Here is a 55,698-nt window from a genome sequence, read left to right as displayed (position 1 = left end):
TCGTGCTCGAGGGCGAGGACCCGGGCGATGCCGGCGAGGTTGAGCCCCTCGGCCAGCAGCTCTCGGATGCGGTGCAGGGTGGCGATGTCGCCCTCGGAGTAGAGGCGGTTGCCGCCGTCGGTGCGCTCGGGCGTCAGCAGTCCGCGGCGCTCGTAGACGCGCAGGTTCTGCACCTCCATGCGCACCATCCGGGCGGCCACCGAGATGGCGAAGACGCCCTCCTGGGTCGTGCTGTGCTGCGTGGTGCGCTGCTGTGTCGACACGGTCCACCTCCGCGCTTGAACGTACGTCATCTCTGCGGTACAACAAGCCTATAACCGCCGATACACATGACGGGCTCACGCAGACCGTCACCACCGGATCAACCACCAGAGACGACCAGGAGGAAACGCCATGCTGCTGCGCACCACCGACCCGTTCCGCGACTTCGACCGCCTGACCCAGCAGCTGCTGGGCACCACCAACCGCCCGGCCGCCATGCCGATGGACGCCTGGCGCGAGGGTGACCGCTTCGTCATCGAGTTCGACCTGCCCGGCGTGGCGCGCGACAGCATCGACCTCGATGTCGAGCGCAACGTCCTGACCGTGCGCGCCGAGCGCGTGCGACGTAACGGCGACTGGGAGCGCCTCGCCTCGGAGCGCACGACCGGCAGCTTCAGCCGCCAGCTCGTGCTGGGCGACAACCTCGACCTCGAGCGCATCGAGGCGACCTACGACGACGGCGTGCTGCGCCTGGTCGTGCCGGTGGCCGAGAAGGCCAAGCCGCGCAAGATCGAGGTCGGCTCCGCTGCTCCGCAGGAGACCGCCGCGCTCGAGGCGTGAGCACCCCGCCGGGGTGAGTGGGAGGAGGGCCCGGGCGAGTCCGCCCGGGCCCTCGCTCGTGTCAGCCGTCCTCGCCCCGCGACGTGCGCAGCCGGCGGCCCCTCTCGACGTCCTCGCGGCGCTTCTCCTCGGCCTTCTCCAAGCCCTTGGTCATGCGCGGAGGCAGCTGGAGCTCCTCCTCGGCGGGCAGTCCCGCCTGCAGCTCGCGGCCCCGCTCGAGCTCGGAGTCGAGCTCGGCGCCGAAGAGGAGCGCGAGGTTGGTCAGCCACAGCCACAGCAGGAACACGATGACGCCGGCCAGCGAGCCGTAGGTCTTGTTGTAGCTGGAGAAGTGGGCGACGTAGAAGCCGAACGCCGCCGAGACGAGCACCCAGGTGAGGATGGCCAGGACGGCACCCATCGAGACCCAGCGGAACTTCGGCTGCTTGATGTTGGGCGTCACGTAGTAGAGCAGCGCCACGATCAGCACGACTACGGCGAGCATGACCGGCCACTTGGCGATGCTCCACACCAGCACCGCGGTGTCACCGAGACCGATCGCGTCGCCGACGGCCTGCGCGGCGGGACCCGTGACCACGAGCCCCACGGCCACCAGGGCCACGAGCACCACCAGCACGGCGGTCAGCGCCAGCATCACGGGGCGCAGGACGTAGAACGGGCGCCCCTCGCCGGTCTCGTGGATGCGGTTCATCGCACGGCCGAAGGAGCCGACGTAGCCACTCGCGGACCACAGGGCGGTGGCGAGACCGATGACCAGCGCGAGGCCGGCCCCGGGCGCCGCGGCCAGCTCCAGCAACGTGGGCTCGACCGTGTCGGCGGCCGACCCGGCGCCGACGTCGCGCAGGATCTGCAGCAGCGTGTCGACCGTCTCCGGGCCGCGCCCCACCAGGCTGACCAGCGACAGCAGCGCGATCATCGCCGGGAAGAGGGCGAGGACGGCGTAGTAGGTCAGCGACGCCGCGACGTCGGTGCACTGGTCCTTGGAGAACTCGCGCATCGTCTTGCGCGCGACGTAGAGCCAGGAGCGCCTGGTGAGGTCGGTCGGCGAGTCGGGCTTGCCGTCGTCGTCGGGGTCGCGGTGCTCGCGCGCACGCGTCGTGGCTGCGGGCTCGGCGCTCGTCTCGGGGTGGGGGCTCATCCCTCCACCGTCCTCGCCCGCGCCCCGGGCCCGCGCCACCCTGCGGGGTGGACGCCCGACGCCACCTAGGGTGGCCGGCGTGGACGTGATGGAGCAGATCGAGCGGATCGCTGCGGCGGCCGAGGCGCACGACGGGGCGGCACCGCTCGACGAGGCCACCTGGCGCACGCTGCGGCGCCACCCCGAGCGCGCCCGTCACCGGGTCGTCGACGGTGGCTTCGCGCTGGTGGTCGGGCGCGAGCTCACCGTCGTGGTGGACCCGCCCGCGCGGGGCGCCGGCGTCGCGTCGGGGCTGGTGTCGGCGGAGCTGGCCGAGGCCGGCGAGGGCGAGCTGCTGGCGTGGTCGCACGGCAACCACCCCGCGGCGGCGGCGCTGGCCGCGGCGCACGGGTTCGAGCGGGTGCGTGACCTGTGGGTGATGCGGCGGGCCATGGCCGAGCCGCTGCCCGGTCTCGTCGTGCCCGACGGCGTCACGGTGCGCTCCTACGTCGACACCGACGCCGACGAGGTCGTGCGCGTCAACGCCGCGGCCTTCGCCCACCACCCGGAGCAGGGGGCGATGGACCGGGCCGAGCTGGCCGAGCGGATGGCGGAGGCGTGGTTCGACCCCGCGGGCCTCGTCGTGGCGGAGCGCGACGGCTCGCTGGTCGGCTTCCACTGGACCAAGCAGCACTCCCCCGACCTCGGTGAGGTCTACGTCGTCGGCGTCGACCCGGTGGCCCAGGGCCAGGGCCTGGGCCGGGTGGTCACGCTGGCGGGGCTGCACCACCTGGCCGGGCTCGGGGTCGGCGAGGTGCTGCTCTACGTCGAGTCCGACAACGAGGCCGCGGTCGCGACGTACTCGCGGCTGGGGTTCGGGCACGCTGCGCCCGACACCCACGTGCAGTACCGCCGGGACTGACGAGCCCGGGAGCGCCTCGGCTCCGCCTCAGCGCAGCGGGCGCACGTGCAGGCCGACCTCGGGGTCGACGACGACCTCCTGGGCGGCGGGCATGCCCTCGACGTCGAGGGTCGCGTCGAGGGGCACGTTGCGCTTGACCATGGCCAGGGCGATGGGGCCGAGCTCGTGGTGGCGTGCGGAGGTGCCGACGAAGCCGATGACCTTCTCGCCGTGGCGCAGCTCGGCGCCGCGGGTGGGCAGCCGGTTCTCGGTGCCGTCGAGGTGGAGCAGGGTGAGACGCCGCGGCGGACGGCCCAGGGTGTGCACGCGCGCGACGGTCTCCTGGCCGCGGTAGCAGCCCTTGTCGAGGTGCACCGCGGGGCCGACCCAGCCGGCCTCGTTGGGGATGGTGCGCGCGTCGGTGTCGAGACCGTGTCGCGGCTCGCCGCGGGCGATGCGCAGCGCCTCGAAGGCCCACAGGCCCGCGGCCGGGCCGGCGGCGGCGGCGTACGCGTGGAGCTGGTCGCGGGGCACGAGGTCGTAGCCCTGGGTGCTGGCGCGCCAGGTCACCGCGAGGTCGGCGGTGACCTCGGTGAGCTCGACACGGGTCATGAACTTCATCCGCTCCAGGAAGCCCAGCAGCGCCCCGGCGGCGCCCGGCTCGGTGTGGGCCACGAAGGCCTCACCGTCGTCGACGCCGGTGAAGGCGTGCTCGACGTGGCCCTGCGGGCTGAGGATCAGGGCGGAGGTCCAGACACCGGGGGCGAGGCCGGTGAAGTACTGGCTGGTGAGGCTGTGCAGCCAGGTGAGCCGGTCGGGGCCCTCCAGGCGCACGACGTCGCGGTGGGAGAGGTCGACGAAGCCGTTGCCGGCCTCGAGCGCGCGCTGCTCGGTGTTGAAGGAGCCGTAGTGCGCCGCCACCGGGGCGTCCGCACCGTCACCGGCGACCGCGCCGGGCAGGGAGAGCAGCGGGCTGGGCGTCGGGCGGGGGTCGCTCACGGGATGTCCTCACGGTTGGCCGAGCAGTCCTGGCAGTGGCCGAAGACCGTCAGGTGCCCGATGTCGACCACGAACTGCTGCTCGGCGGCCAGGCGTCCGACCAGATCGGCGGCCACGTCAGCATCAACGGAGGTCACCCGCTCGCAATTCCGGCAGACCAGGTGGAAGTGCTCGTGGTCGGTCACGGAGTGGTACGTCGGGGCCCTGTCGGACAGGTGGGCATGACGGACCAGGCCGAGCTCCTCGAGCACCTCCAGCGTGCGGTAGACGGTCGAGACGTTGACCGCGGTGGAGTGGCGCCGCACCTCGGCCAGCACCTCGTCGGGCGTGGCGTGGCCGAGCCGCTCGACCGCGGCGAGGATGAGCTCGCGCTGCGGGGTCAGCCGGTAGCCGCTGCCGCGCAGCCGGCTGCGCAGGTCGGCCGGGGGCCGGGCGCCCCCGGAGGCGGACGCGTGGTCGTGCTCGTGGTCGGCCATCGGCGGGTCAGGCCCTCTGCAGGCGCGCCCACAGGTGCGGCTGGAGCGCCTGGCCGACCGCGGCCATGTCGTAGGCGTAGAGCAGGTCGCCCTCGACGTTGCCGTAGAGACGGTGGCCGGCGGTGACCTCCTTGGCGGTCTCGGTGCGCGCGACCGCGTCGGTGGCGAGCTCGAGCTTGCCGTCGGCGGCCTCGCCGTACCAGATCTCCACGAAGCCGGTGTTGTGCGTGAGCAGCAGCTCCACCTTGCCGGCCTCGGGGCAGCGCAGGAAGCCGGTCTCCTGGGCGGCGTCGCGGACCTTCTCGCCCTGCTCGTCGACGATCCACGAGCGCGCGAAGTAGTGGATGAAGGGGCGACCGTCCTGCTGGAAGATCAGCTCCTGCTGGTAGTCGTAGGGCTCGATCGTCGGGTAGTCGCCCTTGCCGCTGCCGCGCCACGTGCCGAGCATCCAGGCCAGCGGGCCGCAGTGGGGGTGAAGGTTGTCAGGGAGCTGGAAGACCACCGGGTCACTCTAGCGGCGCGCCCTCCCGCCCACCGACGGCCGAACACCTGCTCCGTGGTGGTGCCGCGCTGGCTGACGCCGGGCCCCCACGGCGACCGCGCGCCGCTCCCCCGGTGCCGGTGTGCACGGCGGAGTGACGCCCGAGCAGGGCCGGGCGTCCAGCCCGGGCCACCTCCCTGCGCGCCCTCTACCGTGGGGCCATGCCCCGCTCCCTCGTCGTCAAGGTCACCTGCGCACAGGGCGACCCCGAGCGCGCCAACCAGGCCTTCACCGTGGCCGCGGCCGCCGTGGCCATGGGCGCCGACGTCTCGCTCTGGCTCACCGGCGACGCCGCGTCCTACGCCGTGGCCGGTCGCGGGCCCGACCTCGGGCTCCCCCACGCCACCCCCGTCGCCGACCTGCTCGACACCGTGCGCGAGCTCGGCCGGGTGACCGTGTGCTCGCAGTGCGCCACGCGACGCGGCATCACCGAGGCCGACGTGCTCCCCGGGGTGCGCGTGGCCGGCGCCGCGGTGTTCACCGAGGAGGTCCTCGCCGAGGGCGTCCAGGCGCTCGTCTACTGACCCCGTGCGCTCAGGGCGGGGCGGCCCCGGGGCCGAGAGCGGGCCGGCGCGGCTCCGCCGTACGGGGTGAAGAGCGCGGGCCGCCGCGGCTGACATCGTGGACCGGAGGGCGTGCGCCGGTCCGGCTCCGCGTCCTCGGGCGAGAGGAGTCAACGGTGCCCCCGGACCACGACTCGGTAGTGGTGCAGCAAGCGGTCGGGGTGGTGTGCGGCCTGACGGGGGTCTCGCCCGGGGACGCGGCGCGGGCGATCGAACGGGACGCCGCGACCCTGGGCCAGTCACCGGAGAGATTCGCGGAGTCGCTGTTGAGCCGATGGTCGGCGGCCCTCGAGGGTGATGCCGCCCAGGCTCGTCTCGCGCTGGGTCCGCTCCTCGACGAAGCCATGGCCCGCACGGTGACGCAGCGCCCCGCTCACTCGGCCTCCGAGCACGGTCATGCAGCCGCCGAGGACCTGACACGTCTCGCCGACCAGCCCCGCGACCACCCCGTCGCCGCCACCTCGGCATCTGATGGGGATCCCGGTCTCGACGCCGAGGAGAGCGCCCACCTGGCCGAGGCGCTGGGTCTGCCGCCCTCCTCTGCTGCGCCCCCGCAGGACGACGTCCGACGGGCCCCGCCACCACCGACGGGTGGCGCATCCCCCACCGACCGCTCCGACGACGAGGACTGAGCCGGCTCCGGGCCCGCCGGTGCGGTCGAGGCCGCAGCGGCGTCTCCTGGAGGGCGCCGACTTCAGTAGGGTGCGAGTCCTCATGACTCCCACCGGTGACGCCCCCCTCCCGCCCGAGGAGACCTCGGGCCGGTTCTGGCGCCGCCGTGACCGGGCCGAGGGATCGCCGCTGCCGCCGCTGAGCCTCGAGGAGCTGCAGGCGCGCATCGTCGAGCTCACCGCCGCGGCCGAGCGCGCCGCGTCGCTGCGCAACTCCGCGGAGCTGGCCGCGGCCGAGCAGGCAGCGGAGCGCCTCGTCGCCGAGGAGCACGCCGGCGCCGCCTCCCGGGCCCTGACCGAGGCCGAGCGCAGCGCCGAGGACCACGCACGCGCCGCCGCCGACGCCTGGGCGGCCCGCGAGGCCGCCGACCGCGCCGCCGCCGACCACTCCCGCGCCCGGCGTGACGCCGAGGAGTCCGCCGAGCAGGCCGCCACCGCCCGCGCCCGGGCCGAGGAGTCCGCCCGAGCGGCGGCGGTCGCGGCCGAGGAGCTCGCCGTCGCCCTGCGGGAGGCCCAGGAGGTCGCCGCGACCGCTGCGCGCGAGCGGGCCGCCGCCGAGGAGTCGGCGCGCGACGCGCTCGCCGGCGCGGAGACGGCGTACGCCGGGCGCGCAGCGGCCGAGGCCGCCGCCACCGAGGCGGCCCGCGTGGCCCAGGAGGCGTCGACCGCCCGCCAGGCCGCCGACGACGCCGCCCGCGCCCACGCCGAGGCGGCCACCCACGCCCACTCCGACCGGGAGAACGCCGAGCACGCCGCCGTCGCCGCCCACACCTCGCGCCAGGCCGCCGAGACCGCTGCCCGGGACGCCGCCGAGGCCCGCGCCCGGGCCGAGGAGTCCGCCGCGACGGCGCTCGCGGGCCGCGAGGCCGCCGACCTCGCCGCGGCCGAGGCGGCCCGCGCCGCACAGGAGGCGCTGGCCGGCCGCGTCACCGCCGAGCAGGCCGCCGCGCAGAGCGTCGCGGAGGCCGGGGCGAGCGCGGCACGGTCGATCGCCGGAGCCCAGGAGGCGGCCGCACGGGCGACCGCCGACGCCGAGGCGGCCGCGCTCGCCCGCCGCGAGGCCGAGGAGGCCGCGACCGAGCAGTCCGCTCGCGCCGAGCAGGCCCACACCGAGCGCGCCGCGGCGGAGCAGGGCGCGGCCGCAGCCGCGGTGGCCGCAGCGAGCGCCGCCGCTGCGCAGGAGCACGCCGAGGCCCGGGCCGGGGAGTCGGCCACGGCCCGCGCGGCCGCGGAGGCCACCGCCGCCGAGGCCCTCGCCGGCCGTGAGGCCGCCGACGCCGCCGCCACCGAGGCGGCTCGACGGGCCGAGCAGGCCCTCGAGGCACGCGTGCGGGCCGAGCACGACGCCGCCCGTGCCGTCGCGGAGGCCACCGACGCTGCCGCGCGGTCGGTCGAGGAGGCCGAGGCCACCGCCGCCCGCGCGATCGCCGAGGCGCGGGAGGCCGCCACGCGGGAGGTCGCCGCCTCCAGTGCCGCCGCCGCACGGTCGATCACCGCAGCGCAGGAGGCCGCGACCGCCTCGGTCGCCGAGGCCCGGGAGGTCGCAGACCTCGCGCTGGCCGACGCCGAGGCGGCTGCCGCCGAGCGCGACCGCGCAGAGGTCGCCGCCGCCGAGCAGGCCCGCCTGGCCGAGCAGGCCCTCGCCGACCGCAGCGCCGCCGAGGTCGCCGCGACCGCGGCGGCGGTGGCCGCCGCCGCAGCAGCCGCCGGTCGGGAGGCGGCCGAGCAGGTCGCCGCCGAGGCCGTCACCGCCCGGCAGGCCGCCGAGCGCACCAGCACCGAAGCCCTCGCCGGGCGCGAGCAGGCCGACAGCGCCGCGGCCCGGGCGGCCGAGCAGGCCGCCTCGGCCCTGGAGGGCCGTCGCGAGGCCGAGGCCGCCGCCACCCGGACGGCCGAGCAGGCCCAGGAGGCCGAGCAGGCCCGTCTGGTCGCGGAGGAGGCGGCACAGCGCCAGGCCGAGGCCGCCGCCGCGGCCGCGCAGGCCGAGACCGCCGCCCACACCGCCGCGGCCGAGGCCTCCCAGGCCGCGACCGCAGCCGAGTCGGCCCGTCAGCAGGCCGACGAGCTCGCCGCCGAGCAGGCCGCAGCAGCCTCCGCCGCCGCAGCCGCCCGCGCCGAGGCGGAGGAGGCCGCCAGGCGGGCCGGCGACGCCCAGTCGGCCGCCGCCGCGTCCGCCGCCGCCGCCCTCGCCGAGGCCGAGTCGGCCCACGCCGGGCGTCGCTCCGCCGAGCAGGCTGCCCGGGAGTCGGGCGAGACCGCCGACCGCGCGCAGGCCGAGCGCGCCGCCGCGGAGGAGGCGGCGCGGGCACAGGCCGAGGCCGCTCTCGGCGCGCACGCCGACCGCACCGCCGCCGAGGACGCCGCCGCCGGACAGGCCGAGGCGGCCCGGGCGGCCCACGAGGCACGCGTTGCCGCCGACGCCCTCGCAGCCGAGCACGCTGCTGCTGCCCGTGCGGCGTACGACGCCCGGGAGGCCGCCGACCGCGACGCCGAGGAGGCCCTGCGCGCCCGCACCGCCGCCGAGGAGGAGGCCGCCCGCCAGGTGGCGCTCGCCTCCGCCGCGGTGGCCGACCGCGAGGCAGCGGAGCAGCGCACCATCGAGGCGCTCGAGGAGGTCGCCCTCGCGGCACGGCAGCACGCGGAGGAGCTGCGGGCGGCCCACGACGCCCGGGAGGCCGCCGAGCAGGCCGCCACCGAGCAGGCTCGCCTGCGCGCCGAAGCCGAGTCGCTCGCCGAGCAGCGGGCCATCGACCGCCAGGCCGTCGAGTCGTCGGTGCGTCACCAGGCCGAGCTCGTCGAGGCCGCGCTCCAGGATCGTCTCGAGGCCGAGCAGCACGCCGCCGAGCTGGCCCGCGAGCTCGCCGAGGCGCGCGAGCAGCTGCTGGGACGACCGGTCGCCGCCCGCCCCGTCGCCGACTCGCGCCACCGCGGCGACGCCGACGAGGAGGCGGGCTCCCCCGTGACCACCGGCGAGCGGCCGTCCGGTGCGGCCACCGACGTCACCCGCACCCGCGGCCGCGCGTCGCTGGTCGCCCTGGTCCTCGCCGTGGCCGCCCTCGTGGCCGCCGCCGGTGTGGCGATCGGCGGCAACCCCACCGACGCCGTCGTGCTGGGCCTGGCGCTGCTCGCCGTGCTGCTGGTCTACGTCGGCGCCCGCGCCCGCACCCCCTCCACCCGGGTGAGCATCGACGCCGCCGGCGTGGTCGACATCCGCACCGCCGACAGCCACCACAGCTTCGACCTCCAGCAGCCCGCCACCGAGGTCGAGGTGGTCGGCGAGCCCGGCAGCCGCGGCTGGGAGGTCAGGTTCGTGCGCCGCAGCCTGCCGCCCGTCGTCATCACCGCCAAGACCGTCGACCCCGAGGCCTTCACCCGCGCCCTGCGCACCTGGCGCCCCACCGCCTGACCCACGACGACGAGCACGCGCTCGTCCTTGCTCGGCGGGTGCCGCGGGCCCCGGGCTCGCCGTCCGGTCGGGCCCGCCGGCCGTCCAGGCAGGAGTCCCCCAGGTCGTCCTCCCAGAAGTGGCGGCAAACGACAGCCTCAGGGCCCATCGACGCGTCATTTCCCGCCACTTCTGCGGCCCACCGACAGGGCAGCCGAACGTGGCGCTCCGCAGTGCCGGGTCAGGGACCGAGTGGAGTCGCGCGATCCCGACTGGCCCGTGGCCGTCCCGCCGACTTGTCCACAGGGCGGCGGCACACCAGTGGTTTCGACGCGCCGATTCGGGTTAATTTCACCGTACGGTCCCCTCGGTCCTGGGGCCGGTCCCCTCGGGAAGGACCCCTTCGTGAAGCCCTCTGCTCTCGTTGTTGCGGCCGTAACCCTGCCGACACTTTCGCTTCTCGGATGTTCAGGAGACCCGGAACCCACAATCGCGAACGAACCCACGAATACGCACTCGGCTCCGTCACCCGCCGCGGCACCATCGCCGTCTATCCCAACCCCTCCCGAGTCAGCAGACAAGGCGACAGCAGCGGGGGCCGAAGCGTTTGTGAGTTTCTACTGGGAGGTTGTGACCTACGCCCAGTCGTCGGGCGACGTGTCACTCTTGAAGGACCTAGCTCTTCCATCATGCGCCGCATGTTCGAGCGGGCTTCAAAGCATTGAGAAGACCTATGAAGCTGGCGGAAAGATTACCGGCGGCGAGACCGCGGTCTCCTCCGCGACCGCTACCCCCTTCTCGGCAGGTCCTGCTCAAGGGTTCTCCGTGGACGTCGAGGTCGTCACCCAAGATCAGACGATTGATATCCCGGGAGAAGATCTACGCCGCAACACCGGTGGCTCTGTATCTATGCGCTTCCTTTTGCAGCGGGAAGACCAAGAGTGGGTCGTGGGCCGCTGGGAGGTTACCCAGTGACACTCATGAGATTGGGTGCGGTCGTAGCCGGCTTCACCCTCCTTGCCCTTAGTCCAACCGTCGGTCTGGCCACCGCCGACAGCCCTGACGCAGCCTCCGGGCAGACTGACTTCATAGTCTCGGGCCAGAGCGGCAACGCAACCGTCAGTAACGACATGCCGAATGCGAGCGAGGCTTCCTCTACGGGGCCGGCACTGACCTATCACGAGCAGGGGGCTTGCGCTCTCGGCGGATCGACTACTTGCGCCGAACCGCTGACGTGCGAGGGCGGACAAACGGTGACTTACTGGTGGTACACCGACCCGACAGGCGCGACAGTGAGCCAGGGGTTTAGCTGCCCGGGAGCGACCCCCGACATTGCGGCTGCTCCCCCACAGGTCACCCCCGGCATGGTGCAGCGAGCACTCGAGCGCGTACCGCTGCCCGAGCCGGACCTCTCGGTCCAGCCGCCCGGGGGCAGGACGCTGATCAACTTCGAGACCAACTTCTTCACCGCCGCCGAGCCCTTCACCGAGACCGTCACCCTGCTGGGGCGACGCGTCGACCTCGACATCACCCCCAGCCAGTTCCGGTGGGCCTTCGGCGACGGCGAGGGGCTGAGCACCACCGAGCCGGGAGCGCCGTACCCCGACCTCGAGCTGACCCACACCTACCTCCAGCAGGGCCAGGTGCGGCCGCGGGTGACCACGGTCTACACCGCCGACTACCGCGTCGACGGCGGGCCGTGGCAGCCGGTGCCCGGCAGCGTCGACATCACCAGCGACCCCGTCGACCTCACCGTCACCGAGGTGACCAACCAGCTCGTCGACTACCGCTGACGCGGCCTCAGCCGCGCGGCGCGAGCCCTGCGCGGAGCCGGTCGGCGATCTCGGCGACGGCGGCGCGCGAGCTGCGGCCCACGCCGACGATGTTGAAGAAGCTGTGGATCTGGTCCTCGAAGCGCTTGAGCTCGACCGTGACGCCGGCGTCGGACAGCTTGCGGGCGTAGGCCTCGCCCTCGTCGCGCAGCGGGTCGAAGCCGGCGGTGCAGACGTAGGCGGGGGCCAGCCCCTCGGGGACGTCGGCGTACGCCGGCGACAGGCGCGGGTCGCGCGGGTCGAGGCCCTCGGTCATGTAGCTGTCGTTGGCCAGCTCCATGAACTCCGCCGACAGGTAGAAGCCCGCCCCGAAGAGGCGCAGGCTCTCGGTGGCGCGGGTCGCGTCGGTGGCGGGGTAGACCAGCAGCTGGAAGGCGCACGGCAGGCCCGAGCGGGCCGCCTCCAGGGCGACGCCGGCGGCGAGGTTGCCCCCGGCGGAGTCGCCGCCCACGGCGATCCGGTCGCGGTCGACCCCGAGCTCCTCGACGTGCTCCACGGCCCAGCGGTAGGCGGCGACGGCGTCGTCGTAGGCAGCGGGGAAGCGGTGCTCCGGCGCCAGCCGGTAGTCGACGGCCAGCACGAGGGCCTCGCCGCGCTCGGCGAGGATGCGGCAGGTCGCGTCATGGGTGTCGAGGTCGCCGAAGAAGAAGCCGCCGCCGTGGAAGAACACCAGCAGCGGCGCAGGAGGCTGCCGTACGGCGACCGACACCCGGGCGCGCGGCGTGTAGAGCCGCGCCGGGAGCCCGGCGACCTCGAGGTCGCGCACGGCGCCGATCGGCTGCTTGCCGCCGGCCATCGCGGTCTGCACCCGCGCCTGCACCCGGCCGTCGGGGAAGGCCATCGTCTCGATCGGCGGATCGCCCGAGAGCTTCTGCAGCTTCAGCATCAGCTGGGTGTCGACGGCGAGGGTCTGCCCGTCGAGCACCACCGGGGAGCCCGCCAGCCGCCGCTGGACGGAGGGCGGCAGCGACATGGCGGCGCCGAGAGCGGCCTTCTGCGCAGCGTGGGCGAGGGCCTGGAGGGGCGATCCGTTACTCACGAGTAGGGAACCTAGCCGACGGACCCGTCCAGCGACAGGAGGTCCAGCCACACGAGGTCCGGCCACAGGAGGTCCGGCGTCGACGGCCCCGTCACTGGTAGACGCGCACGTGGTCGACGACGAGGTACTGGGGGAAGGGAGTCTCCGGCGGGACCGGACCTCCCAGGTCACCGCCGATCGCGAGGTTGAGCAGCAGGTAGAACGGCTTGTCGAAGGCCCACAGCCCCAGTTGCTCGGCCTCGGCGCGCGACACCCCGCCCCACGGCCGGCCGTCGAGCTCCCACTCCAGCCCGTCGGGCCCCCAGTCGACGGCGTAGGTGTGGAAGCCGTCGGAGAGGGGCGCACCGGCGTCGTGCTCGCGGGTGACCTGCCAGCGGGTGCCGGCCTCGGTGGGCCCGTGGATGGAGCCGGTGACGAGGGTCGGGCTGCGCCCGACGTGCTCCATCACGTCGATCTCCCCCGAGCGTGGCCAGCCCACCTCCGCCCGGTCGGTGCCCATCGCCCAGAAGGCCGGCCACGTGCCGACCCCGGCGGGCACCTGCGCGCGCACCTCCAGGCGGCCGTACTGCCACGACAGGCTGCTCTCGGTGGTCAGCCTCGCCGAGGTGTAGTCGCGCACGGTGCCGTCGGCGCAGGTGTGGTCCGGCGCCGAGAGCGCCGAGACGACCAGGTGACCCTGGCCGTCGAGCGAGGCGTTGGTCGGGTCGTCGGTGTAGCACTGCAGCTCGTTGTTGCCTCCGCCGTGGCCGAAAGCGTCGGGCTGCCAGACAGCAGGGTCGGGCGGGGCGCCGGCCTCGCCGTCGAACTCGTCGGACCACACCAGCCCGGGCGCCCCGACGGCGCCCTCCTCCCCCGGTGACACCGGGGACGCCGGGGCCGCCGGGGACGACGCGGCCGGACCCGACGGGTCGGCCGGGTCAGCGGCGTCCGGCGCGCCCGAGCAGGCGGAGCAGCCGGCGAGCACGGTCGCACCGAGGCCGAGCGCGGCCAGGCTGCGACGGGCACGGAGCCGGACTCGACGTGCCACGACCCCTCCTCCGTCTCCCACCCGCGACCGCGCCGCGCGGGGCGTCGTACGACGTCCAGTGAACCCCGCCCGCGTCGCGCGGCGAAACCGGCGCACACCGGTCCGGCGCACCGATCTCGCGAGCCGTCGCGCGAGACACCTCCCGTTCACGCGCGACTGCCACACTGGCCCCATGTCCGCCGAGATCGTCGAGAGCCACGACGCCGCGCCCGAGGAGCCCTTCGACGTCGAGCCGCCCTACGTGCCCGACGACGAGGCGCTGGCGGCGGTGGAGAAGTACGACGACCGATTCCTCGACCGCGAGCTGAGCTGGCTGCGCTTCAACCAGCGCGTGCTGGAGCTGGCCGAGGACCGCGACCTGCCGCTGCTCGAGCGGGTCCGCTTCCTGGCCATCTTCACCAGCAACCTCGACGAGTTCTTCATGGTCCGCGTGGCCGGCCTCAAGCGGCGCATCGCCGCGGGCCTGGCCGTGCGCGCGGCCAGCGGCCTGATGCCGCGCGACGTGCTGCACCACATCTGGACCACCACGCGCGAGCTCAGCGAGCGCCAGGCCCACCTCTTCCGCGACGAGATCGTGCCCGCGCTGGGCGACCACGGCATCGAGCTGGTGCGCTGGGACGACCTCGACCGCGAGGAGCAGAAGCAGTGCAAGCGGATGTTCAAGGACCGGATCTTCCCGGTGCTGACCCCGCTGGCCGTGGACCCGGCCCACCCCTTCCCCTACATCTCGGGCCTCTCGCTCAACCTCGCCGTGCTGATCCGCAACCCCAAGACCGGCAAGGAGCACTTCGCCCGGGTCAAGGTGCCCCCGATCTTCAGCCGCTTCGTGCCGCTGGGCAACGAGCGCTTCGTGCCGCTGGAGGACGTCATCGGCGAGCACCTGCGCCGGCTCTTCCCCGGCATGGACATCCTCGAGGTCCACACCTTCCGCGTCACCCGCAACGAGGACCTCGAGGTCGAGGAGGACGACGCGGAGAACCTCCTGGCCGCGCTGGAGAAGGAGCTGCTGCGCCGCCGCTTCGGCCCGCCGGTGCGCCTCGAGGTCGAGGAGTCGATCTCCCCCGGCGTGCTGGAGCTGCTCAAGGAGGAGCTGGGGGTCAGGGAGGACGAGGTGTTCCACCTGCCCGGCCCGCTCGACCTGCGCGGCCTGCACGGCATCGCCGACATCGCACGCGAGGAGCTGAAGTACCCCGCGTTCGTGCCGACGACCCACTACCGCCTCGCCGAGGTCGAGTCGGCGGCCCCGGTCGACGTCTTCAAGGCCGCGCGGCGCCACGACGTGCTGCTGCACCACCCCTACGACTCCTTCGCCACCTCGGTGCAACGCTTCATCGAGCAGGCCGCCGCCGACCCGCACGTGCTGGCGATCAAGCAGACCCTCTACCGCACCTCGGGCGACTCCCCGATCATCGACGCCCTCATCGACGCCGCCGAGGCCGGCAAGCAGGTGCTGGTCATCGTGGAGATCAAGGCGCGCTTCGACGAGCAGGCCAACATCCGCTGGGCCCGCAAGCTCGAGCAGGCCGGCTGCCACGTGGTCTACGGCCTCGTCGGGCTCAAGACCCACTGCAAGCTGGCGATGGTGGTGCGCGACGAGCCCGACGGCATCCGCCGCTACACCCACATCGGCACGGGCAACTACAACCCCAAGACCTCGCGGATGTACGAGGACCTGGGCCTCATCACCACCGACGAGCGCATCGGCGAGGACGTCGCGCACCTGTTCAACAACCTCTCGGGCTGGTCGCGCAACGCCTCCTACGACGAGCTGCTCGTGGCCCCCGACTCGGTGCGCCTGGGCCTCGTGGAGCAGATCCACCAGGAGATCAGCCACCACCTGGCCGGTCGTCCCGCGCGGATCCGTCTCAAGGCCAACTCGGTCGTCGACGAGGCGGTCATCGACGCCCTCTACCTCGCCTCGCAGGCCGGTGTGCCGGTGCAGCTGCTGGTGCGCGGCATCTGCTCGCTGCGCCCCGGCGTGCCGGGCCTGTCGGAGAACATCGAGGTCCGCTCGGTGCTGGGCCGCTTCCTCGAGCACAGCCGGGTCTTCCGCTTCGAGAACGGCGGCGAGCCGGTGGCCTGGATCGGCTCGGCCGACATGATGCACCGCAACCTCGACCGCCGCGTCGAGGTGCTGGTGCGCCTGCCCGGCGAGGAGAGCCTGGCCGAGATCGACCGGGTGCTCGACATCGCCTTCGACCCCGAGACCGACGCCTGGCTGCTCGACAGCGACGGCACGTGGACGCGCAACCACGGCCCGGTGCACCTGCAGGAGAAGCTGATCGAGGGACAGCGCCGGCGGCGCCAGAGCACCTGACTTTCCCGCAGGGGCCCCCTTGCGCCTAGCATGGCCGACGGTTCTTTTCCTCCTCACCAGGAGTTCTCCGTGGGTTTGCGTTTCCGGCCGGTCGAGACGGCGTTCTACGACCAGTTCTCCGAGTCGGCCCAGCACCTGCTGGTCGGCACGGGCCTGCTCGCCGAGTCCCTCGACGGCACCGCCGACCTCGCCGACGTGGCCGCGCGCATGCGGGAGGCCGAGCACGCCGCCGACGAGACGACCCACGCGATCATCCGCCGGGTCAACCAGACCTTCGTGACCCCCTTCGACCGCGAGGACATCTACGCGCTGGCCTCGGGCCTCGACGACGTCATGGACTGCATGGACGAGGTCGTCGACATGCTCATGCTCTACGAGGTCAAGGCGATGCCCACCGAGCTGCTGACCGACCAGGTCGACGTGCTCCAGCGCTGCGCGGAGATCACCGCCGCCGCGATGCCGAACCTGCGCTCGATGCAGTCGCTCGACGAGTACTGGATCGAGATCAACCGGCTCGAGAACGTCGGCGACCGCAACCACCGACGGATCCTCGCCCACCTCTTCTCCGGGGAGTACAAGGCGATGGAGGTGCTCAAGCTCAAGGACATCGTCGAGGGCCTCGAGGCCGCCATCGACGCCTTCGAGCGGGTCGCCAACACCGTCGAGCAGATCGCCGTCAAGGAGTCCTGAGCCCCTCATGGACCTCGCGATCGTCATCGCGGTCGTCGTCGTCGCCCTGGTCTTCGACTACACCAACGGCTTCCACGACGCCGCCAACGCCATCGCCACCTCGGTGTCGACGCGGGCGCTGACCCCTCGGGTCGCGCTGGGCATGGCCGCGATCATGAACTTCATCGGCGCCTTCCTCGGACAGGAGGTCGCCAACACCGTCGGCTCGGTGATCACCCCGGAGTCCGGGGGGTCCCACGGGCTGGTGATCGTGATGTCGGGCCTGCTCGGGGCCATCGCGTGGAACCTGCTGACCTGGTACTACGGCCTTCCCTCCTCCTCCTCCCACGCCCTCATCGGCGGCCTGGTCGGCGCGGCGCTGGCCTCGGGCTCGGTGGTGAAGTGGGACGTCGTGGTCGACAAGATCATCCTGCCGATGATCGCCTCGCCGCTCTTCGGCTTCGCCGCGGCCTTCCTGCTCATGCTCGGCATCATGTGGGGCTTCCGGCGGCGCAACCCCCACCGCACCATGCGCGGCTTCCGGATCGCCCAGACCCTCTCGGCGGCCGCGATGGCGCTGGGCCACGGCCTCCAGGACGCCCAGAAGACGATGGGCGTGATCTTCCTGGCCCTGGTCACGGGCGGGTACGCCGGCGCCGACGACGACCTGCCGATCTGGGTGATCCTGGCCGCCGCCGCGGCCATCTCCGCCGGCACGTGGGCCGGCGGCTGGCGCATCATGCGCACCCTGGGCCGACGCATCATCCACCTCGACCCCGCCCGCGGCTTCGCCTCCGAGACCGTGGCCGCCGGCGTGCTCTACACCACCGCCTTCGTCTTCGAGGCGCCGATCTCCACCACGCACACCATCACCTCCGCGGTGATGGGCGCCGGCGCCACCAAGCGCTTCTCGGCCGTGCGCTGGGGCGTGGCCCGCTCCATCGTCACCGCCTGGGTGCTGACCTTCCCCGCGGCCGGCGCCGTCGCCGCGGGTCTCTACTTCCTCTGCAAGTACGTCTTCCAGCTGCCATGAGCCGACCTCTCTCCGACGACCACCGGCCCCGCCGGACCTTCGCCATCATCAGCCACCCCGACGCGGGCAAGTCGACGCTGACCGAGGCGCTGGTGCTGCACGCCCAGGTGATCACCGAGGCCGGCGCCGTGCACGGCAAGGCCGGGCGCAGCGGCACCGTCTCGGACTGGATGCAGATGGAGCGCGACCGCGGCATCTCCATCACCTCCGCCGCGCTGCAGTTCGAGTACGCCGACCACGTCGTCAACATGGTCGACACCCCCGGGCACGCCGACTTCTCCGAGGACACCTACCGCGTGCTCTCGGCCGTCGACTCGGCCGTCATGCTGGTCGACGCCGCCAAGGGCCTCGAGCCGCAGACCCTCAAGCTCTTCCGGGTCTGCGCCCTGCGCGGCATCCCGGTCATCACCGTCATCAACAAGTGGGACCGCCCCGGCCTCGACCCGCTGGAGCTGATGGATGGCATCGAGAAGCAGATCGGTCTGCGGCCCACCCCGCTGACCTGGCCGGTCGGCATCGCCGGCGACTTCCGCGGGGTGCTCGACCGGCGCAGCGGGGAGTTCATCCGCTACCTGCGCACCGCCGGCGGCTCCACCCGCGCCCCCGAGCAGCACCTGCCGGCCGAGCAGGCCGCCGCCGAGGAGGGCGAGGCCTGGACCACCGCCCAGGAGGAGCACGAGCTGCTCTCGGCCGACGGCGCCGACCACGACCAGCAGCGCTTCCTCGACGGCGCCACCACCCCGGTGCTCTTCGCCTCGGCCCTGCTCAACTTCGGCGTCGCCCAGATCCTCGAGCGGCTGCTCGAGCTCGCCCCTCCCCCGCACGCCACGCCCACCGAGGCGGGCGGCGTGCGCGAGGTCGACGAGCCCTTCAGCGCCTTCGTCTTCAAGGTCCAGTCCGGCATGGACTCCGCCCACCGCGACCGGCTCGCCTACGCCCGGGTCTGCTCGGGCGTCTTCGAGCGCGGCATGGTGGTCAAGCACGCCTCCACCGGTCGACCCTTCGCCACCAAGTACGCCCAGGCCGTCTTCGGCCGTGAGCGCTCCTCGGTCGAGACCGCCCTGCCCGGCGACATCATCGGCCTGGTCAACGCCAACGCCCTGCGGGTGGGCGACACCATCCACGACGGCCCCGCCGTGCGGTTCCCGGCCATCCCGACCTTCGCCCCCGAGCACTTCATGAGCGTGCGCGCCAAGGAGTCGGGGCGCTACAAGCAGTTCCGCCGCGGCATCGAGCAGCTCGACCAGGAGGGCGTGGTCCAGGTGCTGCGCTCGACGGTGCGCGGCGACCAGAACCCCGTGCTCGCCGCGGTCGGCCCGATGCAGTTCGAGGTCGTGGCGGCGCGGATGGAGACGGAGTTCAACGCACCCGTCACCATGGACTCGTTGAGCTACACGATCGCGCGGCGCACCCGCGCCGAGGACGCCGACGTGCTGCGCGGTGTGCGGCAGATCGAGGTCCTCGAGCGCGCCGACGGCGCCCACATCGTGCTCTTCCCCGACAAGTGGCGGGCCCACACCGTGGCCCGCGACCACCCCGACATCCTGATCGAGGAGCTCCCGGCCAGCACCTGACCGACGCACCCGCGTCGGTGAGCACGCGCGCCGGACTCCCGCGATCGCCAGCACCACCCCGAAGGAGCACCCATGAGTCACCCCCATCCCGAGCTGAAGCGCCCGCCGCGCCTGCCCCGCAAGGGCCTGCGTGTCGTCGCCCTCGGCGGCCTCGGCGAGGTCGGTCGCAACATGACCGTCTTCGAGCACGACGGCAAGCTGCTCATCGTCGACTGCGGCGTCCTCTTCCCCGAGGAGCACCAGCCCGGCGTCGACGTGATCCTGCCCGACTTCGAGTGGATCCGCGACCGTCTCGACGACGTCGTCGCCGTCGTGCTGACCCACGGCCACGAGGACCACATCGGCGGCGTGCCGTACCTGCTGCGCGAGCGCGCCGACATCCCCCTGGTCGGCTCGCGGCTCACGCTCGCCCTCATCAAGGAGAAGCTGAAGGAGCACCGGATCCAGCCGGTGCTGGTGGAGGTCAAGGAGGGCGAGACCCGCTCCTACGCGCCCTTCGACCTCGAGTTCGTCGCGGTCAACCACTCCATCCCCGACGCCCTGGCCGTCGCCATCCGCACCTTCGCGGGCATGGTGCTGCACACCGGCGACTTCAAGATGGACCAGTTCCCCCTCGACCGGCGCATCACCGACCTGCGCGCCTTCGCCCGCCTCGGCGAGGAGGGCGTCGACCTCTTCCTCACCGACTCCACCAACGCCGAGGTGCCCGGCTTCACCACCTCCGAGCGCGAGCTGCTGCCGGCCATCGAGCAGGTCTTCCGCACGGCCCCGCGCCGCGTCATCGTCTCCAGCTTCGCCAGCCACGTGCACCGCATCCAGCAGGTGCTCGACGCCGCCCACGCCCACGGGCGCAAGGTCGCCTTCGTCGGGCGCTCGATGGTGCGCAACATGGGCGTGGCCCAGGACCTGGGCTACCTCACCGTGCCGCCCGGCCTGATCGTGCCGCTCGACCAGCTCGAGAAGCTCCCGCCCCACAAGGCCGCCCTGGTCTGCACCGGCTCGCAGGGCGAGCCGCTGGCCGCGCTGTCGCGCATGGCCAGCCGCGAGCACAAGATCCGCGTCGGCGAGGGCGACACCATCCTCATGGCCAGCTCGGTGATCCCGGGCAACGAGAACGCCATCTCCAACGTCATCAACGGCCTGACCCGCTGGGGCGCCAACGTCGTGCACAAGGGCAACGCCAAGGTGCACGTCTCGGGTCACGCCAGCGCCGGCGAGCTCGTCTACTGCTACAACGTCGTGCAGCCGCGCAACGTGATGCCCGTGCACGGCGAGTACCGCCACCTGCGGGCCAACGCCGACCTGGCCATCAGCACCGGCATGGACCCCGCCAACGTCGTGCTCGCCGAGGACGGCGTCGTCGTCGACCTCGTCGACGGCAAGGCCTCCGTGGTCGGCAAGGTGCGCTGCGGCAACGTCTACGTCGACGCCCAGACCGTTGGCGGCGTCACCGAGGCCACGCTCAAGGACCGGCGCACCCTCGCCGAGGAGGGCGTCGTCACGGTGCTCGCCATTGTCGACGCCGACACCGGCGAGCTGGCCGACCCGCCGGACTTCCTGGTGCGCGGCTTCGAGCACGCCCCCGACGCCTTCGACGGCGCGATCAAGGTCATCGAGCGCACCCTGGCCCGCGCCGCCGCCGAGGGCATCGGCGACTCCCAGCAGCTCGAGCAGATGCTGGGGCGCGACATCGGCCGCTGGTCGCACAAGACCTTCCGTCGCAGCCCGCTCATCATCCCGCTGGTCATCGACGCCTGAGCGACCGGCCAGGAGCACGACCACCGGCGCGGCGCCGTCCGAGGAGGACGGTGTCGCGCCGGTGGCGTGCTGGGGGCACGCGGCTACCGTGGGCGCCCTGATGGACATGCCGATGAACGACCGCGTCCCCGACTGGGTCACCCCCCTCGCCTGGGTCTTCCTGGCCCTCTCGCTGGCCACGGCGGCGGTGATCGCCGTCGACGTCCTGCTGCGCGGGCACCGCCGGCGCACCCCCACCCTCGACGTCGTGTGGATCTCCTCGGGCCTCTACCTCGGACCGTTCGCGCTGCTGCTGTGGCGCCGCCACCGCGACCAGGCCGACCGGACCGACCGGGCCGCCTCCCCCGCGGTGGAGGGGCTGCCCGGCGGGTCGGCCTCCGCGCTGGCCCACCTGGTCGGGGTGCCGCTGGTCGTCGCCTCCGGGCTCACCATCGCCGGGATCGACCTGTGGGTGATGATCCTGGTCATCGGCGCGCTGGCCGTCGCGCTGCTCTTCGTCCACGAGCGGGCCACCCTCCGCACCCCCGTCGGCACGGCGGCGGCGACGGCGGTGCTGACCGTGCTGGCCTTCGACGTGGGCATGGGCGGCTGGATGGTGCTGCTCCACCTCGCCGAGCTGATGCCGCCGGCGACCGAGGGCGCCTTCTGGTTCCTCATGCAGCTCGGGGTGGTGCTGGGTCTGGTCACCGGCTACCCCGTGGTGCGGTGGCTCGCCGAGCGGCGCGGCGTGGCGACCGCCTGACCTCGCGCCCGGGGGCTCAGGCGTCCCGGCCGGGTGCCTGCTCCTCCTGCCGGTCCAGCAGCTCGGTCAGGTGCCCGACGGCGTCGCGGGCCGAGCGGTTGGCGCCGATGAGCGTGGCGCTGGCGGCGCCGGTCCAGTCGCCGTAGCCCACGAAGAGCAGCCGGGGGTCGTCGGCGGAGACCGTCGGGTGGTCGGCCCGGGTCAGCGGGTGGCCGTCGACGCGTCGCAGCCCGACCCCGGTGACCGGCACGAGCGCGGGCCGGAAGCCGGTGCACCACACGACGTCGTCGACGGCCTCCTCCCGGGCTCCCCCGCCCACGCCGTCGTCGGCCCAGCGGGCGCCGGTGGGCGTCAGCCGCTCCGGCAGCGGTACGGCGCGCAGGCCGCGCCGGTCGCGGGCGTGCTGGACGCTGGCGACGGCGACCACGTCGCCGAGGCCGCCGACGCCGGGCCCCTCGCCCGCGACCGCGCGGGTGGCCGCCTCGAAGAGGGCGCGGCCGTCGACGTCGTCGGGCAGCAGGCGGGGCTGCTCGCGAGCGGCCCAGACGACCCGCGCGGGCGGAGGGTCGGCCAGCAGCAGGTCGGCGGCCACCTGGGCCGCGGAGTTGCCGCCGCCGACGACCAGCACGCGGTGCCCGGCGTACTCGGCGGGGCCGTGGTAGTCGACGGTGTGCAGCTGCCGGCCGCCGAAGTCCTCGGCGCCCGGGAAGGCGGGGCGGAAGGGGCGGCTCCAGGTGCCGGTGGCGCTGAGCACGGCCCGGGCGCGCACGTCGCCGGCGTCGGTGCGCACGAGCACCGCGTGGGGGTCGCTCGCGTCGATCTCCCGCACCCGCACGGGCCGCAGCACGGGCAGGGCGTAGCGGGCCTCGAAGGCGGCGAGGTAGTCGCGGACGTGGGCGGCCGGCGGGGTGCCGGGGCCGGGCCAGGGGGGCATCGGCCAGCCGGGCAGCGAGGAGTGGGCCGCCGGGGAGAAGAGCCGCAGGCTCGACCAGCCCTCGGTCCACGCGCCACCGGGCGCCGCACGGTCGTCGAGCACCACGAAGGTCAGCGGGCGCTCGCGGCGGCGGTTGGCGCGCACGAGGTGGTAGGCCGCGGCCAGCGCCGACTGCCCGCCGCCGACGACGACCACGTCGACGGCGGCGGGCAGCCCTCCGCGCGGCGGCGTGGTCAGGCCGTCAGCTCCGCGAGCAGCTGCTGCACGCGCTGGTCGATCTCGTCGCGCACCGCGCGCACCTCGTCGGGGCCCTTGCCGGCCGGGTCGGTGAGCGCCCAGTCCTCGTAGCGCTTGCCGGGGAAGATCGGGCAGGCGTCGCCGCAGCCCATGGTGATGACGACGTCGGAGGCCGCGACGTCCTCGGTGAGCAGCTTGGTGGGCACCTCGGCGGAGACGTCGATGCCGAGCTCGTCCATCACGGTGACGACCGCGGGGTTGATCGTGTCGGCCGGCGCCGAGCCGGCCGAGCGGACCTTGACCCGCCCCTGGGCGTGGTGCTGGAGCAGGGCGGCGGCCATCTGCGAGCGGCCCGCGTTGTGCACGCAGACGAAGAGGACCTCGGGCGTGGTGGTCATGTCAGGACTCCTGCGAGTGGGCGGGGCTGGGGTCGGGGTTGGGGTCGGGAGCGGGTGTGCGGTCGGGGGTGGGGTAGAGGCGGCGACGCGCCCACAGGGCGACGTAGACGAGGGCGACCAGCACCGGCACCTCGATGAGCGGCCCGACGACGCCGGCCAGCGCCTGGCCGCTGGTGACGCCGAAGACGCCGATGGCCACGGCGATGGCCAGCTCGAAGTTGTTGCCTGCCGCGGTGAACGACAGCGTGGCCGTGCGCTCGTAGCCCAGGCCCAGGCGGTGGCCCAGGGCGAAGGAGACGCCGAACATGAGGAAGAAGTAGGCCAGCAGGGGCAGCGCGATCCGGGCGACGTCGCCCGGGCGGCTGCTGATCGTGTCGCCCTGGAGGGCGAAGAGCACCACGATGGTGAAGAGCAGGCCGTAGAGCGCCAGCGGGCCGACGCGGGGCAGGAAGGTCGACTCGTACCACTCCCGGCCGCGGGCGCGCTCCCCCAGCACCCGGCTGAGCCAGCCGGCCACCAGCGGCACGCCGAGGAAGATCGCGACGTACTTCGCGATCTCCCAGGCCGAGACGTCCAGGCCGCTCTGCTCCAGGCCGAGCCAGCCGGGCAGCAGGTCGAGGTAGAACCAGCCCAGCGCGGCGAAGGCCACGATCTGGAAGACCGAGTTGATCGCGACCAGGACGGCGGCGGCCTCGCGGTCGCCGCAGGCCAGGTCGTTCCAGATGAGGACCATGGCGATGCAGCGGGCCAGGCCGACGATGATCAGGCCGGTGCGGTACTCCGGCAGGTCGGGCAGCATCAGCCACGCCAGCGCGAACATCAGCGCGGGGCCGACCACCCAGTTCAGCCCGATGGAGGCCGCGAGCAGCCGCCGGTCGGAGGTCACGGTGCCGAGCCGGTCGTAGCGGACCTTGGCCAGGACGGGATACATCATCACCAGCAGCCCGACCGCGATCGGCAGCGAGACCGAGTCGACCTCGACCGCCGAGAGGGCGTCGTCGAGACCCTCGACGGAGCGGCCGAGCACGAGCCCGACCACCATCGCCACCCCGATCCACACGGGCAGGAACCGGTCGAGCGTCGACAGCTTGGCCATGACCGCGCCGTCGCGGGGGTCGCCCTGCGACGCGGTGCCGGGCGGGGTGGACGGCGGGGTCGAGAAGGCGCTCACGCGGGCACCCCCGCCGTGTCGAAGAGCGAGCCGAGGGCGGCCATCGCCGCCGGCCGCGCCTGGTAGTAGACCCACACACCGCGCTTCTCGCGGTCGAGGAGACCGGCGTCGTGCAGCACCTTCAGGTGGTGGCTGATGGTGGGCTGGGAGAGGTCGAAGGCGGGCAGCAGGTCGCACACGCACGCCTCGGCCCCCTCGTGGGACAGCACCAGCGACAGCAGCCGCAGCCGCACGGGGTCGGCGATCGCCTTCAGCAGCGGCGCCAGCTGCCCGGCCTGCTCGTCGGAGATCGGCTCGCGCGCCAGCGGGGTGCAGCAGGCCAGCGGGTCGTCAGGATCGGGCGCGGCGCCCTCAAGCATCGACATGCGTCAATATTGACACACGTCGATGCCTTCCGCCACCGGCCGGGAGGTCCCGCCCCGACTCAGCCGAAGCGACCGGAGATGTAGGCCTCCGTCGACTCCATGTCGGGGTTGGTGAACATCTTCTTGGTGGGGTTGAACTCCACCAGGTGGCCCGGCTCCCCGGTCGCCTTGAGGTTGAAGAAGCCGGTGTCGTCGGAGACGCGCGCCGCCTGCTGCATGTTGTGGGTGACGATGACGATCGTGTAGTCGGCCTTGAGCTCGTGGATGAGGTCCTCCACGGCCGAGGTCGAGATCGGGTCGAGCGCCGAGCACGGCTCGTCCATGAGCAGCACCTGCGGCTCGACGGCGATCGCGCGGGCGATGCACAGCCGCTGCTGCTGGCCGCCCGAGAGGCCCATGCCGGGCTTGCCGAGACGGTCCTTGACCTCGTTCCACAGGTTGGCGCCCTTGAGGGAGCGCTCGACGATGGTGTCGGCCTCGGCCTTCTTCATCCGCTTGGCGTTGAGCCGGTTGCCGGCCAGCACGTTGTCGTAGATCGACATCGTGGGGAACGGGTTGGGCCGCTGGAAGACCATGCCGATCTGGCGGCGCACGGCCACCGGGTCGACCGACGGGTCGTAGAGCGACTGGCCGTCGACGACGACCTTGCCCTCGGCGCGGGCGCCGGGGATGACCTCGTGCATGCGGTTCAGCGAGCGCAGGAAGGTCGACTTGCCGCAGCCCGAGGGGCCGATCAGCGCGGTCACCGCCCGCGCCTTGATGGACATGGTCACGCCTTGCACGGCGAGGAAGTCGCCGTAGTAGATGTCCAGGTCGGAGACGTCGATGCTCTTGGCCATGACGGGTGGGTCCTCTCAGGGTGCCGCGGTCAGCGGCCGGTCTTGGGGGCGAAGAAGCTGCCGAGCACGCGGGCGATGACGTTGAGCAGCATCACGATGGTGATCAGCACGAGCGCCGCGCCCCAGGCGCGCTCGACCTGGAAGGGGACGTACTCCGCGAGTCCGCCGCGGGTCGCCTCGGAGAAGATCAGCACGGGAAGGGTGGCCATGCTGCCCTCGAAGGGGTTGAAGTTGGTGGAGCGCAGCGTGCCGACGATGAGCAGCAGCGGCGCGGTCTCCCCCGCCACCCGGGCGACGGCGAGCGTGACGCCGGTGATGATGCCGCCGATGGCGGTGGGCAGCACGACCTTGGTGATCGTGCGCCACTTCGGCACGCCCAGCGCGTAGGAGGCCTCGCGCAGCTCGTCGGGCACGAGCTTGAGCATCTCCTCGGTGGCGCGCACCACGATGGGGATCATCAGCACCGACAGCGCGATCGAGCCGCCGATGGCCATGCGGGTGCCGGGGCCGAAGATCAGCGTGAAGAGGGCCAGCGCGAAGAGCCCCGCCACGATGGAGGGGATGCCGGTCATGACGTCGACCAGGAAGGTCAGCACGCGCGCCAGCCGGCTCCCCTTGCCGTACTCGATGAGGTAGATCGCGGCCAGCACGCCGATCGGCACCGAGATCACCGTGGCGATCGCGGTGATGATCAGCGTGCCCATGATGGCGTGGTAGATGCCGCCGCCCTCGCCGAGGACGCCGTCCTGGGAGAAGGTCAGGAACTCCACCGACAGCGCCGGGGCGCCGCGGCTGATCACCTCCCAGATCACGGCCACGAGCGGCATCATCGCCACGGCGAAGGTGGTCCACACGACGGTGGTGACCAGGCGGTCGGTGCCCTTGCGCGAGCCCTCGACGGCGGTCGACCAGGCCGGGAGGGCCACGACGAGCAGGATCCAGCCGACCACGACGACCGGCACGGGGCCCCAGCCCAGCAGCAGGCCGACGAGCGCGGCCAGGCCGAAGGCGACCAGGGCGGCGACGGCCGGGGCCCAGCCGGGCAGCTGCGGGCGGGTCAGGGTGATGCTCTCGCCGGGGGCCGGCGAGGGACGGGTCTGGAGATCGGTCACGGGGTCACCCCTTGGCCTGGCCGCGGGCGGCGAGCCAGCGGCCGAGGAAGTTGACGGCGAAGGTCACGACGAAGAGCACGAGCCCGCCGAAGATCAGCACGTTGGTCTTGATGCCGGAGGCGTTGGAGTAGTTCAGCGCGATGCTCGCGGCGATCGTGGAGGGGTTCTGCGAGGAGATCAGGTTGATCGTGATGACGCCCGAGGCCGCCAGCACCATCGCCACGGCCATGGTCTCGCCGAGCGCACGACCCAGGCCGAGCATGACCGCCGAGGTGACCCCCGAGCGCGAGTAGGGGAAGACCGTCATCCGGATCATCTCCCAGCGCGTGGCGCCGAGGGCCAGGGCGGCCTCCTCGTGCATGCGCGGGGTCTGGGCGAAGACCTCGCGGCACAGCGCGGTGATGATCGGCAGCGCCATCACCGCGAGCACGACGCCGGCGGTGAGGATCGTGCGGCCGGTGGTCACCGGGCCGGCGAAGAGCGGGATGAAGCCGAGGTTGTCGGCCAGCCACTGGTAGACGGGGAAGACCCACGACTGCAGCGTCTCGCGGCCCCACAGGCCGTAGACGACGCTGGGCACGGCGGCGAGCAGGTCGATGGCGTAGCCGATGTAGCGCGCCAGGCGCCGCGGCGCGTAGTGCGAGATGACCAGTGCGACGCCGATGGCCAGCGGGGTGGCGATGATCAGCGCGATGACCGCGGCGATCACGGTGCCGTAGAGCAGCGGCCAGACGTAGAGGACGATGTTGTCCTTGCCGTAGGCCTGGTCGCCGCTCGCCGAGAAGGCGGGGATGCTCTGCAGGAGCAGGAAGAGCGCCACGCCGGCGAGGGCCAGCATGATCAGCAGGCCCGCCCCGCGGGCGAGGCCGGCGAAGACGACGTCACCGCGTCGGCTCACCACCTGGTCCTCGAGGGGCTCGGTCGGCCCCCCACGTGGCTCGGTGCTGGTGCTGGTCACCTGGGTCCCCCTGGTTCGGTGGCCCCGTCGGGGCCGCTCGTGCTGCCGTGTGGCTCGGGCGCGAGGTGCAGGTCGCGATCAAGGGCTCGAAGTCCAGGGCCCGGACCCCCGAGGGTCACGTCGGTGTCAGCCGGCCGTGATCGTGTCGACGATCGCGAGGGCCTGCTCCTCGAGCTCCGGGGCGAGCGGGGCCACGCCGGCCTCGTCGGCACCGAACTGCTGGCCCTCCTCGCTGAGGACGTAGGACAGGTAGGCCTTCACGAAGTCGGCGTCGGCCTGCTCGGGGTAGGTCGGGCACGCGATCATGTAGGAGGTCAGCACGATCGGGTAGGTGTCGGCCTCGTCGGTGGTGTAGTCGAGGTCGAAGATCAGCTGGTTCTCACCGGCGTCCTCGGCGGCCGGCGAGACCGCGAGGATGTTGGCGGCCGCCTCGGCGGAGGGCTCGACGAAGTCGGAGCCGACCCCGATGTTGGCGGCGGGCAGGTCGCCGGCCTGGCTGGCGTCGGCGTAGCCGATCGCGTTCTGGCCGTCGGTCACGGCGCTCACCACGCCGGAGGTGCCCTGGGCGCCCTCGCCGCCGAAGGCCTGCGGCCAGGTCTCGACCGCACCCTCGGTCCAGGTGTCGCCGGCGGCGACGCTGAGGTAGTTGGTGAAGTTCTCCGTGGTGCCCGACTCGTCGGAGCGGTGCACGGGGTTGATCGTCGCCGAGGGCAGGTCGGCGTCGGGGTTGTCGGCCTCGATGGCCGGGTCGTTCCACTCGGTGATCTCGCCGGCGAAGATGCCGGCGAGGGTCTCCGGGGAGAGGTTGAGCTCGTCGACGCCGTCGACGTTGAAGATGATCGCGATCGGGCTGACGTAGTTCGGCACCTCGATGGGGGCCTCGCCCTCGCAGCGCTCGGTGGCGGCGGTCAGCTCGTTGTCGGGGGCCTCGTCGACGAGGTAGGCGTCGGAGCCCGCGGTGAGGTAGGCGCCGGAGATGAAGTTCTCCCGGCCGCCGCCCGAGCCGACCGGCTCGTAGGTCACGGTCGCGCCGGGCTGCACGTCGCTGAAGCCGGTGGTCCACGCGAGCTGGGCGGCCTCCTGGGAGGACGCACCACCGATCGTGTACTGGCCCTCGACGCTCACGTCGCTCGACGCGCTGTCGCCGTCGGAGCCGGTGGAGCCGGAGTCGGTCTCGTTGCCGGCGGCGCAGCCGGCCAGAGCGAGGGTCATCGCTGCGATGCCGGGCACGATCACGCGGCGGATGGAAGTGCGCTTCACTTCGTTGCTCCTGAAGTCTCAGATGTGGGGACGCCAGGAAGGTAGGCAGCGCAGGTGGACGGATCCGTGGCCGTCGGTGAACGTGGCGTGAACGCGTCCCGCCCGTTCCGTGACACCTGGCGGGCACTGCGGCGTACATCACGTGAACCCGGCCGTCCGCCCTTGATCCCGACCGTCGCGGTGAACTAAGGGGGTCTGTCAACTCAGCGGTCTAGCGCACCCGGTGGCGCTCGCCGGCCAGCACCCGGCCCTTGCGCAGGTGCACCACGACCAGCTCGCCGGGGTCGAGCGCCGGGTCGGGCAGGCCCAGGGCCGCGAAGACCTTCGGCAGCACCGGCCGGTGGGTGCACAGCAGGGCCCCGCGCCGGGTCCGGCCCCCGTCGGCGACGAGCTGCTCCACGAGCGCGCGCACCCCGGCGCCGCGCGCATCCTCCTCGGAGAGCCGGTCGTCGCGCTCGGGCCCGACCCCGACGGTCTCGGCGAAGGGCGCCACCGTCTCCCGGCAGCGCAGCGCCGGCGAGCTCACCACCCGGCCCACGTCGTACGCCGCCAGCGCCGGCACCAGCCGCAGGGCGTGGGCGCGACCGGCCTGGAGGAGCGGACGGTCGCGGTCGTCGCCGCGCCAAGCCTTGCGCGAGCGGGCCGAGGCGTGGCGCAGCACGACCAGCGCCTGCGTGCGGCGACGCACGCCGAGGGCCTCCCGCAGCGTCGCGCGGTCGCGGTCGTAGCTCAGCCGGATGACGGCCTCGTCGCGGTCGACCCACTCGACGGCGTCGATCTCGTCGTTGACGGCGTAGCCGCTGACGTCGTCGTCGCCCACGACGCGTCCGGCCCAGTAGTGGACGGTCTTGGTGCCGCGCGCGACGGTGTAGCGCTGGTCGCGCAGGGGCGGGCCCAGCCGCACGTGCAGCCCGGTCTCCTCGGCCACCTCGCGCACCGCGGCGGTCGTCTCGTGCTCGCCGCGGTCGAGCTTGCCCTTGGGGAAGGACCAGTCGTCGTAGCGCCCGCGGTGCACCAGCAGGACCTGCCGCCCCGGGCGGAAGACCACCGCCCCGGCGGCCCTGACGTCGCCGGCCGGCACCTCCGCGCGCCGCGCGAGCGAGCGCGCCATCGAGCTCGCGGAGGAGCCGGACGGAGCCCGGACGCCCTGGGGCGGGGAGGAGGCCATGCCCGTAGTCTCACACCACCGCCCGCCCCCGAGGAGGACCGCCGTGCCCCGTGCCACCCGCCGTGTGCCGGTGCGGCTCGTCGTGGCGGTGGCGGTCGTGCTCGTGCTGGTCGGCGGCGGCGCCGCGGTGGCGCTGCACGTGTGGGGCGGCGGCGACAGCGACCTGCGGCGTGCCGTCGCGCTGGCGCCCGACGACGTGCAGCGCTACTCCTGGACCGACTGGGCCGGGGTGCGCGCCGAGGTCGGCTCCGCCGTCGACGCCTCCTCCAGCCCCGAGCAGGTCGAGGACTTCCTCTCCGAGGCCTACGACCTCGACCTGGCCTCGACCACGGCACAGGCCGAGTCGGCCTCGCTGCTGCAGCAGGAGCTCGGCTGGTCGCCGGCCAGCGTGGAGTGGGAGCTCTTCACCCAGTCCACCACCGGGGGCGCCGACCTCGTCGGGCTGGCCGAGGGCACCGACGTCGAGGCGCTCGGCGAGCGGCTCGAGGGCCTCGGCTACACCCGCCCGGAGTCCGACGACGGGGTGTGGGAGGGCGCCGACGCCCTCGCCCGGGCCTCGCTCGAGACCGGCTACAACGCCTCGCCCACCCTGCAGTACGTCGCCCTCGTCGCCGAGCGCGACCTCGTCGTGACCGGCGACGACGCCGCCTACCTCGCCTCGGTCGTCGACGGCCTCGACGACGACGGCACCGACGACGACGTGTCCCGCGCCGTCGACGCGCTCGTCGACGGCTCCTCCGGGGGCGACCCCCTGGCCGCCGCCGTCTACCCCGGGGAGTTCGCGTGCGCGTCGCTGGCGATGGGTCAGGCCGACCCCGCCGAGCAGGCCGAGGGTGAGCGTCTGGTCGGGGCCGCCGGGGAGGTCGACCCGCTGGAGGTCTTCGCGCTCGCGCTCGAGCCCGGCCTCAGCGCCCGCCTCGTGCTGGGCTTCTCCGACGACGACCGCGCCCGCCGCAACGCCGACGCGCGCGCCACCCTCCTGGAGGGGCCGGCGCCGGGCCAGGGCGGCGACTTCACCGACCGCTTCGCCGTCGACTCCGTCACCGCCGACGGCCCGCTGGTCGTCGCCGACCTCACGCCCGCCGAGGGCTCCTTCGTGCTGTCGGACCTCTCGACCGGCCCGGTCCTCTTCGCCACCTGCTGACCCGCCCGCCGGGTCCGCGCCCGCCAGGTCCGGGCCCGCCAGGTCCGGGCCGGTCGGGTCCGGTCGCTCAGCGGAAGGCGCGCAGCCGCAGGCTGTTGGAGACGACCACGACCGACGAGAGCGCCATCGCGGCCCCCGCGATCATCGGGGTCAGTAGGCCCAGAGCGGCCAGCGGGAGCGCCGCGACGTTGTAGGCGAAGGCCCAGAAGAGGTTGACCCGGATGGTGCCCAGGGTCCGCCGCGCCAGCCGTACGGCGGTCGCCGCGGTCCGCAGGTCGCCGCTGACCAGCGTCAGGTCGGCGGCCTGCATGGCCACGTCGGTGCCGGTGCCGAGCGCGATGCCGAGGTCGGCCCGGGCCAGCGCGGCGGCGTCGTTGACGCCGTCGCCGACCATGGCGACGACCACCCCCTGCTCCTGCAGCCGCCGCACCTCCTCCACCTTGCCCGCGGGCAGGACCCCGGCCACCACGCGCTCGATGCCGACCTCGGCGGCCACGGCGCGCGCCGCCCGCTCGTGGTCGCCGGTGAGCAGCACGGGATCCAGGCCCAGCGCCCGCAGCTCGGCCACGGCCTGGGCCGCCCCCGGCTTGACGGTGTCGGAGACGACCAGGACGCCGCGCGCCTCGCCGTCCCACCCGACGACCACCGGGGTGCGCCCGGAGGCCTCCGCCGTCTCGACCGCGGCGCGGACGGCCCCGGGCACGCCGAGACCCTCCTGCTCCAGCAGCGTGAGGCGCCCGATGACCGCGGGGGCCGCGGGGGCGCCGGCCTCGACGACCGTGCCGACGACTCCGAGACCCTCGCGGTTGGCGAAGCCCTCGACCCGCGGGAGCGGCCCCTCCGCGGCGTGACCCTGCTGCGCACCGGCCACGACCGCGCGGGCGATCGGGTGCTCGGAGCCGGCCTCGAGGGCCGCGGCGGTGCGTCGTACGAGGTGCTCGGGGGTGCCGGGGGCGGCGACGACGTCGACCAGGGTCATGCGGCCGGTCGTCACCGTGCCGGTCTTGTCGAGCAGCACCGTCTGCACCCGGCGCGTCGACTCGAGCATCTCGGGGCCGCGGATGACGATGCCCAGCTGGGCGCCGCGGCCGGTGCCGACCAGCAGCGCGGTCGGCGTGGCCAGGCCCAGCGCGCACGGACAGGCGATGATCAGCACCGCGACCGCCGCCGTGAACGCCGACGCGGCCGGGAAGCCGAGCAGCAGCCAGGCGGCGAGCGTGGCGAGGCTGAGCGCGATCACCAGCGGCACGAAGACCGCCGAGACCCGGTCGGCCAGGCGCTGCACCTCGGCCTTGCCGCTCTGCGCCTCCTCCACCAGACGCGCCATCTGGGCCAGCTGGGTGTCGGCGCCGACCCGCGTGGCCCGCACGACCAGGCGGCCGCCGGCGTTGACCGTGGCCCCGGTGACCTCGTCGCCCGGACCGACCTCCACCGGCACCGGCTCGCCGGTGAGCAGCGAGGCGTCGACGGCGGAGGTGCCGCGCTCGACGACGCCGTCGGTGGCGACCTTCTCACCCGGGCGGACGACGAAGACGTCCCCGACCGCGAGGCTCGCCGCCGGCACGGTGGTCTCGACGTCGCCGCGCAGCACGGTGACGTCCTTGGCCCCGAGCTCGAGCAGGGCCCGCAGGGCGTCGCCGGCGCGCCGCTTGGAGCGCTTCTCGAACCAGCGCCCGGCCAGCAGGAAGGTCGTGACCCCGGTGGCGGCCTCGAGGTAGATGTTGCCCAGACCGTCGCTGCGCCCGACCCCGAGCTCGAAGCCGTGGGTCATGCCCCTCTCCCCGGCACTGCCGAAGACCAGCGCCACCACCGACCAGGCGTAGGCCGCGGTGACCCCGACCGAGACCAGGGTGTCCATGGTCGTGGCGCCGTGGCGCAGGTTGACGAGCGCGGCACGGTGGAAGGGCCAGGCACCCCACAGCACGACCGGCGTGGCCAGGACCAGCGAGACCCACTGCCAGCCGTCGACCTGCAGCGGCGGCACCATCGCCATCGCCACCACCGGCAGGCTCAGCGCCACGGAGACCAGCAGCCGCAGGCGCAGCGCCCCGAGCTCGGCGTCGGCACGCTCCTCGTGGCTGCCGGGGCCGTCGGCACCCTCGCCCCCGTCGGTCCTGCGGTCAGCAGGTGACGGTGGAGGGGTGGCGGCGTAGCCCGCGGCGGCGACGGTGGCCAGCAGGTCCTCGACGCTGACCTCGGGGGGCGCGACGACGTGGGCCTTCTCGGTGGCGTAGTTGACGCTCGCACTCACGCCCTCGAGCTTGTTGAGCTTGCGCTCGATCCGGTTCGCGCACGACGCGCAGGTCATCCCGGAGATCTCCAGGTCGACCTCGTGGTCGGCCGGGCGGCTGGCCGGGTGCTCCAGGTCGGGCGTGCTCATCGCGGGCTCCTCCCTGCGTGGGGCGACGTGGTGGGTGGGGTGAGGTGGGTCGGAGGTGGGGCCGGGGTGGGTGCTGCAGTGGGTGGGGGTGCGGCTCAGGCCAGGGCGTAGCCCGCCTCGGCGACGGCGGCCTCGACCTCGTCACGGGTCAGCTCGCGCCCACTGGTGACCTCCACGCGGCCGCCCTCGAGGGTCACCTCGACCTGCTCGACCCCGTCGATCTCCTCGAGCTCCTCGGTGACCGAGGCGACGCAGTGGCCGCAGGTCATGCCGGTCACGGTCCAGGTGCTGGTGGTGCTCATCTCGTGCTCCTCGCTGTCGTGGTGCTGCTGCCGGTGGTGGGCGGTCACGAGCGGACCAGTCGGGCGATCGCCTCGACGGCCTCGGCGACCTTCTCGCGGGCCTCGTCGTCGCCGGCGCGCGCGGCGTCGACGACGCAGTGGTTCATGTGCTCCTCCAGCAGCCCGATCGAGACGGCGTGCAGCGCCTTGGTCATCGCGGAGACCTGCGTGAGGATGTCGATGCAGTACTTCTCCTCCTCGACCATCCGCTGCAGGCCGCGGGCCTGGCCCTCGATGCGGCGCAGCCGCTTGAGGTAGTCGTCCTTGCGCTGGATGTAGCCGTGCTGGTGGCCGGTCGCCTCGTCCATACCCTCGACGATACCCCCCTAGGGTATCGACCTCAAGGCGTCGGCGTCTCGGGGCGCGCGGGCGCACCGGAGCACCCGCACGAGCGCGGGTGCGGGAGACGCAGGGGGACGGGTCAGCCGGCCTGGGTGCCGGGCTGGGCGTCGGCGGCGTCGATCCCGAGGATCTCGTCGATCGTCGTCTGCGACAGGTGCTCGTCGGACTCGCTCGCAGCGATGATGAGGTTGGTGGTCAGCTCGACCTCGCCGAGCAGGTCGGCGTCCTCGAGCGACACATCGAACTGATCGTGCACCGCTCCCCCGCTCACCTCGTACCTGTTCATCAGGACCAAGCGTGCCCGACGACCCCCAGGATCAAACCCGGCGGGGGCCGATCTGGTCATATCGGGTGGTGCGACATGGCCCACACGTGCGCCGCAGGGCCCCGCGGACGGGACCCGACGCACGCACGAGGCCCCACCCCCGGGAACGGGGGTGGGGCCTCGGGTGGTGCTTCACCGGTCAGCGGGCCGACCGGTGCACGTCTGGATCAGACGGGGCGAACGTTCTCCGCCTGGGGGCCCTTGGGGCCCTGGGTGACGTCGAACTCGACCTTCTGGTTCTCGTCGAGGGACTTGTAGCCCTGGGTCTGGATCGCCGAGTAGTGCACGAAGACGTCGTCGCCGCCGTCCTCCTGCGCAATGAAGCCGAAGCCCTTCTCAGCGTTGAACCACTTCACGGTGCCTTGAGCCATGTGCTCGTTACTCCTGTTATCGGAACGAGAGGCCGTCACTTCGACGACCCCACAACTGATGCGGTGACACGTCGCTCCGACCTAGTGGAACACCACAAAGCAGAAACGCCGTTGGATCACAAACTCCGCAGGCGTCAGACCAGCTGGAACTTGCATCTGTTGCTAGCACCGACCCTACCCCGCCGGAGCCGGAACCGAACGATCCGGACGAGACTTTGTGGATCGACCCCGTGAAGGTTCGGCGTCAGGAGCGTGACGGACGGGTGCACCGCACCGCACCAGCGGGGTCTGGGAGCGCATGGGTGATACTGGCCGCTCCGTCGCTCGGCGACGGCGGGCCCCTAGCTCAATGGGCAGAGCAGGAGACTTTTAATCTCTTGGTTGTGGGTTCGAGTCCCACGGGGCCTACCGCGACCGTGCCGCCTCAGTCGTCGTCGGACGGAGAGGGTGGGCGCGCGGGACGCGCGAGGCCCAGCGCGAGCGCCGCCCCCGCCGCGAGCAGCAGACCGGCCACGACGTAGGCGCTGCCGACCACCTGCTGGGCCGGGCCCCAGGCGTACTCCGCGTCGTCGCGGTGGGGCAGCAGCCAGAAGGGGGCGAGCACGAACACCGCCGCCCAGCCCGCGGCGGCCCACCGCGGCCCGCGCTCCAGCAGCACCAGCGCCACCGGCAGCGCCCACACCCAGTGGTGCGACCACGAGATCGGTGAGGCGAGCAGCATGGCCACGGCGGCCAGGCCGACCCCGAGCGCGGGGTCGCCACGACGCCACCAGACGCAGCCGAGAGCGAGCACGCCGAGGGAGACCGCGCCGGCGACGACCAGCCACAGCAGGGTCGGCGCCGGCCCGCCGAGCGCGCGGGCCAGCACACCGCTCACCGACTGGTTGGTGGCGAAGGCCGGGCTGCCCGGCCGCTCGGGATCGGCGAGCACCGAAGTCCAGTAGTCCCACGAGGACCGCGGGGCCACGAGCGCCCCGACCACCCCCGCTCCCACCACCGCCGCCACGGCGCGGGCGGCGTCTCCCCGCCTCCCGGTGCCGAGCAGCAGGACCACGAAGACGAGCGGGGTCAGCTTGACCGCGGCGGCCAGCCCGACGAGTGCGCCGCTCCACCGGTGGCGCGGACCGAGCAGGTCGACGACGACCAGCGCCATGAGGAGGAGGTTGACCTGCCCGAAGGTCAGCGTCTCGCGCACCGGCTCGAGGGCCAGCGCCGCGACGCACACGCCGAGGACGGCCCACGGCTCGAGAGCGGGTCGCACGACGTGCACCACCAGGGCCAGCGCGAGCACGCCGGTCGCCGCCCACAGCGCGGCCGAGACCGGCAGGGGCAGGAGCGCGAGCCCGGCCATCAGCAACGCCGCGAAGGGCGGGTAGGTGAACGGCAGACCGGTGGCCGGGTCGTCCCCGTCGTAGAGGTGGCCCCCGTCGAGCAGGGTCCGCGCGCCGAAGGCGTAGACCTCGAGGTCGAGGAAGCCCCGGTGCACCTGCAGGAGCGCTGCCGAGACGACCACCAGCACCAGGCCGCCGGTGGCGGCGAGCACGACCCCGGGCGTGAGCAGGTGGTCCCGGGTGGCGGGGGTGGGCTCCAGGCGGGTCATCCCGCGACGCTAGGAGCGCCCGAGGACGTGGCGCCGACCCCGCCGCGACCCCGTCGTGAACGGGGCGCGACGAGACCGGGCGGGTCAGGCGGCTATCAGCGGGAGGAGAGACGGTCGACGTAGCCGAGGAGCCGGGCCACCAGGGTGCTGACCGAGGCCAGGTCGGTCGGGTCGGCCAGCGCCGTCGAGTCGAGCTCGCGGAGCACGGGGGCGGCCGACCCGACACCGGCCTCGCCGGCGGCGTCGAGGAAGCAGCGCGACGCCGCGCGCACCGCGGAGGGCTCGAAGGACAGCACGCACTCGAACATCCGCTGCCGGTCGGGCACACGGTCCTGGCCGGGCAGCTCCCAGGCGCTGAGCAGCGCGGGCAGCTCCTGGGAGTCGCACACCAGCGCCCACTCCCGCAGCAGCGGCGAGCGCTGGTCGAGCGTGACCCGCGTCGGCCCGTCGAGCAGGCGTACGTCGGGACCGTCCGGCTCCTCGCCGTGGTCGGGGAAGTCGGCGTAGACCCACGCCGAGCGCGAGAGCCGGGCCAGCTCGCCCCAGCGACGCTCGGCGGCGCGGTAGTGCTGGGCCTGCTGGAAGGCGGCGAAGAGGTGCGGGCGGTCGGCGACGGCGCAGAACTCGTCCTCGATGGCCCAGGACAGGGCGAGCAGCGTGGACTTGCCCAGCCGCTGCACCGGGATGTGGGGGTGTCCCGCACGCACGGTCGCGAAGACCGACTGCGGCCGCGCCGACGTCCCGCGCGGCTCCTCCTCGGCCTCCCGCTCGCGGCGGACCTCCTCGATCGCCGCCGACAGGGTCAGCCCCGACTCGCGCCGGGCCAGGACCCCCTCGACCGCGCGCACGTCGGCCTCGGCGTAGCGACGGTGGCCGCTGGGGCGCCGCTCGGGCACCGGGAAGCCGTAGCGGCTCTCCCAGGCGCGCAGGGTGGCGGCGGCCACGCCCGTGCGCTCGGCCAGGTCGCTGACGGTCAGGCCGGCGCCGTGGGCGCTCCCGGGGGGCAGCGACGACGCAGGGGCGCCGCCGGCCTGGCCGCTCACGACGCGTCCCGCAGCCGCGCGCCGGCGGTGGAGCCCGAGGCCAGGTCGGCCTCGACCCGCGCCGCGACCAGGTCGAAGAGCCAGCGCCAGGGGTCGGGACGCGCCGAGGTCACCGGCCGCTCGGCGCTGCGCAGTCCGCCGTGGCCGCCGTGGCCGCCGGCGGCGTACTGACCGGCGCGGGCCCACACGTCGAGGTAGACCGAGACGACGAGGTCCTCGGCCAGCGCGCGACCGGCGCAGTCGTCGATGGTGACGCCGCGGGCCGAGCAGCGTCGGACGGTCTCGCCGAGCACGAGTCGCACGCTGCGGTCGTAGAGCCGGCCGAAGGCGGCCTCGTCGCCACGGGCCGTGGCGCGCAGCAGGGAGTCGATGGAGGTGGAGCACGCACCGTGGTCGTGTCGCTGCTCGGTCATCTGGGGCCTCTCGTCGAGCGGGGGCTTCGACTCGCTGTCGAACTTTCGTGTCGAACTGTGGATGATCTTGACACAGTCTGTCTAAGTTTGGAATATAAGTCCCAACACCTTGTCTAGGTTTCAGCCCGGGTGTCGGCCCGAGAACCCAGGAGCGGCAGAACCATGAACCTCACCACCACCTCCCACAAGCCCCGCACGAGCGGCATCCACGCCGTCCCGCAGAAGCGGCCGCTCGTCGTGGCGCTGGTCGACGACCACCCCTTCGTCGCCGCCGGCGTGGCCTCCCTGCTCGCCCCCCACGCCGACCGGGTCCAGCTCGTCGACACCGAGACCGCCCTCGACGACCCGGCCGCGGTCGACGTGGTGCTCTACGAGCCCGTCAAGCTCTCGCAGACCGGGCAGAACCTCGTGCGTCGCCTCGCCACCTCCGGCCAGGCCCGCCCCGTGGTCTACACCTGGCGCGACCCGCAGGCGCCCGGCAGCAGCCGCGCCCAGGTGCGCCTGTCGAAGACGCTCGGTGCCGACGAGCTCGTCGACGCCATCGAGCGTGCGCTGCGCACGACCCCGACGGCGGCCCGCCCCAGCCGCCCGCTCGACCGCACCCCGCACGCCGTGGTCGGCGCCACCGCCAACGGCGCCCGCGCCGGGCTCACCCCCCGCGAGGCCGAGATCCTCTCGCTGGTGACCCAGGGTCACACCAACGTCGAGATCGGCAAGCAGCTCTACCTCTCGATCAACTCGGTGAAGACCTACATCCGTGGCGCCTACCGCAAGATCGGTGTCGAGCGCCGCACCCAGGCCGTGGCCTGGGGCCTGCGCCACGGCCTGGGCATGGAGCCGGCCCGCGGCGGTCTGGTGGACGTCTCCGCCTCCTGACCGGACCGCCGGGCCCGCCGGGCCCGGTCACCCGCTTGGGTCTCCTGCACCCCCCGGCCCCGGGGCACCGTGGATGTCATGACCCATGACATCCACCCGCAGGAGGCCACCGCATGACCACGATCGCCATCGTCGGGGCCGGGCGTGGCCTCGGCGCCGCCGTCGCCCGGCGCTTCGGGCGCGAGGGCTTCAGCGTCGGTCTGATCTCGCGCAACCAGGCCCGTCTCGACCTGCTGGCCGAGGACCTCGCCGGTGACGGCGTGCAGGCCCAGGGCTTCGCCGCCGACGTGCGCGACCCCGCCTCGATCGCCGCCGCCCTCGAGCAGGTGACCGAGACCCTCGGACCCATCGAGGTGCTCCAGTACAGCCCGTTGCCGCAGAAGGACTTCATGCGACCGGTGCTGGAGACCACTCCCGCCGACCTCGTCGGACCGGTCGAGTTCTCCATCTACGGCCCCGTCGCCGCCGTGCACCAGGTCGTGCCCGGCATGCGCTTCCTGCCCAGGGAGGACGGTGAGGGCCGCGGCACGATCCTCTTCGTCAACGGCGGCTCCGCCGTCAAGCCCGGACGCAACGTCACCGGCACCTCGATCGCCTTCGCCGGTCAGGCCGCCTACGCCGAGCTGCTGCACGAGGTGCTCGCCGAGGAGGGCATCCACGTGGCCCAGCTCATCATCGGCGGCGCGATCGTCGAGGGCGACCCCGAGAAGGACCCCGACGTGCTGGCCGAGAAGCTCTGGACGATGCACGCCGAGCGCTCGGGCTTCCGCACCCAGGTCAGCGAGGACTGAGCAGCAGCGGCCGAGCAGCAGCGGGCGTCCCGGCCACGACCGGGATGCCCGCTGTCCTGCGTGCAGGGAGGCCCGCCCGGGCCGGACGTGGGGGGGACGACCGGACCCGGGCGGGCCTCGCTACGCAGCCTACCCGCACAGCACCGCCCCGACACCTGGAGATCCGGGTGTCGGGGCGGTGTCGTCGTCAGGGGGCCCGGGTGAGGCCCCCGGGCGTCAGCCGATCCGGCCCACGAGCGCCTCGGCGTCGGTGGGGCGGGCGTGCTCGGCGAGGAGGGCGCGGGCCTGGTCGAGTCCGCCGTCGACCTCGACGTCCCACAGCAGGACGCCGCGCACCTCCTCGTCGTCGAGGTAGTAGACGACCGCTCCCCCGTCGCGCTCGTCGACGACGGTCTCCAGCGAGGCGTCGAGGGTGCCGACCGCCTCGTAGCCCACACCGAGCACGTCGGAGTAGAACATCGGCGTGTGGTCGTAGGTCTCGGTGGAGCCGGCCATGATCCGCCCCACCGCGGAGCCCATCTCACCGGCGTTGTCGACGTGCTCGACGCGACGGCGCCCCAGGATCCGGTCGGGGTACTCGGCGACGTCGCCGGCGGCGAGCACGCCCGGCACGGAGGTGGTGAGCCGCTCGTCGACGCGTACGCCGCCGTCGTCGGCACGGACCACGTCAGCGGGCAGGAAGTCGGTGTCGGGGCTGATGCCCAGGCCGACCACCACGACGTCGGCCTCCAGCGAGGACCCGTCAGAGAGCTCGACCACGACCGTGTCGCCGTCCTCGCGCCCGCCGACGGCCTTCAGGCCGCCGTGGACGCGCACCCCGGCGTCGGTGAAGAGCGACTCGAAGCGCCGCGCCAGCGCGTCGGGGAAGACGTGGTCGCCCAGCACCTCGCCGGGGTGCACGACGGTGACCTCGCAGTCGTGCTGCGACAGCGCGGCAGCGATCTCGCTGCCGATGTAGCCGCCGCCGACGACCACGACCCGCGGGCGGCCCTGGGCCAGCTCGCGCAGGCGGTTGTAGTCGGCGAGGTCGCGGAAGTAGAGCACCCGGTCGCCGGGCTCCAGCCCCTCGATGCGGCGGGGGCGCCCGCCCGTGGCCACCAGCAGGGTGCCGTAGCCGAAGGTGTCGCCGGCCGCGGTGGTCGCCGTACGGGCCTCGGTGTCGACGCCGGTCACCGGGCTGCCCAGGTGGAAGGTCGCGCCGGTCTCCTCCGAGGTGTGCATGGCGGCGTCGTCGAAGGTGAAGTCGGGATCGGTCCAGAGCTTCTTCGACAGCGCCGGGCGCGGGAAGGGGGGTGTGGGCTCCTCGCCGAGGATGCCGATGGAGCCCTCGCTCCCCTGCTCGCGGATGCCCTTGGCCGCAGCGTCGGCGACCATGCCGCCGCCGACGATGAGGAAGTCGTAGTCGTGGTGCACGTCGGTGCCCTCCTGGGGTGGGTCGGTCGGTGGGTCGTCAGATGGTGGCGACCGAGCCGGAGTCGACCCGGTAGTTGGAGCCGTTGACGAAGCTGGCGCGGTCGGAGCACAGGAACGCCACCACGGAGGCGACCTCCTCGGGCAGGCCGCGCCGGCCCAGCTCCATGTAGGGCCGCTCCTCGTCGAGGAAGCTCTCGATGGCCTCGTCGACGCTGGAGCCGATCTCCTTCGAGCGCTTCTCCATCATGGCGTCGGTCATCGGCGTCTTGATGAAGGCGGGCGAGACGCAGTTGACCAGCAGCCCCTCCTCGGCGTAGCTGCGCGAGAGACCCTTGGCGAAGGCCAGCACGCCGGCCTTGGCGGCGCAGTAGGGCAGCTCGTCGTCGTAGGGCTGCACGGCGTCCTCGGAGGCGAGGTAGACGATGCGGCCCCAGCCGCCGCGGCGCAGGCCGGGCAGGAAGGCGCGGGTGAGACGGATCGGCGCGAGCAGGTCGACGGTGAGCGTGGTGGTCCAGCCCTCGTCGTCGATCTCGTGGAAGAGGCCCTGGGCCCCGGTGATGCCGGCCGACTGCACGAGGATGTCGAGGTCGCCGACCAGGTCGGTGACCGACGCGGCGAGCTCCTTGACGGCCTCGTCGGTGGACAGGTCGGCGGCCACGTGGTGCAGGCGCCCCTCGGGGGCGTCGAGCCGGGCCGCGGCCTCGGCGAGGGAGTCGGCGTCCTGGTCGGTGAGCACGACCGTGGCGCCCTCGTCGAGCAGGATGCGCGCGGTCTCCCAGCCGATGCCGGAGTCGCCCCCGGTGACGAGGGCGGTGCGTCCGGTGATTCCGAGATCCATGATCCTCCGATGCGAGCAGGCGGGTCGGCGCGGTCGCGCGGGCCCGTCCTTCGACCGTACGGCGGCGGCCGGGCCCCCCGATCACCCTCAGAGGTGGGCGGCAGGCGGGCGGGCGGGCTGGCGGGCGGGCGGTGGACCCGAGGGGGCCGGCCGCCGCGGTCACCCCCGCGGGTGGACGTCACCGGTGGCGCGCCGACCTAGCGTGGCAGGGCCCGACCACGACGACGCCCTCGGCAGAGCCGACGGGCCAGGAGGACACGTGTCCCGCATCGGCTACACCCTCATGACCGAGCAGAGCGGCCCGCGCCAGCTGGTCGAGTACGCCGCCGCCGCGGAGCGGGCCGGCTTCGACTTCGAGGTCTCCAGCGACCACTTCTCCCCGTGGCTGACCGAGCAGGGCCACGCCCCCTACGCGTGGAGCGTGCTCGGCGCGATCAGCCAGGTCACCTCGCGCGTGGAGCTGATGACCTACGTGACGTGCCCGACCATGCGCTACCACCCCGCCGTCGTGGCCCAGAAGGCCGCGACCATGGCGCTGCTGTCGCAGGGCCGCTTCACCCTCGGCCTGGGCAGCGGGGAGAACCTCAACGAGCACACCGTCGGACGCGGCTGGCCGCCCGTGGCGCGACGCCAGGAGATGCTGGTGGAGGCGGTGGAGATCATCCGCCGCCTGCTGGCCGGGGAGTTGCTCACCTTCCACGGCGAGCACTTCTCCGTCGACGGCTCGCGCCTGTGGGACCTGCCCGGCGACGACGAGCGGGTGCGCCTGGCGCTGGCGGTGGCCGGCGACAAGGGCATCGAGCACTTCGCTCCGATCGCCGACGACCTGGTCGCCACCGAGCCGCTCGGCGACCTCGTCCAGACCTGGAACGGTGTCGAGGGCGCCACCCGGATCGGTGACGGCGCCCGCGCCATCGGCCAGATCCCGATCTGCTGGGACCCCGACGAGAAGCGGGCGGTGGCCCGGGCCCACGAGCAGTTCCGCTGGTTCGCCGGCGGCTGGAAGGTCAACAGCGACCTGCCGACCACGGCCGGCTTCGCCGGGGCCACGCAGTTCGTCACGCCCGACGACGTCGCCGACTCGATCCCCTGCGGGCCCGACCTCGACAAGATCGTCGAGGCCGTGGGCGCCTTCTGGGAGGCCGGCTTCACCGACGTCGCCCTCGTGCAGGTCGGCGACGAGCACCAGGACCGCTTCCTGGCCGAGGCGGCCGAGCCCCTGCTGGAGAAGCTGCGCGCCGCGGCCCCCTGAGCCGCCCGGGACGACCCCGGCGCCCCGCCGAGCCGGGCCGGGCGTCCCGGTCGGTCAGTTGCCGCCCAGACCCCGCTGGAGCCGCAGCTCGGCGTGGAGGCGGTAGGGCATCGGCAGGTGGGCGGCCGCCAGCGCCGCGGCGTACGCCTCGAGCGCCGAGACGAGGGCGTGGCGGGCCTGCTCGGCCTCGCGGGACCCGGCCGCGCGCTGCTCCAGCTCGACCTGGAGCCGCTCGCGAGCCGTGTCGATCGCGGTGAGCAGGGCGGGGATGCGCCGGCGCGGGTCGCCGCCGGGGCCGGAGGCCGGACCGTGGCCCGTGGATCTGGTCGTGCTCATGGGCGCGGGAGCCCTCCCGGCCCTCCGCCGAGCGCGACCTGGCGTCACGCCGTCGAGGGGGCCTGGACCCAGGTTAGACCTGCCCGGCGACGGCGCCGTCCCGCGCGGGCCCGCACGACGCGGCCGTGGGGGCCCTCCGCCGGCCGGTCAGTGCTCGCGCAGCGCCTCGACCAGCTCGTCCTTCCTCATCGACGAGCGGCCCTCGACGTCGAGCTCGGCCGCGCGCTCGCGCAGCTCCTCGACCGTCCACTCCTCGTAGGCCGGCGAGGAGCCACCCTTGCGCCCGACGGCGGAGCGGCCCTCCGCGGCGGCGGCGTTGGCGATGCGCGCCGACTTCTCCTTGCTGTTGCCCTCCTCGCGCAGCTTCTCGTAGAGCTCGTCGTCCTTGACGCTGGGGCCGGGATTCTTCTCGGCGGGCATGGTCGTCTCCTCCTGGTCGGCCACCGGGTCCTCCCGGCTCCCCTCCGACGGTAGGAGCGGCACCGGCCACGACCCACGCCCCTCGGGGTGAACGTCGACCCCTCGCGCCCGTGCCACGGTGGGTGCGATGACCCCCACGACACCCGCCCGGCCCGACGCCCCCGCCACCACCGTCGACACGGTGGTGCTCGACCTCGACGGCACCCTCGTCGACTCCGTCTACGTGCACGTGCTCGCCTGGCGCGCCGCCTTCGCCGCCGTCGGGCTCGACGTCGCCTCGCACCGCCTCCACCGCGCGATCGGACTGGGCGGCGACCGGCTGGTCACCCACGTGGCCGGCGACGCCGCCGAGCGGGCCGTCGGCGACCGGGTGCGCGCGCTGCACGACGAGGACGTCGAGCGCCGCACGGGCGAGATCGGCGCCACCGACGGCGCCGCCGCCCTGCTCGAGGCGCTGCGCGGGCGCGGCCTGCAGGTCGTGCTCGCCAGCTCGGGGGCCAAGGAGCAGACCGAGCAGCTGCTCGACCTCGTCGAGGGCGCCCACCACCTGCTGCACGAGAAGGTCGCCGGCGCTGACGCCGAGGCCAGCAAGCCCGCCCCCGACCTGCTCGAGATCGCCCTGGAGAGCGTCGAGGCCACCCGCGCCGTCACCGTCGGCGATGCCGTCTGGGACGTCGAGGCCTCTCGCGCAGCCGGGGTGCCCTGCCTGGGGCTGCGCTGCGGCGGGATCGGCACCGCCGAGCTGCTCGAGGCGGGGGCCGTCGCGGTCTACGACGACCCGCGCGACCTCGTCGACCACCTCGACGAGGCGCTCGCCCTGGCCGCGGAGACCAACCGGGGCTGACCCGGCCGCGGGCCGGGCTCAGGCCCCGAAGGTGGGGGTGCGCTTGGCCACGAAGGCCGCGACCCCCTCGCGGCCGTCGGCGCCGCCGGCCAGCTCCCGGATGGCCAGCGCCTCCGCGCGCAGCCGGGCCTCGGGGTGCTCCTCGACCGCGCCGCGCAGGAGCCGCTTGCTCGCGGCGTACGCCGGGGCCGAGCCCGCCACCAGCGTGGCCACGACCCCCTCGACGCACGCGTCGAGCTCCGCCGCCGGCACGACGCGGGCCACGAGACCGGCGTCGAGCAGCTCGGTCGCGGTGAGCCGGTCGTTGAGCAGCGCCAGGCGCAGCACCCGGTGCAGGCCGAGGGTGTGGGTGAGCATGCTCGTGCCGCCGTCGACCGACAGCCCGAGGCGGGTGTAGCCGAGGCTGAAGGTCGCGGTGTCGGCCGCCAGCACGAGGTCGGCGGCGGCCGCGAGCGGGAAGCCGGCCCCGGCCGCCGCGCCCTGCACCACCGAGACCACGACGGCCTCGCTGCGCACCAGCTCGGAGACCACGCGGTGCAGGCGGTCGGCGAGCTCGTCGACGTAGCCCGGCAGGTCCTCGGCCCCCGCGAAGGCCGCGACGTCGCCGCCGACGCAGAAGAAGCGCCCCGTGCTGGCGAGCACGACCACCCGGGCGTCGTCGGCCGCCGCGCGGCGTACGGCGGTGAAGAGCTGGTCGACGGAGTCGAGGTGCACCGGGTTGCCGCGGTCGGCGTCGACCAGGGTGATCCGGGCGACGCCGTCGGCGAACGCGTAGCGGACGTACGACGGGCCGGTGTCGGTGTCGGTGTCGGTGTCGCGGGAGGGGCCGACGGCGGCTGAGGGGTCGTGGGGCGCCATGGCCGTCACTCTGCCACCGGCCCCGGCCGCCCTCGCCCGGCGTCCAGGTGCCGAGGTCCGGGGGCCGAGGTCCGGGGGCCGAGGTCCGGGGGCCGAGGTCCGGGTGCCGAGGTCGGGTGCCGGTGTCGGGGGCCGGGGTCGCGGGCCGGTGTCGGGGGCCGGTGTCGCGGGCCGGTGTCGCGGGCCGGTGTCGGGGGCCGGTGTCGGGGCCCGTGTCGGGGCCCGACGTCCACGGCCGACGTCGGATGGCCGCGTGGATCACGCAATTGCGTGATCCACGCACGCCCCGGGCCGGGCATTGCGCGATCCAGGCGGCTCTGGACGCTGACCGGCTGCCGCAGCCGCGCAAAGTCCGGCCACGACGTCATCGCCCGGCCTCCGCAGAGCGTCGGCCGGGCTCCTCGGCAGAGCATCGGCCGGGCTCCTCCGCCGGTTCGGCGCCGCGCAACGTAATCATCACGCGCCGGGGCCCGGGGCCCGGGGCCCGGGGCCTGGGGCCTCGCGGATCGCGCAATTGCGTGATCCACGCACGCCCCGGGCCGGGCATTGCGCGATCCAGGCGGCTCCGGATGCTGTCCGGCTGCCGCAGCCGCGCAGAGTGCGCACACGACGTCACCGCGCGGCCTCCGCAGAGCATCGGCCGGGCCCCGGGGCCGGGTCGGGCCGGTCGGCCGGGTCAGGCCGGGTCGGGGTCGAGGGCCAGTCCGGCGTCCAGCAGGGGGCCGACGGACTCGCCGGCCGAGGAGAGCCCCTCGCCCCCGGCGGCACGGTGGCGGTGGTCGATGCCGGCGGCGATGACGGCGAGCTTGTAGTAGCCGAGGGCGAGGTGGCGCTCGAGGTCGACCAGCGGCACGCCCCCGGCGCGCTCGTAGGCCGCGGCCAGGCCGGCCACGTCGGGCACGCGCGGCTCGGTCCAGGCCGACGGGAAGCCGAGCACCTGGTCGAAGGCCGGGTGGCGGTAGACGCACATCATCGCCACGTCGGCGACCGGGTCGCCGATCGTCGACAGCTCCCAGTCGACGATCGCCGCGACCTCGACCGGGCCGGTGGCGGGCACGCGCAGCAGCGTGTTGTCGATGCGGTAGTCGCCGTGCACGATGCCGGTGGAGCGCTGCTCGGGCAGGCGCTCCCCCAGGCGGGCGGCGAGCGCCGCGGCCGCGCGGCGCACGGGCTCGGGCTGGGCCTCGCCCACGATCTCCCACTGGCCCGACCACCGCTTGAGCTGGCGGGCGGCGTAGCCGTCGGGGCGTCCGAAGCGCTCGAGGCCGACGGCGACGTGGTCGACCTCGTGCAGCCGGGCGAGGGCGTCGGCCAGGGCCGCCACAGCCGCCTCGACCCGGTCGTCGGGCAGACCGGCGAGGTCGTCGGCCGACTGCAGTGAGCGGCCCTCGACGAAGCGGGCCACGGCGAAGGGACCGCCGATGAGCGACTCGTCCTCGCTCAGCGCCACCGCCGGCGGCACGGGGACCCCCGCGCGGCCCAGGGCCCTGGTCACCCGGAACTCGCGGGCCACGTCGTGCGCCGACGGTGTCCGGCCCGCCCGCGGCGGCGTACGGAGCACCCACGCGGCCTCGCCGTCGTCGAGGCGGACGGTGAGGTTGGAGCGGCCGCCGGAGACGAGGCGCGCCCGCAGGGGCGCCGCCGGCGGCTCGCCGGCCTCGGTCATGACCGCGGCGACGGCCACGAGCTCGTCGGCGCTGAGCCCGGCGTCGCCGGGGGTGTCCTGGTCGGTCGCGGTCACCGGGGCCTCTCCTGCCGGGCGGCCCCGGCGTCGGCTCGCACTCTACGGAGGTGCGCCGCACCGTGGCGGCACGTGCCCGTCGGCGGGTGCGCCGTGGCGGCGCGGTCTGCTGCGTTCAGCCTCGCCGCGGCCCGGATCCGCGTATTTTGCCGTCCATGGCAGACGCGACACCCGACGAGGCCGGCGCCGACCTCGTCGACCGGTGGCTCACGCACCGCGACGGCGGCGCCGACGCGCGCGCTGCCGAGCTGCGCCGCCAAGGCGCGGCGCTGCGGGAGCGCACGGGTCGGCCGGCACCGCCCGAGGGCGCCGACGCCCCGGCCTCCGAGCGGTGCGACAGCACCACCTTGCCCCCGGCCCCGGTCCCGGCCGCCAGCCGCGAGCTCGACGCGTACGACGCCGCCCCCGCCCGCCCGCTGCCCCCCTCGGGTGGCATCCGCCCCGGTCTCGGACTCGCCGACTTCGAGCCGGTCATCATCCCCTCGGCGCGCCGACCGAAGCCCGAGCCCCGCCGCGGCCTCCTCGCCCGCCGCCGCGCCACCGAGGCCAGCGACGCCGTCCGACCCGGGCGACCCGGGCGACCCGGGCGACCCGGGCGACCCGGGCGACCCGGGCGACCCGGGCGACCCGGGCGACCCGGGCGACCCGGGCGACACGGGCGACACGGGCGACACGGCCCCCGACACGGTCCCCGACACCGTGGCCGTGGCCGACTCGACGACGGGCGCCCCCGCTGACGCTCTCCCCGAGCCCGCCCCCGCCGTCGACGCTGCACCGGAGCCGGAGCCGGAGCCGAGCCCCTCCCCCGCGGAGCCCGGTGACGCCGTGGCCGCGGGTCGCGCCATCGTCGACCTCCTCGACCGCCCCGCCCCGCCCCCGGCGGCCGACAAGCGAGCACCGGCCCCCGCCGCGGTGGTCGAAGAACGAGCACCAGCCCCCACCCCGGCGGTCGAGGAACGAGCACCAGCCCCCACCCCGAGGCCCGAGGAACGGGCACCAGCCCCCACCGCGGTGGTTGAGGAGCGAGCGCAGCGAGCGTCTCGAAACCACCCCACTCCCGCCGCCGTCACCACCGCCGTCCCGACCGACCCCCCGCCCACGACGACGCGCGCCGACGCGGTGAGCGCCGGCCGCGCCGTCTTCGACTTCCTCGCCGCGACGGCCGCTCCACCCACCACCCCGCCACGCGCCGCCACGCCGACCCCGCCCGTCTCGCCGGTCTCGCCGGTCTCGCCGGTCTCGCCGGTCTCGCCGAGTTCACCGAGTTCGCCGAGTTCGCCGAGTTCGCCGACCGAGCGCGAGACCGACCCGGCCTCCGACCGCCGTCGGACGGCGCCTGCCACCAGTGCCTCGGCGGCCCCCCGCCCCGCCAAGCCGGCCAAGCCCGCCAGACCCGCCAGACCCGCCAAGCAGGAGAAGCCTCCGAGGCTCGCCCGGCTCCGGCAGCCGGCCGCGCCGGCACCGGCGGCGGCGCCCACCGGGCCCGCACCCGTCCCCTCCGGTCCCGCCCCCGCGCACGCACCCGCCGCCACCCCGGAGGCAGGCGCGGCACCCCGGCGTACGCCTGCGGCGGCCCGGTCGGTCTTCAGCGACTTCGCCCACCAGACCCGCGGCGAGACGCCGCCGCGGCCGGCCCCGAGCGGCCCCCCACCCCAGGTCGACTTCGCGCCGCGCGCAGCGCTGCGGCGACTGGTGGGCCTGCTGGTGCTGGCCGGGGTCGTGACGAGCGGCTACCTCGCCTGGCAGGCCTGGCAGGTCCGCACCGAGGAGCGCCTGGGCCTCGCCGGGATCGCCCTGCTGTCCACCGCGGTGGTGTGGGCGGTGTGGGCCGGCTCCAGCCCGCCCCGGCTCTCGGTGCGCGGCGGCCAGCTCGAGATCCGGCGCAGCGGCGGTCGTCAGGTCTTCGACCTGGCCAACCGCTACACCGACATCGAGCTGCTCGGCACCCCCGGACGCCGCGGCTGGCGGGTGCTGATCCACCGGCGCGGGATGTCCCCCGTGGAGATCGACTCCTCCATGGTCGACCCCCGTGGCTTCACCGAGGTGCTGCGCTACTACCGACCCGACCTCTGACCCGGCCCCCGGTCCGACGTCCGACGTCCGACCCGACCGTCGGGCGCTCGCCCGCCGAGCGCTCAGGGCACGGCGACCCAGTAGCGGCGCTTGTCGCCCCGCACGTCCTCGCACACCCCGCCGCAGCGCTCGATCGTGCGCGCCGAGGCCACGTTGTCGACGTCGCAGGTCACCAGCACGCGGTCGAGCCCCAGCTCCCCCGCCTCACCCACCGCGAGCGCGAGCGCACGCGAGGCGTGACCCTCACGACGCCGGGCCGGCCGCACCGAGTAGCCGACGTGCCCCCCGGTCTCGAGCAGGTACGGCGTCAGCTCGTGGCGCAGGTCGAGGAAGCCCACGACCTCCTCGCCCCCGCCCGCCGTGTCGACGATCCACCAGAAGGTGGAGTGCACCAGCGGCCCGTGCGGGCCCTCGCCCAGCGCCACCGACCGGTCGGCGTACGGCGTGAGCGCCTCGACCCACGCGTGGCAGCCGGCCGGGGTCAGGTCGCGCCGCAGGGCCGGCGGCAGGAGCCAGACACCGCTGCCGGCGGGGTGCTCGTCGCCGAAGTCGGCGAGGGCCCGCGCCCAGCTCGTCGCGAGGCGGGCGTCGGGGCGGCGCAGCTCGGTCACGGGGCCAGTGGACCGCAGACGCCGACGGGGGCGCCACCGGATTGCTCCGGTGACGCCCCCGTGGTGGCGGTCTGTCTCAGACCCGCTCGCCGGTCTTGACGCCGCGCTGACCGGCGTCGGTGAGGCGGGCCTCCTCGACGGCCTGGGCCTCGAGCTCGGCGCGCCGCGTGGTCTCGAGCAGCTCGCGCGAGGCCTCGTAGGAGCCCGGCGCGGACACCAGGTCGGTCGCGCCCCCTCGCAGTCGCGAGAGCGCGTTGCGCCCGAAGATCTGCTGCTCGGTGGAGGTGCGCTCGGAGCGACCGCGGCCAAGGAACGACACGAACCAGTGCAGCACCGCGGTGACGCGGTTCTTGAAGCCGGTGATGTAGACGAGGTGGACGGCCAGCCACATCAGCCAGGCGATGAAGCCGGTGAGGCGGATCTTGCCGATCATCGCCACGGCCCGGAAGCGGCTGATGGTGGCCATCGAGCCCTTGTCGAAGTACTTGAACGGCTCCTGGGCGGGCTTGCCCTTGACCCGGCCGTCGATCTCCTTGGCGGCGTACTTGGCGCCCTGGATCGCGACCTGGGCGACGCCCGGGAGGTTGTCGAGGGCGATCATGTCGCCGACCACGAACACCTCGGGGTGGCCGGGCAGGGTGAGGTCGGGGTTGACCCCGATGCGCCCGGCGCGGTCGAGCGGGGCGCCGGTCTGCTCCGAGAGCGTCTTGCCCAGCGGGCTGGCCTGCACGCCGGCGGCCCAGATCTTGGTGACGGACTGGATCCGCTCGGTGCGACCGTCCTTGTACTTCACCTCGAGGCCGCGCTCGTCGACGTCGGTGACCATCGCGCCGAGCATGACCTCGACGCCGAGCTTCTCCAGCTCGGTCTTGGTCTTCTCGCCCAGCTTGGCGCCGAAGGGCGGCAGCACCTGGGGCGCGGCGTCGGCGAGGATCACGCGGGCCGAGCGGGTCTCGATGGCCCGGAAGTCGCGGCGCAGGGTGCGGTGGGCCAGCTCGGCGATCTGGCCGGCCATCTCGACACCGGTCGGTCCGGCGCCGACGACCACGAAGGTGAGCAGGTGGTCGACGTTCTCGCCGCGCTGGGCGCCCAGCTCGGCCATCTCGAAGGCGCCGAAGATGCGACCGCGCAGCTCGAGGGCGTCGTCGATGCTCTTCATGCCGGGGGCGAACTCGCTGAAGTGGTCGTTGCCGAAGTACGACTGCCCCGCGCCCGCCGCGATCAGCAGCGAGTCGTAGGCGGTCACCGTCGGGCGGCCCAGGACGTGGGAGGTGACCGTGCGGGCCTCGAGGTCGATGTCGGTGACCTCTCCCAGAAGCACCTGCGCGTTGGACTGGCTGCGCAGGATCTCGCGGGTCGGCGGGGCGATCTCGCCCTCGGAGAGGATGCCGGTCGCCACCTGGTAGAGCAGCGGCTGGAAGAGGTGGTGGGTCGTCTTGGCGATCATCGTCACCTCGACGTCCGAGCGGCGGAGCGCCTTGGTGCCGAAGAGTCCGCCGAAGCCGGAGCCGATCACGACCACGCGGTGCTTGCCCGTCGAGGGGTTGGTCGCGGTCGGTGCGGGGACTGGGCTGGCTGCCATGTCGGGACCTCTCTGGTGGCTGCCGGGACGGAGGCGACGTCTCTCGGTCGGGGCGTCTGCCCCATTCTCCCGCGCAGGGCGTCGCATCTCTAATCTGGGCCACCGTCTGGTCGCTCACAGCACCCTCCCGGGTGGTCGTCGCGGCCGCTCCCGTGGCCCTCGCCACACGCCCCCGACGACGCGGCACTCGGGTGGGAAAACTTTCAACGACGCAGGTTTGCCCGCGCAGGCCCGCGGGTAGTCGGCACGGGACTGGCACCCACCTGCCGCTGTCCTCGTGCGGCACCCGCCGCCGCGGGGCCCCGGCCGCCGGTCGTCCGCCGGACCTCGTGGTCCGGACCCGCCACCCGATCTCTTCGCACCGTTGGAGCCGTCCGTGCCGCTGAACCGGCCCGCCCTCTCCCTGGGCTCCGGTCCCCGGGGCGTGCAGGATGCACGCCGCTGGGTGGTCGAGACGTGCCGCGACATCGGCCGCGACGAGCTCGTCGAGTGCACCGAGCTGGCGGTCTCCGAGCTGGTCACCAACGCCCTGCTGCACGGCTCGCCCCCCATCGAGGTGCGTGTGCGCGGCACCGTGGAGCACCCCCGCGTCGAGGTCCGCGACGGCTCCCCCGAGCGCCCCGTGCTCCCGACCGAGACCGGCGAGACCGACGACGACGACGTCGAGTCGCTGCTGCTCACCTTCGGCCGGGGGCTGAGCATCGTGGCGCGGTGCTCCCGGGCGTGGGGCGCCGAGATCGAGGCCGACGGCAAGACGGTGTGGTTCGAGCCGGCCGCGGAGTTCGCCGAGGACAACGGCGCCGAGGGCGTCGTCACCGGGCTCGAGCAGCCACCCGCCGTGCCGTCCGACCCGGTCGCGGTGTCGGTGCACGGTGTGCCGCTGGACCGCTACGTCGCCTTCCAGCGCCACTTCCGCGAGCTGCGCCGCGAGGTCCGGCTGCTCGCGCTGGCCCACGAGTCGGAGTACCCCCTGGCCAAGGACCTCTCCGACCTCTTCGGCGACCTCGAGCGCCAGCTGCGCGGCGGCTCGGTCGGTCCCGACGTCGACCGCGCGGTCGCGGAGGGTCGCACCCACCTCGACCTCGACCTGCTCGTCTCCCGCGCGGCCTCGGGCAGCATGCAGCAGTTCATCGACCTGCTCGACATGGCCGACGTCTTCTGCCGCGAGCAGCGGCTGCTGTCGCTGGCCCGCACCCCGGAGCAGCGCCGCTTCCAGCAGTGGTACCTCGGCGAGTTCGTGCGCCAGGTCGCCGGCGAGGAGCCGCTCCCGTGGCGCGACCCGGCCCCCGGGCCCGACGACGGCGAGCAGACGCCCGAGGTGCGGCGTACCGTCGTCTCGTGACCGACGCCCCCACGCCGCGGTGAGCCCCGCTCCCCGGCTGCTCGCGCTGGTGGCGCTCGGCGGAGCCCTCGGCGCCGTCGTGCGCTGGGCGCTGCTGGAGGTCTCCCCCGACCCCGCCGGCACCTTCCCCTGGACCACCCTGGCCATCAACGTGGTCGGCTCGGCGCTGCTCGCCGCCGCGGGTCTCCTCGCCGCCATACGCCGCAGCCGCGGCCTCGCGGCGTTCCTCGGGCCGGGGGTCATGGGCGGCTTCACGACGCTGTCGGCGGCCTCCGAGCAGACCCGGGCCCTGCTCGACGCCGGCCGCCCCGGGCCGGCCGCCGCCTACGTCGTGGGCAGCCTGGCCGCCGCGCTGCTCGCCGTCACCGCGGTGCACGCCTGGGCGGCGCGGCGCGAGGACGACCGCACGCCTCGCGGGGAGGGGCCGTGACGACCACCGACACCGTCGACACCGTGGTCCGCGGCCTGCTGGTGGCGCTCGGGGCGGGCGTCGGCGCGCCGCTGCGCTACGCCGTCGCCCAGCGGCTGGACGCCCGCTGGCCGACCGGGACGCTCGCGGTCAACCTGCTGGGCTCCCTCGTGCTCGGCGTGGTCAGCGCGCTGGCGCTCTCGGGCCACCTCTCGCAGGAGTGGGTCGCGCTCCTCGGCACGGGCTTCTGCGGCGGCTTCACGACGTACTCCTCCTTCGTCGTGCAGACCCGGGGCCTGGGCCCGCGCGCCGGGGCCCTCTACGCCGCCGTGTCGTTGCTCGGCGGCCTGGGCCTGTGCGCCGTGGGCTTCCTGCTGGCCGCCTGAGGCCCTCAGGCGTAGCCCAGCTCGTGGAGGCGGTCGTCGTCGATGCCGAAGTGGTGGGCCACCTCGTGGACCACGGTGATCCGGACCTCCTCGACCAGCTCCTCCTCGCTCGCGCACATCCGCAGCAGCGGGCCGCGGAAGACGAAGATCCGGTCGGGCAGCTCGAGGATCGTGGAGAAGTCCCGCTCGGTCAGCGCGACGCCGTCGTAGAGCCCGAGCAGGTCGCGCGGCTCGCCCTCCGGCGGCTCCTCCTCGACCAGCACGACCACGTTGGTCACCAGCTGCGCCAGCTCGTCGGGGATCTCGTCCAGCGCGGCGTCGACGAGGGCGTCGAAGCGGTCGGGGTCCATCGCGACGGGCACACCCGCATCGTGCCACCGCGCGACAACCGACCCACGCGGGTGGACCGCGCCCCAGGGTGCGGCGCCTAGGTTCGCCGGTGTGACCCACTACGACGTCGTCGTCCTCGGAGCCGGCTCCGGCAACACCGTCATCGACAAGTCCTTCGCGGGGCTCTCGGTGGCCATCGTCGAGCGGGGCCCCTTCGGGGGCACCTGCCTCAACCGCGGCTGCATCCCCTCCAAGATGCTCATCCGCCCCGCCGACGTCGTCGACGCCGCCGCCGACGGCCCCCGCCTGGGCGCGCGCACCAGCGCCGACGGCGCCGACTGGGACGCGGTCCGCGACCGGGTCTTCGGGCGCCTCGACGAGGTCTCCGCCGACGGCCGGGCCTACCGTGAGGGCCTGCCGGGCGTCGACCTCCTCTCCGGCACCGCCCGGTTCACCGGCCCGCGCGCCCTCCGCGTCGAGCTCGACGACGGCGCCACGGTCGAGCTCACCGCCGACCAGGTGGTGCTCGCCACCGGCAGTCGGCCGGTCGTGCCCGACATCGAGGGCCTCGACGAGGTCGAGCACCACACCAGCGACGACGTCATGCGCCTGGAGACGTTCCCGCGGCGCATCGGCGTGGTCGGCGGCGGCTACATCGGCGCCGAGCTGGCCCACGTCTTCGCGGCCTACGGCGCCATCGTGACCCAGGTCGAGTCGGGCGAGGCCCTGATCTCCAACCAGGACGACGACATCTCCCAGATCTTCACCCGGATCGTGTCGCAGCGCTGGGACGTGCGGCTCGGCACGTCGCTGGAGCGGGTCTCGCGCGCCGCCGGGGGCACGGTGATGCACCTCGACGACGGCAGCGAGGTGGAGGTCGACGCCCTCCTGCTGGCCATCGGCCGCCGCCCCAACGGCGACCTGCTCGACCTCGACCGCGCGGGCGTCGAGACCGACGACACGGGCCGGATCCTGGTCGACGAGCACCAGCGCACCAGCGCGGAGGGCGTGTGGGCGCTTGGCGACGCCTCCAGCCCCGAGCCGCTCAAGCACGTCGCCAACCAGGACGCCCGGGTGGTGAAGCACAACCTCCTGCACCCCGACGACCTGCGGGTCTCCGACCACCGCTTCGTGCCCAACGCCGTCTTCGCCTCCCCCCAGGTCGCCGCGGTCGGGCTCACCGAGGCCCAGGCCCGCGAGCAGGGTCTCGACCTCGCCGTCGCCCGCCACGAGTACGGCGACACGGCGTTCGGCTGGGCCCTGGAGGCCGACGACCGCCACGGCGAGGCGGCCGGCTACGTCGTCAAGCTGCTCGCCGACCGCGCGACCGGTCGTCTCGTGGGAGCCCACCTGCTGGGTCCGCAGGCCTCGGTGCTGGTGCAGCCGCTCATCCAGGCCATGAGCTTCGGCCAGCCCGTGGCCGACCTCGCCCGGGGCCAGTACTGGATCCACCCCGCGCTGACCGAGGTCGTCGAGAACGCGCTCCTCGCGCTGGCCGGGGAGCTCGCGGGCTGACCTGCGCACGGCCGGCGGTGACGTCGGCCCAGGCCTACCGCCACGGGCCGAGAACGACGACAGCCCCGGACCGTGGTGGTCCGGGGCTGTTCGCGATGGCGACCCCGACGGGACTCGAACCCGCGGCCTCCGCCGTGACAGGGCGGCGCGCTAACCAACTGCGCTACGGGGCCAGGTGCTCCGTCACCGGAGCGATGGAACCATAACCCACTCC

The 55,698-nt window shown here is 74.1% G+C and carries 56 protein-coding genes and 2 tRNA genes (1 of these 58 only partly in view); 24 read left to right on the top strand and 34 right to left on the bottom strand.

The features are described from left to right. Window positions 1-263: the 5' portion of a MerR family transcriptional regulator gene (locus ASF47_RS07875; RefSeq protein WP_235557533.1), read on the bottom strand. The gene continues 46 nt to the left of window position 1, outside the view; the window shows 263 of its 309 coding nt (coding positions 1-263); the start codon lies at window positions 261-263; the stop codon falls past the left edge of the window. 130 nt (window positions 264-393) lie between these two features. On the opposite strand from ASF47_RS07875, the gene ASF47_RS07870 reads away from it, so the two are divergent. Next, complete coding sequence (locus ASF47_RS07870; RefSeq protein WP_056863424.1) at window positions 394-822, top strand: Hsp20/alpha crystallin family protein; 429 nt, start codon at window positions 394-396, stop codon at window positions 820-822. A 61-nt stretch (window positions 823-883) separates the two neighbouring features. On the opposite strand, the gene ASF47_RS07865 is transcribed toward ASF47_RS07870, so the two are convergent. Then, window positions 884-1,960 (bottom strand): YihY/virulence factor BrkB family protein, encoded by a 1,077-nt coding sequence (locus ASF47_RS07865; RefSeq protein WP_056863423.1) that lies wholly within the window; start codon window positions 1,958-1,960, stop codon window positions 884-886. An 88-nt stretch (window positions 1,961-2,048) separates the two neighbouring features. Here ASF47_RS07865 and mshD point away from each other — a divergent pair, with 88 nt between their 5' ends. Continuing rightward, window positions 2,049-2,861, top strand: a complete 813-nt coding sequence (gene mshD, locus ASF47_RS07860) for a mycothiol synthase (protein WP_056863587.1) — start codon at window positions 2,049-2,051, stop codon at window positions 2,859-2,861. A gap of 27 nt (window positions 2,862-2,888) precedes the next feature. Here mshD and ygfZ read toward each other — a convergent pair whose 3' ends face one another. The 3 genes from ygfZ to ASF47_RS07845 are packed head-to-tail and all read right to left on the bottom strand — an operon-like array spanning window position 2,889 to window position 4,817. Next, complete coding sequence (ygfZ, locus tag ASF47_RS07855; protein ID WP_056863422.1) at window positions 2,889-3,839, bottom strand: CAF17-like 4Fe-4S cluster assembly/insertion protein YgfZ; 951 nt, start codon at window positions 3,837-3,839, stop codon at window positions 2,889-2,891. Then, entirely contained in the window at window positions 3,836-4,315 is a 480-nt protein-coding gene (locus tag ASF47_RS07850; protein ID WP_056863421.1) for a Fur family transcriptional regulator, read from the bottom strand. Before ASF47_RS07850 ends, ygfZ begins: the two co-directional genes overlap by 4 nt. Window positions 4,316-4,322: 7 nt before the next feature. Continuing rightward, window positions 4,323-4,817, bottom strand: a complete 495-nt coding sequence (locus ASF47_RS07845) for an FABP family protein (RefSeq protein ID WP_056863420.1) — start codon at window positions 4,815-4,817, stop codon at window positions 4,323-4,325. A gap of 200 nt (window positions 4,818-5,017) precedes the next feature. Here ASF47_RS07845 and ASF47_RS07840 point away from each other — a divergent pair, with 200 nt between their 5' ends. From ASF47_RS07840 to ASF47_RS21035, 5 genes are all read left to right on the top strand, one after another. Further along, complete coding sequence (locus ASF47_RS07840) at window positions 5,018-5,380, top strand: DsrE family protein (RefSeq protein ID WP_056863419.1); 363 nt, start codon at window positions 5,018-5,020, stop codon at window positions 5,378-5,380. A 305-nt stretch (window positions 5,381-5,685) separates the two neighbouring features. Then, window positions 5,686-6,051 (top strand): hypothetical protein, encoded by a 366-nt coding sequence (locus ASF47_RS07835; RefSeq protein ID WP_156697799.1) that lies wholly within the window; start codon window positions 5,686-5,688, stop codon window positions 6,049-6,051. Between the two features lie 82 nt (window positions 6,052-6,133). Beyond that, the gene (locus ASF47_RS07830; RefSeq protein ID WP_056863417.1) at window positions 6,134-9,496 is read left to right on the top strand and encodes a hypothetical protein; all 3,363 of its coding nucleotides are present in this window, start codon (window positions 6,134-6,136) and stop codon (window positions 9,494-9,496) included. A gap of 231 nt (window positions 9,497-9,727) precedes the next feature. Further along, window positions 9,728-10,450 (top strand): DUF6318 family protein, encoded by a 723-nt coding sequence (locus tag ASF47_RS22090; protein WP_327138655.1) that lies wholly within the window; start codon window positions 9,728-9,730, stop codon window positions 10,448-10,450. Window positions 10,451-10,839: 389 nt separating this feature from the next. Then, complete coding sequence (locus ASF47_RS21035; protein WP_056863416.1) at window positions 10,840-11,268, top strand: hypothetical protein; 429 nt, start codon at window positions 10,840-10,842, stop codon at window positions 11,266-11,268. Window positions 11,269-11,275: 7 nt separating this feature from the next. Here ASF47_RS21035 and ASF47_RS07820 read toward each other — a convergent pair whose 3' ends face one another. Continuing rightward, entirely contained in the window at window positions 11,276-12,346 is a 1,071-nt protein-coding gene (locus tag ASF47_RS07820; RefSeq protein WP_228942513.1) for an alpha/beta hydrolase, read from the bottom strand. 91 nt (window positions 12,347-12,437) lie between these two features. Continuing rightward, window positions 12,438-13,373, bottom strand: coding sequence for a glycoside hydrolase family 16 protein (locus ASF47_RS07815; protein ID WP_056863415.1), 936 nt, complete (start codon window positions 13,371-13,373; stop codon window positions 12,438-12,440). A 172-nt stretch (window positions 13,374-13,545) separates the two neighbouring features. On the opposite strand from ASF47_RS07815, the gene ASF47_RS07810 reads away from it, so the two are divergent. From ASF47_RS07810 to ASF47_RS07785, 6 genes are all read left to right on the top strand, one after another. Beyond that, window positions 13,546-15,690, top strand: a complete 2,145-nt coding sequence (locus tag ASF47_RS07810; protein ID WP_056863414.1) for an RNA degradosome polyphosphate kinase — start codon at window positions 13,546-13,548, stop codon at window positions 15,688-15,690. A gap of 69 nt (window positions 15,691-15,759) precedes the next feature. Further along, entirely contained in the window at window positions 15,760-16,380 is a 621-nt protein-coding gene (locus ASF47_RS07805) for a DUF47 domain-containing protein (RefSeq protein WP_235558676.1), read from the top strand. Between the two features lie 7 nt (window positions 16,381-16,387). Next, a complete protein-coding gene (locus tag ASF47_RS07800) occupies window positions 16,388-17,392 on the top strand; it encodes an inorganic phosphate transporter (protein ID WP_056863412.1) in 1,005 nt (334 codons plus the stop codon). After that, entirely contained in the window at window positions 17,389-18,966 is a 1,578-nt protein-coding gene (locus ASF47_RS07795; RefSeq protein ID WP_056863411.1) for a peptide chain release factor 3, read from the top strand. Before ASF47_RS07800 ends, ASF47_RS07795 begins: the two co-directional genes overlap by 4 nt. Before the next feature lie 72 nt (window positions 18,967-19,038). Continuing rightward, complete coding sequence (locus ASF47_RS07790) at window positions 19,039-20,724, top strand: ribonuclease J (protein ID WP_056863410.1); 1,686 nt, start codon at window positions 19,039-19,041, stop codon at window positions 20,722-20,724. Between the two features lie 100 nt (window positions 20,725-20,824). Continuing rightward, complete coding sequence (locus tag ASF47_RS07785) at window positions 20,825-21,466, top strand: DUF4396 domain-containing protein (RefSeq protein WP_156697796.1); 642 nt, start codon at window positions 20,825-20,827, stop codon at window positions 21,464-21,466. Between the two features lie 16 nt (window positions 21,467-21,482). On the opposite strand, the gene ASF47_RS07780 is transcribed toward ASF47_RS07785, so the two are convergent. The 9 genes from ASF47_RS07780 to ASF47_RS07740 form a co-directional block, all read right to left on the bottom strand. After that, a complete protein-coding gene (locus tag ASF47_RS07780; RefSeq protein ID WP_200918985.1) occupies window positions 21,483-22,595 on the bottom strand; it encodes an NAD(P)-binding domain-containing protein in 1,113 nt (370 codons plus the stop codon). A gap of 38 nt (window positions 22,596-22,633) precedes the next feature. Next, complete coding sequence (locus ASF47_RS07775) at window positions 22,634-23,035, bottom strand: arsenate reductase ArsC (RefSeq protein ID WP_056863407.1); 402 nt, start codon at window positions 23,033-23,035, stop codon at window positions 22,634-22,636. Between the two features lies 1 nt (window position 23,036). Further along, complete coding sequence (arsB, locus tag ASF47_RS07770) at window positions 23,037-24,131, bottom strand: ACR3 family arsenite efflux transporter (RefSeq protein ID WP_056863585.1); 1,095 nt, start codon at window positions 24,129-24,131, stop codon at window positions 23,037-23,039. Between the two features lie 71 nt (window positions 24,132-24,202). After that, entirely contained in the window at window positions 24,203-24,571 is a 369-nt protein-coding gene (locus ASF47_RS07765) for an ArsR/SmtB family transcription factor (RefSeq protein ID WP_056863406.1), read from the bottom strand. A gap of 59 nt (window positions 24,572-24,630) precedes the next feature. After that, on the bottom strand, window positions 24,631-25,410 hold the full coding sequence (pstB, locus tag ASF47_RS07760) for a phosphate ABC transporter ATP-binding protein PstB (protein ID WP_056863405.1): 780 nt from the start codon (window positions 25,408-25,410) through the stop codon (window positions 24,631-24,633). 29 nt (window positions 25,411-25,439) lie between these two features. After that, complete coding sequence (gene pstA / locus ASF47_RS07755) at window positions 25,440-26,522, bottom strand: phosphate ABC transporter permease PstA (protein WP_056863404.1); 1,083 nt, start codon at window positions 26,520-26,522, stop codon at window positions 25,440-25,442. A gap of 4 nt (window positions 26,523-26,526) precedes the next feature. Further along, entirely contained in the window at window positions 26,527-27,420 is an 894-nt protein-coding gene (pstC, locus tag ASF47_RS07750) for a phosphate ABC transporter permease subunit PstC (RefSeq protein ID WP_228942507.1), read from the bottom strand. Window positions 27,421-27,606: 186 nt separating this feature from the next. Beyond that, window positions 27,607-28,740 carry a phosphate ABC transporter substrate-binding protein PstS gene (gene pstS / locus ASF47_RS07745; protein WP_056863403.1) on the bottom strand — a complete coding sequence of 378 codons (1,134 nt, stop codon included), beginning with the start codon at window positions 28,738-28,740 and terminating at the stop codon, window positions 27,607-27,609. A gap of 211 nt (window positions 28,741-28,951) precedes the next feature. Further along, window positions 28,952-29,908 (bottom strand): NUDIX hydrolase, encoded by a 957-nt coding sequence (locus ASF47_RS07740; protein ID WP_235558675.1) that lies wholly within the window; start codon window positions 29,906-29,908, stop codon window positions 28,952-28,954. Window positions 29,909-29,951: 43 nt separating this feature from the next. On the opposite strand from ASF47_RS07740, the gene ASF47_RS07735 reads away from it, so the two are divergent. Further along, window positions 29,952-31,052, top strand: a complete 1,101-nt coding sequence (locus ASF47_RS07735) for a hypothetical protein (protein ID WP_056863402.1) — start codon at window positions 29,952-29,954, stop codon at window positions 31,050-31,052. Window positions 31,053-31,119: 67 nt separating this feature from the next. On the opposite strand, the gene ASF47_RS07730 is transcribed toward ASF47_RS07735, so the two are convergent. The 5 genes from ASF47_RS07730 to ASF47_RS07715 all read right to left on the bottom strand — a co-directional run bounded on the left by ASF47_RS07730 (window position 31,120) and on the right by ASF47_RS07715 (window position 34,811). Beyond that, window positions 31,120-33,432, bottom strand: a complete 2,313-nt coding sequence (locus tag ASF47_RS07730; RefSeq protein WP_056863401.1) for a heavy metal translocating P-type ATPase — start codon at window positions 33,430-33,432, stop codon at window positions 31,120-31,122. Between the two features lie 95 nt (window positions 33,433-33,527). Then, window positions 33,528-33,734 carry a heavy-metal-associated domain-containing protein gene (locus tag ASF47_RS07725; RefSeq protein WP_056863582.1) on the bottom strand — a complete coding sequence of 69 codons (207 nt, stop codon included), beginning with the start codon at window positions 33,732-33,734 and terminating at the stop codon, window positions 33,528-33,530. A 44-nt stretch (window positions 33,735-33,778) separates the two neighbouring features. After that, complete coding sequence (locus ASF47_RS07720; RefSeq protein WP_056863400.1) at window positions 33,779-34,081, bottom strand: metal-sensitive transcriptional regulator; 303 nt, start codon at window positions 34,079-34,081, stop codon at window positions 33,779-33,781. Between the two features lie 113 nt (window positions 34,082-34,194). After that, on the bottom strand, window positions 34,195-34,401 hold the full coding sequence (locus tag ASF47_RS21030) for a hypothetical protein (RefSeq protein ID WP_156697795.1): 207 nt from the start codon (window positions 34,399-34,401) through the stop codon (window positions 34,195-34,197). A gap of 206 nt (window positions 34,402-34,607) precedes the next feature. After that, window positions 34,608-34,811 carry a cold-shock protein gene (locus tag ASF47_RS07715; RefSeq protein WP_056863399.1) on the bottom strand — a complete coding sequence of 68 codons (204 nt, stop codon included), beginning with the start codon at window positions 34,809-34,811 and terminating at the stop codon, window positions 34,608-34,610. A 335-nt stretch (window positions 34,812-35,146) separates the two neighbouring features. On the opposite strand from ASF47_RS07715, the gene ASF47_RS07710 reads away from it, so the two are divergent. Next, window positions 35,147-35,219, top strand: a tRNA-Lys gene (locus tag ASF47_RS07710). A 16-nt stretch (window positions 35,220-35,235) separates the two neighbouring features. Here ASF47_RS07710 and ASF47_RS07705 read toward each other — a convergent pair. The 3 genes from ASF47_RS07705 to ASF47_RS21025 all read right to left on the bottom strand — a co-directional run bounded on the left by ASF47_RS07705 (window position 35,236) and on the right by ASF47_RS21025 (window position 37,867). Then, window positions 35,236-36,411, bottom strand: coding sequence for a glycosyltransferase 87 family protein (locus tag ASF47_RS07705; protein WP_056863398.1), 1,176 nt, complete (start codon window positions 36,409-36,411; stop codon window positions 35,236-35,238). A 95-nt stretch (window positions 36,412-36,506) separates the two neighbouring features. Further along, the gene (locus tag ASF47_RS07700; protein ID WP_056863397.1) at window positions 36,507-37,454 is read right to left on the bottom strand and encodes a DICT sensory domain-containing protein; all 948 of its coding nucleotides are present in this window, start codon (window positions 37,452-37,454) and stop codon (window positions 36,507-36,509) included. Beyond that, window positions 37,451-37,867, bottom strand: a complete 417-nt coding sequence (locus tag ASF47_RS21025; protein ID WP_056863396.1) for a hypothetical protein — start codon at window positions 37,865-37,867, stop codon at window positions 37,451-37,453. Before ASF47_RS21025 ends, ASF47_RS07700 begins: the two co-directional genes overlap by 4 nt. A gap of 162 nt (window positions 37,868-38,029) precedes the next feature. Between ASF47_RS21025 and ASF47_RS07690 the strand changes: the two genes are divergently transcribed. Both ASF47_RS07690 and ASF47_RS07685 read left to right on the top strand, forming a co-directional pair. Next, window positions 38,030-38,743 (top strand): helix-turn-helix transcriptional regulator, encoded by a 714-nt coding sequence (locus tag ASF47_RS07690; protein WP_056863395.1) that lies wholly within the window; start codon window positions 38,030-38,032, stop codon window positions 38,741-38,743. A 113-nt stretch (window positions 38,744-38,856) separates the two neighbouring features. Further along, the gene (locus tag ASF47_RS07685) at window positions 38,857-39,534 is read left to right on the top strand and encodes an SDR family NAD(P)-dependent oxidoreductase (RefSeq protein ID WP_056863394.1); all 678 of its coding nucleotides are present in this window, start codon (window positions 38,857-38,859) and stop codon (window positions 39,532-39,534) included. A gap of 216 nt (window positions 39,535-39,750) precedes the next feature. Here ASF47_RS07685 and ASF47_RS07680 read toward each other — a convergent pair whose 3' ends face one another. Together ASF47_RS07680 and ASF47_RS07675 are read right to left on the bottom strand one after the other, a co-directional pair. Further along, window positions 39,751-40,947: an NAD(P)/FAD-dependent oxidoreductase gene (locus ASF47_RS07680; RefSeq protein ID WP_156697794.1), complete on the bottom strand. Its 1,197-nt coding sequence runs from the start codon at window positions 40,945-40,947 to the stop codon at window positions 39,751-39,753. Between the two features lie 37 nt (window positions 40,948-40,984). Then, window positions 40,985-41,785: an SDR family NAD(P)-dependent oxidoreductase gene (locus ASF47_RS07675; RefSeq protein WP_056863393.1), complete on the bottom strand. Its 801-nt coding sequence runs from the start codon at window positions 41,783-41,785 to the stop codon at window positions 40,985-40,987. Window positions 41,786-42,044: 259 nt separating this feature from the next. Here ASF47_RS07675 and ASF47_RS07670 point away from each other — a divergent pair, with 259 nt between their 5' ends. After that, window positions 42,045-43,037, top strand: a complete 993-nt coding sequence (locus tag ASF47_RS07670) for a TIGR03557 family F420-dependent LLM class oxidoreductase (RefSeq protein WP_056863392.1) — start codon at window positions 42,045-42,047, stop codon at window positions 43,035-43,037. A gap of 54 nt (window positions 43,038-43,091) precedes the next feature. Here ASF47_RS07670 and ASF47_RS07665 read toward each other — a convergent pair whose 3' ends face one another. Both ASF47_RS07665 and ASF47_RS07660 read right to left on the bottom strand, forming a co-directional pair. After that, the gene (locus ASF47_RS07665) at window positions 43,092-43,373 is read right to left on the bottom strand and encodes a hypothetical protein (RefSeq protein ID WP_056863391.1); all 282 of its coding nucleotides are present in this window, start codon (window positions 43,371-43,373) and stop codon (window positions 43,092-43,094) included. A 147-nt stretch (window positions 43,374-43,520) separates the two neighbouring features. Further along, window positions 43,521-43,793, bottom strand: coding sequence for a DUF7218 family protein (locus ASF47_RS07660; protein WP_056863580.1), 273 nt, complete (start codon window positions 43,791-43,793; stop codon window positions 43,521-43,523). A gap of 127 nt (window positions 43,794-43,920) precedes the next feature. Here ASF47_RS07660 and ASF47_RS07655 point away from each other — a divergent pair, with 127 nt between their 5' ends. Beyond that, the gene (locus ASF47_RS07655; protein ID WP_056863390.1) at window positions 43,921-44,637 is read left to right on the top strand and encodes an HAD family hydrolase; all 717 of its coding nucleotides are present in this window, start codon (window positions 43,921-43,923) and stop codon (window positions 44,635-44,637) included. Between the two features lie 18 nt (window positions 44,638-44,655). Here the strand turns inward: ASF47_RS07655 and ASF47_RS07650 are convergent, their stop codons facing one another. Then, window positions 44,656-45,495, bottom strand: coding sequence for an enoyl-CoA hydratase/isomerase family protein (locus ASF47_RS07650; RefSeq protein WP_082500100.1), 840 nt, complete (start codon window positions 45,493-45,495; stop codon window positions 44,656-44,658). Window positions 45,496-46,171: 676 nt separating this feature from the next. Beyond that, entirely contained in the window at window positions 46,172-47,236 is a 1,065-nt protein-coding gene (locus tag ASF47_RS07645) for a phosphotransferase family protein (RefSeq protein ID WP_235558674.1), read from the bottom strand. 1,692 nt (window positions 47,237-48,928) lie between these two features. Between ASF47_RS07645 and ASF47_RS07635 the strand changes: the two genes are divergently transcribed. Next, entirely contained in the window at window positions 48,929-49,309 is a 381-nt protein-coding gene (locus ASF47_RS07635; protein ID WP_056863388.1) for a hypothetical protein, read from the top strand. Window positions 49,310-49,371: 62 nt separating this feature from the next. Here the strand turns inward: ASF47_RS07635 and ASF47_RS07630 are convergent, their stop codons facing one another. Beyond that, window positions 49,372-49,920, bottom strand: coding sequence for a GNAT family N-acetyltransferase (locus tag ASF47_RS07630; protein WP_056863387.1), 549 nt, complete (start codon window positions 49,918-49,920; stop codon window positions 49,372-49,374). A 76-nt stretch (window positions 49,921-49,996) separates the two neighbouring features. Further along, entirely contained in the window at window positions 49,997-51,502 is a 1,506-nt protein-coding gene (locus ASF47_RS07625) for an NAD(P)/FAD-dependent oxidoreductase (protein ID WP_056863386.1), read from the bottom strand. Window positions 51,503-51,878: 376 nt separating this feature from the next. On the opposite strand from ASF47_RS07625, the gene ASF47_RS07620 reads away from it, so the two are divergent. The 3 genes from ASF47_RS07620 to ASF47_RS07610 are packed head-to-tail and all read left to right on the top strand — an operon-like array spanning window position 51,879 to window position 53,639. Further along, on the top strand, window positions 51,879-52,844 hold the full coding sequence (locus ASF47_RS07620; RefSeq protein WP_056863385.1) for an ATP-binding protein: 966 nt from the start codon (window positions 51,879-51,881) through the stop codon (window positions 52,842-52,844). Between the two features lie 19 nt (window positions 52,845-52,863). Further along, on the top strand, window positions 52,864-53,274 hold the full coding sequence (locus ASF47_RS07615; RefSeq protein ID WP_056863384.1) for a fluoride efflux transporter FluC: 411 nt from the start codon (window positions 52,864-52,866) through the stop codon (window positions 53,272-53,274). After that, window positions 53,271-53,639 (top strand): fluoride efflux transporter FluC, encoded by a 369-nt coding sequence (locus ASF47_RS07610; protein WP_235558673.1) that lies wholly within the window; start codon window positions 53,271-53,273, stop codon window positions 53,637-53,639. The genes ASF47_RS07615 and ASF47_RS07610 overlap by 4 nt, the downstream gene beginning before the upstream one ends. Window positions 53,640-53,644: 5 nt before the next feature. On the opposite strand, the gene ASF47_RS07605 is transcribed toward ASF47_RS07610, so the two are convergent. After that, entirely contained in the window at window positions 53,645-54,001 is a 357-nt protein-coding gene (locus ASF47_RS07605; RefSeq protein ID WP_056863383.1) for a metallopeptidase family protein, read from the bottom strand. Between the two features lie 79 nt (window positions 54,002-54,080). Between ASF47_RS07605 and ASF47_RS07600 the strand changes: the two genes are divergently transcribed. After that, window positions 54,081-55,484 carry a mycothione reductase gene (locus tag ASF47_RS07600; protein WP_056863382.1) on the top strand — a complete coding sequence of 468 codons (1,404 nt, stop codon included), beginning with the start codon at window positions 54,081-54,083 and terminating at the stop codon, window positions 55,482-55,484. 96 nt (window positions 55,485-55,580) lie between these two features. Here the strand turns inward: ASF47_RS07600 and ASF47_RS07595 are convergent. Continuing rightward, a tRNA-Asp gene (locus ASF47_RS07595) sits at window positions 55,581-55,657 on the bottom strand. Window positions 55,658-55,698 lie beyond the last annotated feature (41 nt).

Source organism: Nocardioides sp. Leaf285, assembly GCF_001422955.1.
Taxonomy (GTDB): Bacteria; Actinomycetota; Actinomycetes; order Propionibacteriales; family Nocardioidaceae; genus Nocardioides; species Nocardioides kribbensis.
This window is presented reverse-complemented; position numbering and strand designations above follow the sequence as displayed.

Coding starts and splice junctions, on each gene's coding strand:
- ASF47_RS07830 (WP_056863417.1), top strand. CDS start 6,134: ATGACTCCCACCGGTGACGCCCCCCTCCCGCCCGAGGAGACCTCGGGC.
- ASF47_RS21030 (WP_156697795.1), bottom strand. CDS start 34,401: ATGAACAGGTACGAGGTGAGCGGGGGAGCGGTGCACGATCAGTTCGAT.
- ASF47_RS07675 (WP_056863393.1), bottom strand. CDS start 41,785: ATGGATCTCGGAATCACCGGACGCACCGCCCTCGTCACCGGGGGCGAC.
- ASF47_RS07865 (WP_056863423.1), bottom strand. CDS start 1,960: ATGAGCCCCCACCCCGAGACGAGCGCCGAGCCCGCAGCCACGACGCGT.
- ASF47_RS07790 (WP_056863410.1), top strand. CDS start 19,039: ATGAGTCACCCCCATCCCGAGCTGAAGCGCCCGCCGCGCCTGCCCCGC.
- ASF47_RS21025 (WP_056863396.1), bottom strand. CDS start 37,867: ATGACCGAGCAGCGACACGACCACGGTGCGTGCTCCACCTCCATCGAC.
- arsB (WP_056863585.1), bottom strand. CDS start 24,131: ATGGCCAAGCTGTCGACGCTCGACCGGTTCCTGCCCGTGTGGATCGGG.
- ASF47_RS07690 (WP_056863395.1), top strand. CDS start 38,030: ATGAACCTCACCACCACCTCCCACAAGCCCCGCACGAGCGGCATCCAC.
- ASF47_RS07775 (WP_056863407.1), bottom strand. CDS start 23,035: ATGACCACCACGCCCGAGGTCCTCTTCGTCTGCGTGCACAACGCGGGC.
- ASF47_RS07665 (WP_056863391.1), bottom strand. CDS start 43,373: ATGAGCACGACCAGATCCACGGGCCACGGTCCGGCCTCCGGCCCCGGC.
- ASF47_RS07650 (WP_082500100.1), bottom strand. CDS start 45,495: ATGGCGCCCCACGACCCCTCAGCCGCCGTCGGCCCCTCCCGCGACACC.
- ASF47_RS07840 (WP_056863419.1), top strand. CDS start 5,018: ATGCCCCGCTCCCTCGTCGTCAAGGTCACCTGCGCACAGGGCGACCCC.
- ASF47_RS07795 (WP_056863411.1), top strand. CDS start 17,389: ATGAGCCGACCTCTCTCCGACGACCACCGGCCCCGCCGGACCTTCGCC.
- ASF47_RS07810 (WP_056863414.1), top strand. CDS start 13,546: ATGTCCGCCGAGATCGTCGAGAGCCACGACGCCGCGCCCGAGGAGCCC.
- ASF47_RS07660 (WP_056863580.1), bottom strand. CDS start 43,793: ATGCCCGCCGAGAAGAATCCCGGCCCCAGCGTCAAGGACGACGAGCTC.
- pstB (WP_056863405.1), bottom strand. CDS start 25,410: ATGGCCAAGAGCATCGACGTCTCCGACCTGGACATCTACTACGGCGAC.
- ASF47_RS07785 (WP_156697796.1), top strand. CDS start 20,825: ATGGACATGCCGATGAACGACCGCGTCCCCGACTGGGTCACCCCCCTC.
- ASF47_RS07725 (WP_056863582.1), bottom strand. CDS start 33,734: ATGAGCACCACCAGCACCTGGACCGTGACCGGCATGACCTGCGGCCAC.
- ASF47_RS07730 (WP_056863401.1), bottom strand. CDS start 33,432: ATGAGCACGCCCGACCTGGAGCACCCGGCCAGCCGCCCGGCCGACCAC.
- ASF47_RS07720 (WP_056863400.1), bottom strand. CDS start 34,081: ATGGACGAGGCGACCGGCCACCAGCACGGCTACATCCAGCGCAAGGAC.
- ASF47_RS21035 (WP_056863416.1), top strand. CDS start 10,840: ATGGTGCAGCGAGCACTCGAGCGCGTACCGCTGCCCGAGCCGGACCTC.
- mshD (WP_056863587.1), top strand. CDS start 2,049: ATGGAGCAGATCGAGCGGATCGCTGCGGCGGCCGAGGCGCACGACGGG.
- ASF47_RS07850 (WP_056863421.1), bottom strand. CDS start 4,315: ATGGCCGACCACGAGCACGACCACGCGTCCGCCTCCGGGGGCGCCCGG.
- ASF47_RS07705 (WP_056863398.1), bottom strand. CDS start 36,411: ATGACCCGCCTGGAGCCCACCCCCGCCACCCGGGACCACCTGCTCACG.
- ASF47_RS07765 (WP_056863406.1), bottom strand. CDS start 24,571: ATGTCGATGCTTGAGGGCGCCGCGCCCGATCCTGACGACCCGCTGGCC.
- ASF47_RS07740 (WP_235558675.1), bottom strand. CDS start 29,908: ATGGCCTCCTCCCCGCCCCAGGGCGTCCGGGCTCCGTCCGGCTCCTCC.
- ASF47_RS07715 (WP_056863399.1), bottom strand. CDS start 34,811: ATGGCTCAAGGCACCGTGAAGTGGTTCAACGCTGAGAAGGGCTTCGGC.
- ASF47_RS07655 (WP_056863390.1), top strand. CDS start 43,921: ATGACCCCCACGACACCCGCCCGGCCCGACGCCCCCGCCACCACCGTC.
- ASF47_RS07870 (WP_056863424.1), top strand. CDS start 394: ATGCTGCTGCGCACCACCGACCCGTTCCGCGACTTCGACCGCCTGACC.
- ASF47_RS07685 (WP_056863394.1), top strand. CDS start 38,857: ATGACCACGATCGCCATCGTCGGGGCCGGGCGTGGCCTCGGCGCCGCC.
- ASF47_RS07625 (WP_056863386.1), bottom strand. CDS start 51,502: ATGGCAGCCAGCCCAGTCCCCGCACCGACCGCGACCAACCCCTCGACG.
- ASF47_RS07800 (WP_056863412.1), top strand. CDS start 16,388: ATGGACCTCGCGATCGTCATCGCGGTCGTCGTCGTCGCCCTGGTCTTC.